This window comes from Bradyrhizobium sp. Ses1, from assembly GCF_059512365.1.
The window spans coordinates 1-55,500 of the sequence record NZ_JCAMOQ010000031.1 but is presented as its reverse complement, the minus strand read 5'-3'; the positions used below and the strand labels follow the sequence as shown (position 1 = coordinate 55,500).

General features: G+C 63.6%; 56 protein-coding genes and 1 pseudogene (1 of these 57 only partly in view). 52 read left to right on the top strand and 5 right to left on the bottom strand.

The genetic code is table 11. The features are described 5' to 3' along the window. The 8 genes from rplA to AC5ZG5_RS28950 all read left to right on the top strand — a co-directional run. Positions 1 to 494: the 3' portion of a 50S ribosomal protein L1 gene (gene rplA / locus AC5ZG5_RS28985; RefSeq protein ID WP_028168540.1), read on the top strand. Its footprint begins 199 nt before the window's first position; only the last 494 of its 693 coding nucleotides appear in the window; its start codon lies off the left edge, out of view; its stop codon occupies positions 492 to 494. 99 nt (positions 495 to 593) lie between these two features. Next, positions 594 to 1,550 carry a 2-hydroxyacid dehydrogenase gene (locus tag AC5ZG5_RS28980; protein ID WP_456644957.1) on the top strand — a complete coding sequence of 319 codons (957 nt, stop codon included), beginning with the start codon at positions 594 to 596 and terminating at the stop codon, positions 1,548 to 1,550. Positions 1,551 to 2,087: 537 nt separating this feature from the next. Beyond that, positions 2,088 to 2,606, top strand: coding sequence for a 50S ribosomal protein L10 (rplJ, locus tag AC5ZG5_RS28975; protein WP_028168542.1), 519 nt, complete (start codon positions 2,088 to 2,090; stop codon positions 2,604 to 2,606). 54 nt (positions 2,607 to 2,660) lie between these two features. After that, complete coding sequence (gene rplL, locus AC5ZG5_RS28970; protein ID WP_027520973.1) at positions 2,661 to 3,038, top strand: 50S ribosomal protein L7/L12; 378 nt, start codon at positions 2,661 to 2,663, stop codon at positions 3,036 to 3,038. Between the two features lie 454 nt (positions 3,039 to 3,492). Beyond that, positions 3,493 to 7,611 carry a DNA-directed RNA polymerase subunit beta gene (gene rpoB / locus AC5ZG5_RS28965; RefSeq protein ID WP_028168543.1) on the top strand — a complete coding sequence of 1,373 codons (4,119 nt, stop codon included), beginning with the start codon at positions 3,493 to 3,495 and terminating at the stop codon, positions 7,609 to 7,611. Positions 7,612 to 7,774: 163 nt separating this feature from the next. Next, on the top strand, positions 7,775 to 11,974 hold the full coding sequence (rpoC, locus tag AC5ZG5_RS28960) for a DNA-directed RNA polymerase subunit beta' (protein ID WP_028168544.1): 4,200 nt from the start codon (positions 7,775 to 7,777) through the stop codon (positions 11,972 to 11,974). 179 nt (positions 11,975 to 12,153) lie between these two features. Further along, the gene (locus tag AC5ZG5_RS28955) at positions 12,154 to 14,208 is read left to right on the top strand and encodes an FAD-dependent oxidoreductase (RefSeq protein ID WP_456644958.1); all 2,055 of its coding nucleotides are present in this window, start codon (positions 12,154 to 12,156) and stop codon (positions 14,206 to 14,208) included. 152 nt (positions 14,209 to 14,360) lie between these two features. Beyond that, positions 14,361 to 16,397, top strand: a complete 2,037-nt coding sequence (locus AC5ZG5_RS28950; RefSeq protein ID WP_456644959.1) for an ABC transporter ATP-binding protein — start codon at positions 14,361 to 14,363, stop codon at positions 16,395 to 16,397. Between the two features lie 4 nt (positions 16,398 to 16,401). Here AC5ZG5_RS28950 and AC5ZG5_RS28945 read toward each other — a convergent pair whose 3' ends face one another. Beyond that, positions 16,402 to 17,580 carry an FAD-dependent oxidoreductase gene (locus AC5ZG5_RS28945; RefSeq protein WP_456644960.1) on the bottom strand — a complete coding sequence of 393 codons (1,179 nt, stop codon included), beginning with the start codon at positions 17,578 to 17,580 and terminating at the stop codon, positions 16,402 to 16,404. Between the two features lie 155 nt (positions 17,581 to 17,735). Between AC5ZG5_RS28945 and AC5ZG5_RS28940 the strand changes: the two genes are divergently transcribed. Beyond that, positions 17,736 to 18,959: a GNAT family N-acetyltransferase gene (locus AC5ZG5_RS28940; protein ID WP_456644961.1), complete on the top strand. Its 1,224-nt coding sequence runs from the start codon at positions 17,736 to 17,738 to the stop codon at positions 18,957 to 18,959. Between the two features lie 44 nt (positions 18,960 to 19,003). Here AC5ZG5_RS28940 and AC5ZG5_RS28935 read toward each other — a convergent pair whose 3' ends face one another. Then, entirely contained in the window at positions 19,004 to 20,011 is a 1,008-nt protein-coding gene (locus tag AC5ZG5_RS28935; protein ID WP_456644962.1) for an NAD(P)-dependent oxidoreductase, read from the bottom strand. Positions 20,012 to 20,108: 97 nt separating this feature from the next. Between AC5ZG5_RS28935 and AC5ZG5_RS28930 the strand changes: the two genes are divergently transcribed. The 34 genes and pseudogenes from AC5ZG5_RS28930 to AC5ZG5_RS28765 all read left to right on the top strand — a co-directional run bounded on the left by AC5ZG5_RS28930 (position 20,109) and on the right by AC5ZG5_RS28765 (position 43,358). Then, positions 20,109 to 20,732 carry a TetR/AcrR family transcriptional regulator gene (locus AC5ZG5_RS28930; RefSeq protein ID WP_456644963.1) on the top strand — a complete coding sequence of 208 codons (624 nt, stop codon included), beginning with the start codon at positions 20,109 to 20,111 and terminating at the stop codon, positions 20,730 to 20,732. A 934-nt stretch (positions 20,733 to 21,666) separates the two neighbouring features. After that, a complete protein-coding gene (rpsL, locus tag AC5ZG5_RS28925; RefSeq protein WP_028168167.1) occupies positions 21,667 to 22,038 on the top strand; it encodes a 30S ribosomal protein S12 in 372 nt (123 codons plus the stop codon). A 15-nt stretch (positions 22,039 to 22,053) separates the two neighbouring features. After that, positions 22,054 to 22,524, top strand: a complete 471-nt coding sequence (gene rpsG, locus AC5ZG5_RS28920; RefSeq protein ID WP_028168166.1) for a 30S ribosomal protein S7 — start codon at positions 22,054 to 22,056, stop codon at positions 22,522 to 22,524. 30 nt (positions 22,525 to 22,554) lie between these two features. Beyond that, positions 22,555 to 24,627, top strand: a complete 2,073-nt coding sequence (gene fusA, locus AC5ZG5_RS28915; RefSeq protein ID WP_028168165.1) for an elongation factor G — start codon at positions 22,555 to 22,557, stop codon at positions 24,625 to 24,627. A 40-nt stretch (positions 24,628 to 24,667) separates the two neighbouring features. After that, complete coding sequence (gene tuf / locus AC5ZG5_RS28910) at positions 24,668 to 25,858, top strand: elongation factor Tu (RefSeq protein WP_028168164.1); 1,191 nt, start codon at positions 24,668 to 24,670, stop codon at positions 25,856 to 25,858. Between the two features lie 83 nt (positions 25,859 to 25,941). Beyond that, complete coding sequence (rpsJ, locus tag AC5ZG5_RS28905) at positions 25,942 to 26,250, top strand: 30S ribosomal protein S10 (protein WP_002712302.1); 309 nt, start codon at positions 25,942 to 25,944, stop codon at positions 26,248 to 26,250. A gap of 54 nt (positions 26,251 to 26,304) precedes the next feature. Next, positions 26,305 to 27,024: a 50S ribosomal protein L3 gene (gene rplC, locus AC5ZG5_RS28900; protein ID WP_028168163.1), complete on the top strand. Its 720-nt coding sequence runs from the start codon at positions 26,305 to 26,307 to the stop codon at positions 27,022 to 27,024. Position 27,025: 1 nt separating this feature from the next. Then, positions 27,026 to 27,646 carry a 50S ribosomal protein L4 gene (gene rplD, locus AC5ZG5_RS28895; RefSeq protein WP_028168162.1) on the top strand — a complete coding sequence of 207 codons (621 nt, stop codon included), beginning with the start codon at positions 27,026 to 27,028 and terminating at the stop codon, positions 27,644 to 27,646. After that, positions 27,643 to 27,942, top strand: coding sequence for a 50S ribosomal protein L23 (locus AC5ZG5_RS28890; protein ID WP_028168161.1), 300 nt, complete (start codon positions 27,643 to 27,645; stop codon positions 27,940 to 27,942). Before rplD ends, AC5ZG5_RS28890 begins: the two co-directional genes overlap by 4 nt. Before the next feature lie 13 nt (positions 27,943 to 27,955). Continuing rightward, the gene (gene rplB / locus AC5ZG5_RS28885; protein WP_028168160.1) at positions 27,956 to 28,789 is read left to right on the top strand and encodes a 50S ribosomal protein L2; all 834 of its coding nucleotides are present in this window, start codon (positions 27,956 to 27,958) and stop codon (positions 28,787 to 28,789) included. Between the two features lie 12 nt (positions 28,790 to 28,801). Continuing rightward, positions 28,802 to 29,080: a 30S ribosomal protein S19 gene (gene rpsS, locus AC5ZG5_RS28880; protein ID WP_027583256.1), complete on the top strand. Its 279-nt coding sequence runs from the start codon at positions 28,802 to 28,804 to the stop codon at positions 29,078 to 29,080. 10 nt (positions 29,081 to 29,090) lie between these two features. Further along, complete coding sequence (rplV, locus tag AC5ZG5_RS28875; RefSeq protein ID WP_028168159.1) at positions 29,091 to 29,477, top strand: 50S ribosomal protein L22; 387 nt, start codon at positions 29,091 to 29,093, stop codon at positions 29,475 to 29,477. A gap of 20 nt (positions 29,478 to 29,497) precedes the next feature. Continuing rightward, on the top strand, positions 29,498 to 30,199 hold the full coding sequence (gene rpsC, locus AC5ZG5_RS28870) for a 30S ribosomal protein S3 (RefSeq protein WP_028168158.1): 702 nt from the start codon (positions 29,498 to 29,500) through the stop codon (positions 30,197 to 30,199). Between the two features lie 30 nt (positions 30,200 to 30,229). Next, positions 30,230 to 30,643, top strand: coding sequence for a 50S ribosomal protein L16 (gene rplP / locus AC5ZG5_RS28865; RefSeq protein ID WP_028168157.1), 414 nt, complete (start codon positions 30,230 to 30,232; stop codon positions 30,641 to 30,643). A gap of 6 nt (positions 30,644 to 30,649) precedes the next feature. Next, on the top strand, positions 30,650 to 30,856 hold the full coding sequence (gene rpmC / locus AC5ZG5_RS28860; RefSeq protein WP_028168156.1) for a 50S ribosomal protein L29: 207 nt from the start codon (positions 30,650 to 30,652) through the stop codon (positions 30,854 to 30,856). A 10-nt stretch (positions 30,857 to 30,866) separates the two neighbouring features. Beyond that, the gene (gene rpsQ / locus AC5ZG5_RS28855; RefSeq protein WP_027583261.1) at positions 30,867 to 31,115 is read left to right on the top strand and encodes a 30S ribosomal protein S17; all 249 of its coding nucleotides are present in this window, start codon (positions 30,867 to 30,869) and stop codon (positions 31,113 to 31,115) included. An 81-nt stretch (positions 31,116 to 31,196) separates the two neighbouring features. After that, positions 31,197 to 31,565 (top strand): 50S ribosomal protein L14, encoded by a 369-nt coding sequence (gene rplN / locus AC5ZG5_RS28850; protein WP_028168155.1) that lies wholly within the window; start codon positions 31,197 to 31,199, stop codon positions 31,563 to 31,565. Further along, positions 31,565 to 31,879, top strand: a complete 315-nt coding sequence (gene rplX, locus AC5ZG5_RS28845; protein ID WP_028168154.1) for a 50S ribosomal protein L24 — start codon at positions 31,565 to 31,567, stop codon at positions 31,877 to 31,879. Before rplN ends, rplX begins: the two co-directional genes overlap by 1 nt. Next, positions 31,872 to 32,429 (top strand): 50S ribosomal protein L5, encoded by a 558-nt coding sequence (gene rplE / locus AC5ZG5_RS28840; RefSeq protein ID WP_456644964.1) that lies wholly within the window; start codon positions 31,872 to 31,874, stop codon positions 32,427 to 32,429. Before rplX ends, rplE begins: the two co-directional genes overlap by 8 nt. 47 nt (positions 32,430 to 32,476) lie before the next feature. Next, the gene (gene rpsN, locus AC5ZG5_RS28835; RefSeq protein ID WP_028168152.1) at positions 32,477 to 32,782 is read left to right on the top strand and encodes a 30S ribosomal protein S14; all 306 of its coding nucleotides are present in this window, start codon (positions 32,477 to 32,479) and stop codon (positions 32,780 to 32,782) included. A 13-nt stretch (positions 32,783 to 32,795) separates the two neighbouring features. Beyond that, positions 32,796 to 33,194, top strand: a complete 399-nt coding sequence (rpsH, locus tag AC5ZG5_RS28830) for a 30S ribosomal protein S8 (protein WP_028168151.1) — start codon at positions 32,796 to 32,798, stop codon at positions 33,192 to 33,194. Between the two features lie 14 nt (positions 33,195 to 33,208). Continuing rightward, positions 33,209 to 33,742, top strand: a complete 534-nt coding sequence (gene rplF, locus AC5ZG5_RS28825; protein WP_130225561.1) for a 50S ribosomal protein L6 — start codon at positions 33,209 to 33,211, stop codon at positions 33,740 to 33,742. 11 nt (positions 33,743 to 33,753) lie between these two features. Beyond that, positions 33,754 to 34,113 carry a 50S ribosomal protein L18 gene (rplR, locus tag AC5ZG5_RS28820; RefSeq protein WP_028168149.1) on the top strand — a complete coding sequence of 120 codons (360 nt, stop codon included), beginning with the start codon at positions 33,754 to 33,756 and terminating at the stop codon, positions 34,111 to 34,113. Between the two features lie 60 nt (positions 34,114 to 34,173). Beyond that, positions 34,174 to 34,746 carry a 30S ribosomal protein S5 gene (gene rpsE / locus AC5ZG5_RS28815; protein WP_027583269.1) on the top strand — a complete coding sequence of 191 codons (573 nt, stop codon included), beginning with the start codon at positions 34,174 to 34,176 and terminating at the stop codon, positions 34,744 to 34,746. A 38-nt stretch (positions 34,747 to 34,784) separates the two neighbouring features. Beyond that, the gene (rpmD, locus tag AC5ZG5_RS28810) at positions 34,785 to 34,979 is read left to right on the top strand and encodes a 50S ribosomal protein L30 (protein ID WP_028168147.1); all 195 of its coding nucleotides are present in this window, start codon (positions 34,785 to 34,787) and stop codon (positions 34,977 to 34,979) included. A gap of 20 nt (positions 34,980 to 34,999) precedes the next feature. Beyond that, a complete protein-coding gene (gene rplO / locus AC5ZG5_RS28805; RefSeq protein WP_028168146.1) occupies positions 35,000 to 35,488 on the top strand; it encodes a 50S ribosomal protein L15 in 489 nt (162 codons plus the stop codon). 140 nt (positions 35,489 to 35,628) lie between these two features. Further along, positions 35,629 to 36,960, top strand: coding sequence for a preprotein translocase subunit SecY (gene secY, locus AC5ZG5_RS28800; RefSeq protein WP_456644965.1), 1,332 nt, complete (start codon positions 35,629 to 35,631; stop codon positions 36,958 to 36,960). Between the two features lie 80 nt (positions 36,961 to 37,040). Further along, positions 37,041 to 37,918: pseudogene (locus tag AC5ZG5_RS28795) on the top strand (adenylate kinase). A 187-nt stretch (positions 37,919 to 38,105) separates the two neighbouring features. Then, positions 38,106 to 38,474: a 30S ribosomal protein S13 gene (gene rpsM, locus AC5ZG5_RS28790; protein WP_028168143.1), complete on the top strand. Its 369-nt coding sequence runs from the start codon at positions 38,106 to 38,108 to the stop codon at positions 38,472 to 38,474. A gap of 114 nt (positions 38,475 to 38,588) precedes the next feature. Continuing rightward, positions 38,589 to 38,978: a 30S ribosomal protein S11 gene (gene rpsK, locus AC5ZG5_RS28785; protein ID WP_006021048.1), complete on the top strand. Its 390-nt coding sequence runs from the start codon at positions 38,589 to 38,591 to the stop codon at positions 38,976 to 38,978. A gap of 111 nt (positions 38,979 to 39,089) precedes the next feature. Then, a complete protein-coding gene (locus AC5ZG5_RS28780; RefSeq protein WP_035692244.1) occupies positions 39,090 to 40,121 on the top strand; it encodes a DNA-directed RNA polymerase subunit alpha in 1,032 nt (343 codons plus the stop codon). A gap of 178 nt (positions 40,122 to 40,299) precedes the next feature. Continuing rightward, on the top strand, positions 40,300 to 40,716 hold the full coding sequence (gene rplQ / locus AC5ZG5_RS28775) for a 50S ribosomal protein L17 (protein ID WP_028168141.1): 417 nt from the start codon (positions 40,300 to 40,302) through the stop codon (positions 40,714 to 40,716). Between the two features lie 285 nt (positions 40,717 to 41,001). Continuing rightward, positions 41,002 to 41,793, top strand: a complete 792-nt coding sequence (locus AC5ZG5_RS28770) for an SDR family NAD(P)-dependent oxidoreductase (RefSeq protein ID WP_130225558.1) — start codon at positions 41,002 to 41,004, stop codon at positions 41,791 to 41,793. A 236-nt stretch (positions 41,794 to 42,029) separates the two neighbouring features. Next, positions 42,030 to 43,358: a chloride channel protein gene (locus AC5ZG5_RS28765; protein WP_456644966.1), complete on the top strand. Its 1,329-nt coding sequence runs from the start codon at positions 42,030 to 42,032 to the stop codon at positions 43,356 to 43,358. A gap of 25 nt (positions 43,359 to 43,383) precedes the next feature. Here the strand turns inward: AC5ZG5_RS28765 and AC5ZG5_RS28760 are convergent, their stop codons facing one another. Continuing rightward, the gene (locus AC5ZG5_RS28760; protein WP_456644967.1) at positions 43,384 to 44,397 is read right to left on the bottom strand and encodes a zinc-binding alcohol dehydrogenase family protein; all 1,014 of its coding nucleotides are present in this window, start codon (positions 44,395 to 44,397) and stop codon (positions 43,384 to 43,386) included. A gap of 110 nt (positions 44,398 to 44,507) precedes the next feature. Here AC5ZG5_RS28760 and AC5ZG5_RS28755 point away from each other — a divergent pair, with 110 nt between their 5' ends. From AC5ZG5_RS28755 to AC5ZG5_RS28745, 3 genes are all read left to right on the top strand, one after another. Then, positions 44,508 to 44,885 carry a winged helix-turn-helix transcriptional regulator gene (locus AC5ZG5_RS28755; protein ID WP_130225555.1) on the top strand — a complete coding sequence of 126 codons (378 nt, stop codon included), beginning with the start codon at positions 44,508 to 44,510 and terminating at the stop codon, positions 44,883 to 44,885. A gap of 69 nt (positions 44,886 to 44,954) precedes the next feature. Further along, the gene (locus tag AC5ZG5_RS28750; protein ID WP_130225554.1) at positions 44,955 to 46,346 is read left to right on the top strand and encodes a DegQ family serine endoprotease; all 1,392 of its coding nucleotides are present in this window, start codon (positions 44,955 to 44,957) and stop codon (positions 46,344 to 46,346) included. Then, positions 46,343 to 47,680, top strand: coding sequence for a replication-associated recombination protein A (locus tag AC5ZG5_RS28745; RefSeq protein WP_456644968.1), 1,338 nt, complete (start codon positions 46,343 to 46,345; stop codon positions 47,678 to 47,680). Before AC5ZG5_RS28750 ends, AC5ZG5_RS28745 begins: the two co-directional genes overlap by 4 nt. 22 nt (positions 47,681 to 47,702) lie before the next feature. Here AC5ZG5_RS28745 and AC5ZG5_RS28740 read toward each other — a convergent pair whose 3' ends face one another. Next, positions 47,703 to 48,503 (bottom strand): LON peptidase substrate-binding domain-containing protein, encoded by an 801-nt coding sequence (locus AC5ZG5_RS28740; RefSeq protein WP_456644969.1) that lies wholly within the window; start codon positions 48,501 to 48,503, stop codon positions 47,703 to 47,705. 315 nt (positions 48,504 to 48,818) lie between these two features. Here AC5ZG5_RS28740 and AC5ZG5_RS28735 point away from each other — a divergent pair, with 315 nt between their 5' ends. The 6 genes from AC5ZG5_RS28735 (at position 48,819) to AC5ZG5_RS28710 (ending at position 54,746) form a co-directional block, all read left to right on the top strand. Beyond that, positions 48,819 to 50,024 (top strand): RluA family pseudouridine synthase, encoded by a 1,206-nt coding sequence (locus AC5ZG5_RS28735; RefSeq protein ID WP_028168135.1) that lies wholly within the window; start codon positions 48,819 to 48,821, stop codon positions 50,022 to 50,024. 429 nt (positions 50,025 to 50,453) lie between these two features. Further along, entirely contained in the window at positions 50,454 to 51,227 is a 774-nt protein-coding gene (locus AC5ZG5_RS28730) for an ATP12 family chaperone protein (protein ID WP_456644970.1), read from the top strand. Between the two features lie 89 nt (positions 51,228 to 51,316). Continuing rightward, on the top strand, positions 51,317 to 52,855 hold the full coding sequence (gene fliK, locus AC5ZG5_RS28725) for a flagellar hook-length control protein FliK (RefSeq protein ID WP_456644971.1): 1,539 nt from the start codon (positions 51,317 to 51,319) through the stop codon (positions 52,853 to 52,855). After that, positions 52,852 to 53,118, top strand: coding sequence for an EscU/YscU/HrcU family type III secretion system export apparatus switch protein (locus AC5ZG5_RS28720; protein WP_456644972.1), 267 nt, complete (start codon positions 52,852 to 52,854; stop codon positions 53,116 to 53,118). The genes fliK and AC5ZG5_RS28720 overlap by 4 nt, the downstream gene beginning before the upstream one ends. Positions 53,119 to 53,186: 68 nt before the next feature. Then, positions 53,187 to 54,005 carry a class D beta-lactamase gene (gene blaOXA / locus AC5ZG5_RS28715; protein ID WP_456644975.1) on the top strand — a complete coding sequence of 273 codons (819 nt, stop codon included), beginning with the start codon at positions 53,187 to 53,189 and terminating at the stop codon, positions 54,003 to 54,005. 87 nt (positions 54,006 to 54,092) lie between these two features. Beyond that, positions 54,093 to 54,746 (top strand): carboxymuconolactone decarboxylase family protein, encoded by a 654-nt coding sequence (locus tag AC5ZG5_RS28710; RefSeq protein ID WP_456644973.1) that lies wholly within the window; start codon positions 54,093 to 54,095, stop codon positions 54,744 to 54,746. Between the two features lie 57 nt (positions 54,747 to 54,803). Here the strand turns inward: AC5ZG5_RS28710 and AC5ZG5_RS28705 are convergent, their stop codons facing one another. Next, entirely contained in the window at positions 54,804 to 55,214 is a 411-nt protein-coding gene (locus AC5ZG5_RS28705; RefSeq protein WP_456644974.1) for a DUF4260 domain-containing protein, read from the bottom strand. Positions 55,215 to 55,500: the final 286 nt, after the last annotated feature.

Below are 55,500 nucleotides of genomic sequence, written 5' to 3'. Positions count from 1 at the left end.
GCACCGGCCGTACGCTCCGCGTCGGCGTGTTCGCTCGCGGCGCCAAGGCGGATGAGGCCAAGGCGGCGGGTGCCGACGTCGTCGGCGCCGAGGACTTGGTCGAGAAGGTGCAGGCCGGCAATATCGACTTCGACCGCTGCATCGCCACCCCCGACATGATGCCGCTGGTCGGCCGTCTCGGTAAGGTGCTCGGTCCGCGCGGCATGATGCCGAACCCGAAGATCGGCACGGTGACTATGGACGTCACCGGCGCCGTGAAGGGCGCCAAGGGCGGCTCGGTCGAGTTCCGCGTCGAGAAGGCCGGTATCATCCAGGCCGGCGTCGGCAAGGCCTCGTTCGCCGAGGACAAGCTGGTCGAGAACATCAAGGCGCTCGCGGACGCCGTGGTCAAGGCCAAGCCGGCCGGCGCCAAGGGCACCTACGTCCAGCGCGTGGCGGTATCCTCCACCATGGGCCCGGGCGTGAAGGTCGAGCCGGGCACGCTGCTCGGCTAACCACCGGCAAGGCCTACTAATATAGAGAGGGCGGGATCGGGCAGCCGGTTCCGCCCTTTGCTTATGCGGCGTGGCGCAGCTTTCCAGGGAAGAACAACAATGCCGGATAAAGTCCTGATCTATTCGCGCTTTCCCAAAGCCCAGCTCCAGCGCTTCGGTGAGCGCTATGAACTGCTGAACGCGGCCGGCAAGCGGCCGAACGAGGCGTTCTCGGCCGCGGAACTCGCCGACATCCGGGCGCTGATCACCGCGGGCGGCAGCGGGCGGCTCGGGGCCGGCGCCATGGACATGATGCCGAAACTGGGCGCGATCATCTGCTACGGCACCGGCTATGACGGCATCGATCTCGCTGCCGCGGCCAAGCGCAACATCGCGGTCGGTAACAGCCCCGGCGCGAATGCGGCCTCGGTGGCCGACATCGCGATGACGCTGATGCTGGCGGCGGTCCGCCGGCTGCCGGTCGCCGACAATTACGTGCGGAGCGGCGACTGGGCAGGGGCAAAACCGTCGCCGATGATGCGGCCGCAGGCGGGCATGCGCGGCCGCAAGGTCGGCGTCTACGGCATGGGCGAGATCGGCCGCAAGATTGCCGCGCGCGTCGCCGCCTTCGAGACCGAGGTCGGCTATTTCAGCCGCAGCCGGCACGACGTGCCGTATCAGTATTTTTCGAGCCTCGAGGCGCTGGCCGACTGGTGCAGCGTCCTGATGATTGCGGTGCGAGCCGGGGCGGACAACAACCACGCCGTCAATGCCGACATCCTGCGTCGGCTCGGCAGCGACGGTCTGGTCGTCAACATCTCGCGCGGCTCCGTGATCGACGAGGCCGCGCTGGTTGCGGCACTGTCGGACCAGATCATCGCCGGCGCCGGCCTCGACGTCTACGCGATCGAGCCGCATGCGCCGGACGCGCTCACTGCGCTACCGAACATCGTGCTGACCCCACATATCGGCGGCCACACCCTGGAATCGCATGTGGCGATGCAGGACTGCGTGCTGGCCAATCTCGAGGCATTTTTCGCCGGCAAACCGCTGCCTTATCAGGTTCAGCTCGCCTGATCTGTCCGCGGCCCGAATTTTGCTCTTGGCAAGTGAGGGCGGAGCCGCTAAGAAACTGTTTCCGGGCGTGCTGGCGGTTGCTGGCGTGCCTGTGCTCGCATTCCGAAAACTTGGCTCAATAGGAGAGTTTTCCTTCCAGGCGTCCACTTGGATTGCTCGAAAGGAAGCGAACCCGTCGGCCCGGTTGGGATGAGGGCAGGGGCTTTGGCTTGAGCCTTAGCCTTGATCCTGTCCGAGACTGCAGGCGCCCGCGACAAACTTCGGTTTTTCAACGGCTTAATCGTATGGCCTGCATAGACGGGTGAAAACTGGATTTTGCTTCGCGCAGAGCCTTAAGCAGGCCTTGCGGAAGCTGGTTTGGTTCGAACCTCGACAGCCCGCGGTCGAAAGGCCGACGGGAGGGCAGGCTTCTAAGAATGTCGTCTTGCCCGGCGTGTCCCTCGGACTTCGGTCCCGAGGCATAAGGTTTGGGTGGGACGATGGGTGCAACCCGGCGGTCCCGCGCAAGCGAAGGCCGCCAACCGGAGAGAGCTTGCTGTGGAACGAGCGGCAAAGAAAGAGGCGGTCGAACAGCTCAACGAGGTCTTCAAGACCACGAGCGTTGCGATCGTTGCTCACTATTCCGGCCTCACCGTCGCCCAGATGCAGACCCTGCGCAAGCAGATGAAGCAGGCGGGCGCGTCGGTGAAGGTCTCGAAGAACCGTCTCGCCAAAATTGCTCTTGAAGGCACTGACGTCGCTGCCATCGGCACCCTCCTCAAGGGGCCGACCGTGATCGCTACCTCCAACGATCCGGTTGCGGCGCCAAAGGTTGCCATCGATTTCGCCAAGGCGAACGAGAAGTTCGTCATTCTTGGCGGCTCGATGGGTAAAACCGTCCTGAATGTCGATGGCGTCAAGGCGCTTGCCTCGCTGCCGTCGCTGGACGAACTGCGCGGCAAGATCGTCGGCCTCATCGTGGCCCCGGCGACCAAGCTCGCCCAGCTCTCCAATGCGCCCGCGGCCAAGCTCGCGCGCGTCATTCAGGCTCATGCCTCAAAGGGCGAAGCGGCCTGACCCTTCGCAAAACTCAAACCCTGGTTCGAACCAAACGTTTAAGGAAACAGATCAATGGCTGACTTGCAGAAAATCGTCGACGACCTCTCGAGCCTCACCGTGCTCGAAGCGGCCGAACTCGCAAAGCTCCTGGAAGAGAAGTGGGGCGTGTCCGCCGCTGCCGCCGTTGCGGTGGCCGGTCCCGCCGCTGGTGGCGCTGCCGCGGCTCCGGCTGAAGAGAAGACCGAGTTCACGGTCGTGCTCGCTGCCTCCGGTGACAAGAAGATCGAGGTCATCAAGGAAGTCCGCGCCATCACCGGCCTGGGCCTGAAGGAAGCCAAGGACCTCGTCGAAGGCGCTCCGAAGCCGGTCAAGGAAGGCGTCAACAAGGAAGAGGCCGACAAGATCAAGGCCCAGCTGGAGAAGGCTGGCGCGAAGGTCGAGCTCAAGTAACCCGAGGGTTATTGAGCGAAAATCCCGGGCGGCTGCGCGCAATCGGGACAGGCCATGCAAAAGATGTGCGACGGGTTGTCGCGTTATGCATGGTACACAAAAAAGTGTGGGGATTCGTGGGTTTAACCCTCGAATCTCCATGATCGCCGTCCCATATCGGGGTGGCAGCGGAAACACGGTTGGCGGCGGGGGCGGCAGGGCTTCCACGGGAACCGTTGGGAGACAGGCAGATTTCGGGCTTTTTCAGTCCGTGAAGCGACGAGTTTTGACGGGCGGGTGCGTCAAGCGCCCCGCGCGTCCTTTTGCGTTTTGAAGGTTACAAGAACGAATTGAGGATTTGGTTCCTGAATTTGGCCCTTGTTCCTTCCAGGCGAATCGAAATTCAACCCGGGTGCGGTGGCAATCGCGCTCCGGAAGGTACGCCCCAAAAGGGCGGCGAAAATGAGAGGCCCCGATGGCGCAGCAGACATTCACCGGTCGCAAACGCGTACGCAAGTTCTTTGGTCACATCAAGGAAGTCGCGGAGATGCCGAACCTCATTGAGGTTCAGAAGGCGTCCTATGATCAGTTTCTGATGGTCGATGAGCCCCAGGGCGGGCGGCCGGACGAAGGCCTGCAGGCCGTGTTCCGTTCGGTGTTCCCGATCTCGGACTTCTCCGGCACCTCGATGCTGGAGTTCGTGCGCTACGAGTTCGAGCCGCCGAAATATGACGTCGACGAGTGCCGCCAGCGCGGCATGACCTTCGCTGCGCCGCTCAAGGTGACGCTGCGCCTCATCGTGTTCGATATCGATGAGGAGACCGGTGCCAAGTCGGTCAAGGACATCAAGGAGCAGGACGTCTACATGGGCGACATCCCGCTCATGACCATGAACGGCACCTTCGTCGTCAACGGCACCGAGCGCGTCATCGTCTCCCAGATGCACCGTTCGCCGGGCGTGTTCTTCGACCACGACAAGGGCAAGACCCACTCCTCGGGCAAGCTCCTGTTCGCGGCGCGCGTGATCCCCTATCGCGGCTCCTGGCTCGACATCGAGTTCGACGCCAAGGACATCGTGTTCGCGCGCATCGATCGCCGCCGCAAGATTCCCGTGACCTCGCTGATGTACGCGCTCGGTCTCGACGGGGAACAGATCCTTTCGACCTTCTACAAGAAGATCAGCTACAAGCGTACCAAGGAAGGTTGGCGCGTGCCGTTCGACGCCAACCGTTTCCGCGGCTATTCCACGGTTAACGACCTGATCGACGCCGATACCGGCAAGGTCGTGCTCGAGGCCGGCAAGAAGCTCACCGTTCGCCAGGCCCGCCTGCTGCAGGAGAAGGGCCTCAAGGCGTTGCGTCTGTCGGATGAGGAGTTGGTCGGCAATTACCTCGCCGAGGACCTCGTCAATCCGAAGACCGGCGAGATCTACGCCGAAGCCGGCGAGGAGATCACCGAGAAGCTCCTGAAGTCGCTCAACGAGCAGGGCTACAAGGACCTGCCGCTGCTCGACATCGACCACGTCAACGTCGGCGCCTATATCCGCAACACCCTGTCGGCTGACAAGAACATGACGCGCGAGGACGCGCTGTTCGACATCTACCGCGTGATGCGTCCGGGCGAGCCGCCGACGCTGGATTCGGCGCAGGCCATGTTCCAGTCGCTGTTCTTCGACTCCGAGCGCTACGACCTCTCCGCGGTCGGCCGCGTCAAGATGAACATGCGCCTCGAGCTCGATGCGCCCGACACCCATCGGACGCTGCGCAAGGAAGACATCCTTGCCGTCATCAAGACGCTCGTCGACCTGCGCGACGGCAAGGGCGAGATCGACGACATCGACCATCTCGGCAACCGTCGTGTGCGCTCGGTCGGCGAACTCATGGAGAACCAGTACCGCATCGGCCTGCTCCGCATGGAGCGCGCGATCAAGGAGCGCATGTCGAGCGTCGATATCGACACCGTCATGCCGCAGGACCTGATCAACGCGAAACCGGCGGCGGCCGCGGTGCGTGAATTCTTCGGCTCCTCGCAGCTCTCGCAGTTCATGGACCAGACCAACCCGCTCTCGGAGATCACCCACAAGCGGCGCCTGTCGGCGCTTGGCCCGGGCGGTCTGACCCGCGAGCGCGCCGGCTTCGAGGTGCGCGACGTGCACCCGACGCATTACGGTCGTATCTGCCCGATCGAGACGCCGGAAGGTCCGAACATCGGCCTGATCAACTCGCTCGCGACGTTTGCGCGCGTCAACAAGTACGGCTTCGTCGAGACGCCTTACCGGAAGATCAAGGAGGGTCGCGTCACCGACGAGGTGGTGTACCTGTCGGCGATGGAGGAGGGGCGCTACCGCGTCGCGCAAGCCAACGTGCCGCTGGATCCGAAGGGCCGCTTCACCGAGGACCTCGTGGTCTGCCGTCACGCCGGCGAAGTGTTGCCGGTGACCCCTGACAAGGTCGACTACATGGACGTGTCGCCGAAGCAGCTCGTTTCGGTGGCCGCCGCGCTGATTCCGTTCCTCGAGAACGACGACGCCAACCGCGCGCTGATGGGCTCGAACATGCAGCGCCAGGCGGTGCCGCTGGTTCGCGCCGAGGCGCCGTTCGTCGGCACCGGCATGGAAGGCGTGGTTGCCCGCGACTCCGGCGCCGCGATCGCGGCCCGCCGCTCGGGCGTGATCGACCAGATCGACGCCACCCGCGTCGTCATCCGCGCCACGGAAGATCTCGATCCGACCAAGTCGGGCGTCGATATCTACCGTCTGATGAAGTACCAGCGCTCCAACCAGTCGACCTGCATCAACCAGCGTCCGCTGGTGAAGGTCGGTGACATCGTCAAGAAGGGCGACATCATCGCTGACGGTCCGTCGACCGATCTCGGCGAGCTCGCGCTCGGCCGCAACGTGCTGGTCGCGTTCATGCCGTGGAACGGCTACAACTTCGAAGACTCGATCCTGCTCTCCGAGCGGATCGTGAAGGATGACGTCTTCACCTCGATCCACATCGAGGAGTTCGAGGTGATGGCGCGCGACACCAAGCTCGGTCCTGAGGAAATCACGCGCGACATTCCGAACGTTTCGGAAGAGGCGCTGAAGAACCTCGACGAAGCCGGCATCGTCTATATCGGCGCGGAAGTGCGCGCCGGCGACATCCTGGTCGGAAAGATCACGCCGAAGGGCGAAAGCCCGATGACGCCGGAAGAAAAGCTGCTCCGCGCCATCTTCGGCGAAAAGGCTTCCGACGTCCGCGACACCTCCCTCCGCGTGCCTCCGGGCGTGCAGGGCACGATCGTGGAAGTGCGCGTGTTCAACCGCCACGGCGTCGACAAGGACGAGCGTGCGCTAGCGATCGAGCGGGAGGAGATCGAGCGCCTCGCCAAGGACCGCGACGACGAGCAGGCGATCCTCGACCGCAACGTCTACAACCGTCTCGCCGAGCTGCTGGAGAACCGCCAGGGCATCTCCGGTCCGAAGGGCTTCAAGAAGGACACCAAGATCACCCGCGCGGTGCTCGATGAGTATCCGAAGTCGCAGTGGTGGCTGTTCGCCTCGCCTAACGACAAGCTGATGGCCGAGATCGAGGCGATGCGGAAGCAGTACGACGAGTCGAAGAAGGGGCTCGAGCAGCGCTTCCTCGACAAGGTCGAAAAGCTGCAGCGCGGCGACGAACTGCCGCCCGGCGTGATGAAGATGGTCAAGGTCTTCGTCGCGGTGAAGCGCAAGATCCAGCCCGGCGACAAGATGGCCGGCCGCCACGGCAACAAGGGCGTGGTGTCCAAGATCGTTCCGATCGAGGACATGCCGTTCCTTGAGGACGGTACGCATGCGGACATCGTGCTGAACCCGCTCGGCGTGCCCTCGCGCATGAACGTCGGCCAGATCCTCGAGACGCATCTCGGTTGGGCCTGCGCCGGCCTCGGCAGGCGCATCGGCCAGACCATCGACGCCTATTATCAGAAGCAGGATCTCAAGCCGCTGCGCGAGACCCTGAAGAGGATCTATGGCGACGATGAAACCATCCGCTCGCTGAACGACAACGAGTTGATCGAGCTCGGCCGCAATCTGAGTCACGGCGTGCCGATCGCGACTCCGGTGTTCGACGGCGCCAAGGAGGCCGACATCGAGGAGATGCTGAAGCTTGCCGGCTTCGACGCCTCCGGCCAGTCGACCGTCTATGACGGCCGCACCGGTGATCCCTTCGATCGCAAGGTGACGGTGGGCTACATCTACATGCTGAAGCTGCACCATCTGGTGGACGACAAGATCCACGCCCGCTCGATCGGCCCGTACTCGCTGGTCACCCAGCAGCCGCTGGGCGGCAAGGCGCAGTTCGGTGGCCAGCGCTTCGGCGAAATGGAGGTGTGGGCGCTGGAAGCCTATGGCGCGGCCTATACGCTGCAGGAGATGCTGACCGTGAAGTCGGACGACGTCGCCGGCCGTACCAAGGTGTACGAGGCGATCGTGCGCGGCGACGACACGTTCGAGGCTGGTATCCCCGAGTCGTTCAACGTGCTGGTCAAGGAAATGCGCTCGCTCGGCCTCAACGTCGACCTGCACAATTCCAAGATGGGACCGGCGCCGACATCGGAAGCCGCTGAGTAATTTCGTGAAGGCGGCGGTGACGCCGCCTTCGCCGCCGTCATCGTCCGCGCACGCGGACGATTTAGTAACCCGCGGCAGCGGTGATTACTGGATGCCCCGCCTTCGCGGGGCATGACAGAAAAGGAATGCATGGGCCGACGAAAGTCGGCAGACGGAGAAGACCATGAACCAAGAGATTATGAATCTTTTCAATCCGACGACGCCGGCCCAGGTCTTCGACCAGATCCGGATTTCGATCGCGTCCCCGGAGAAGATTCTGTCCTGGTCCTACGGCGAGATCAAGAAGCCGGAGACCATCAACTACCGCACTTTCAAGCCGGAGCGGGACGGGCTGTTCTGCGCCCGCATCTTCGGGCCGATCAAGGACTACGAGTGCTTGTGCGGCAAGTACAAGCGGATGAAGTACAAGGGCATCATCTGCGAAAAGTGCTCGGTCGAAGTCACGCTGTCGCGCGTCCGGCGCGAGCGCATGGGCCATATCGAGCTCGCGGCGCCCGTCGCCCACATCTGGTTCCTGAAGTCGCTGCCGTCGCGCATCGGCCTTCTGCTCGACATGACGCTGAAGGATCTCGAGCGCATCCTGTACTTCGAATACTACGTCGTGCTCGAGCCGGGTCTGACCGCGCTCAAGGACCGTCAGCTCCTGTCGGAAGATGAGTACCTGAAGGCGCAGGACGAATACGGCCAGGACAGCTTCACCGCCATGATCGGCGCCGAGGCGATCCGTGAATTGCTGAAGGGCCTCGAGCTGGAGAAGCTCGAGCTCTCGCTGCGTGCCGAGATGCAGGAGACCGACTCCGACATCAAGCACAAGAAGCTCGCCAAGCGGCTGAAGATCGTCGAGGCCTTCCGCGTCTCCGGCAACAAGCCGGAATGGATGATCATGACGGTCATTCCGGTGATCCCGCCGGACCTGCGCCCGCTGGTGCCGCTCGATGGCGGCCGCTTCGCGACGTCTGACCTCAACGACCTCTACCGCCGCGTCATCAACCGCAACAACCGCTTGAAGCGGCTGATGGAGCTGCGCGCGCCCGACATCATCATCCGCAACGAGAAGCGCATGCTGCAGGAGGCCGTCGACGCGCTGTTCGACAACGGCCGCCGCGGTCGCGTCATCACCGGCGCCAACAAGCGCCCGCTGAAGTCGCTCGCCGACATGCTCAAGGGCAAGCAGGGCCGCTTCCGCCAGAACCTGCTCGGCAAGCGCGTCGACTATTCGGGCCGTTCGGTGATCGTGGTCGGTCCCGAGCTGCGCCTGCATCAGTGCGGCCTGCCGAAGAAGATGGCGCTCGAACTGTTCAAGCCGTTCATCTATTCGCGGCTTGACGCCAAGGGCCTGTCGACGACCGTGAAGCAGGCGAAGAAGCTGGTCGAGAAGGAGCGGCCCGAGGTCTGGGATATCCTGGACGAGGTGATCCGCGAGCATCCGGTGCTCTTGAACCGCGCGCCGACGCTGCATCGTCTGGGCATCCAGGCGTTCGAGCCGGTGCTGATCGAGGGCAAGGCGATCCAGCTTCACCCGCTGGTCTGCGCCGCGTTCAACGCCGACTTCGACGGCGACCAGATGGCCGTGCACGTTCCGCTCTCGCTCGAAGCGCAGCTCGAAGCGCGCGTCCTGATGATGTCGACCAACAACATCCTGCACCCCGCGAACGGCCAGCCGATCATCGTGCCCTCGCAGGACATCGTGCTCGGCCTCTACTACGTCTCGATCATGCGCGAAGGCCTGCCCGGCGAGGGCAAGGTGTTCGGCGACATGGCCGAGCTCGAGCATGCCCTGCACTCGAAGGTCATCCACCTCCACACCAAGATCAAGTACCGGTGGGAGGGCCTCGACGAGGAAGGCAAGAAGAGCAAGCGCTGGATCGAAACCACCGCGGGCCGCGTCATGCTCGGCAACCTGCTGCCGAAGCACCCGAGGACTTCGTACGACATCATCAACAAGCTGATGACCAAGCGCGAGATCTCCGGCGTGATCGACCAGGTCTACCGGCACTGCGGCCAGAAGGAGACGGTGATCTTCTGCGACCGCATCATGGCGCTCGGCTTCTACAACGCCTTCAAGGCCGGCATCTCGTTCGGCAAGGACGACATGGTCGTGCCGGCGTCGAAGTGGAAGATCGTCGACCAGACCCGTACGCTGGCGAAGGATTTCGAGCAGCAGTACAATGACGGCCTGATCACCCATGGCGAGAAGTACAACAAAGTCGTCGACGCCTGGTCGAAGGCTGGCGAAGAAGTCGCCAAGGCGATGATGAAGGAGATCTCCTCGACCAAGAAGACGGCCAGCGGGGCGGATGCCGACATCAACTCGATCTACATGATGGCGCATTCCGGCGCGCGTGGTTCGCCGGCGCAGATGCGCCAGCTCGCGGGCATGCGCGGCCTGATGGCGAAGCCGTCGGGCGAGATCATCGAGACGCCGATCATTTCCAACTTCAAGGAAGGCCTCTCGGTGCTCGAGTACTTCAACTCGACCCACGGCGCCCGCAAGGGCCTCGCGGACACCGCGTTGAAGACCGCGAACTCCGGGTACCTGACCCGCCGTCTGGTCGACGTGGCGCAGGACTGCATCATCACGTCCAGCGACTGCGGCACCCATCTCGGCATCAAGATGCGCGCCATCATCGATGCCGGCACGGTGGTCGCCTCGCTCGGCTCGCGCATCCTGGGCCGCGTGGCCTGCGATGACGTGCGCGATCCCGCGACCAACGAGGTCCTGATCGCGCGCGGAACGCTGATGGAGGAGTCCCATGTGGACGCCGTCCAGAAGGCCGGCATCCAGGAGGTGAAGATCCGTTCGGCGCTGACCTGCGAGCTCATCAACGGCATCTGCGCCAAGTGCTACGGACGCGATCTCGCCCGCGGCACCCCGGTCAACCACGGCGAGGCGGTCGGCGTGATCGCGGCGCAGTCGATCGGCGAGCCGGGCACGCAGTTGACGATGCGCACGTTCCACATCGGCGGCGCGGCGCAGATCAACGAGCAGTCGTTCGTGGAGTCGAACTTCGACGGCAAGATCGTGATCAGGAACAAGGCAATCGCCCGCAACAGCGAAGGCCACCTGGTCGCGATGGTCCGCAACATGGTGGTTGCGATCGTCGATGCCGACGGCACCGAGCGTGCGACCCATCGCATCCAGTACGGCTCGCGCATGCATGTCGACGAGGGCGATATGGTCAAGCGCGGGCAGCGCATCGCCGAGTGGGATCCTTACACCCGTCCGGTGCTGACCGAAGTCGAGGGTACGATCGGGTTCGAGGACCTGGTCGAGGGCCAGTCGATCTCGGAGACGCTGGACGAATCCACCGGTATCGCCAAGCGCGTCGTCATCGACTGGCGATCGACGCGTGGCGGCGCGGATCTGCGCCCGGCCATCGTGGTCAAGGGCAAGGACGGCAAGGTGATGAAGCTCGCGCGTGGCGGCGATGCCCGCTACATGCTGTCGGTCGACGCGATTTTGTCGGTCGACGTCGGTGCGCAGGTGAAGCCCGGCGACATCCTGGCGCGTATCTCGACCGAGAGCGCCAAGACCCGCGACATCACCGGCGGTCTGCCGCGCGTTGCCGAACTGTTCGAGGCGCGCAAGCCGAAGGATGCGGCGATCATCGCGGAAGTGGCGGGCACCATCCGCTTCGGCCGCGACTACAAGAACAAGCGCCGCATCTCGATCGAGCCGACCGACAAGACCGAGGAGCCGCGCGAGTACCTGATCCCGAAGGGCAAGCACATCCACCTGCAGGACGGCGACATCGTCGAAAAGGGCGACTTCATCGTCGAAGGCAATCCGGCACCGCACGACATCCTGGCGATCAAGGGCATCGAGGAACTCGCTGCCTATCTGGTCAACGAAATCCAGGAGGTCTACCGGCTGCAGGGCGTGCTCATCAACGACAAGCACATCGAGGTGATTGTCCGTCAGATGCTGCAGAAGGTTGAGGTCACCGATCAGGGCGACACCGACATGATCTCGGGTGAGCAGGTCGACAAGATCGAGTTCGACGCGCTCAACACCAAGGCCAAGGAAGAGGGCAAGAAGCCCGCGACCGGAACGCCGGTGCTGCTCGGCATCACGAAGGCGAGCCTGCAGACCCGGTCGTTCTTCTCGGCGGCCTCCTTCCAGGAGACCACTCGCGTGCTCACCGAAGCCGCCGTCAACGGCAAGGTGGACCCGCTGGAAGGCCTCAAGGAGAACGTCATTGTCGGCCGGCTGATCCCGGCAGGCACGGGCGCCTCGATGGCGCGGATCCGCGAAGTCGCCATGAAGCGCGACAAGCTGATCCTCGACGAGCGCGAGAAGCAGGCGGCGATCGTGCCGTCCGCGCCCGAAGCGGAGCCGCTGGCGCTGCCGCCGGCGGAGTAATACCCCGCAAAACTACGGTACTCACGAAAAGGCCGGCTTTTTGCCGGCCTTTTTGCTGCTCTCCTCTTGTGCTGCGCTGCAGGAATGCGCTTTGTTCATCTTTCCTTCAGACAGAAAAGCGCTTCTGCTAAGAGCGGCTACGGCCGGGTGCTTCGCCCGCCCGGAAGAACGGAATCCCCATGCTTGATCTCGCAATCGTTGGTGGCGGCCCCGGCGGGCTGATGAGCGCCTGGTACCTGAAGAGGAAGCTCGGCGACCTCTGCCGCGTCACCATTTACGAGGCGTCGGACCGGCTCGGCGGCAAGATCGTCACGCGCAAATTCGATACCGCACCCGCGACCTACGAGGCCGGCGTCGCCGAGATCTACGATTATTCGATGACCGGCCCGGATCCGCTGCGCGAACTGATCCAGCATTTCGGCCTGCAGACCATCCCGATGGATGCCGAGCAGGTCCAGCTCGACGGCGAGCTCTTGAACGACGTGCGGGGCATGCGCCGCAAATATGGCGCGACGACCGCCGAGGCGATCGAAGCGTTCCGCAAGCGCTGCACCGAGATGATCTCGCCGGTCGAATACTACGAAGGCGTCGGCGCGCATGACAACGAGCATCCCTGGGCTCACAAGACCTGCGAGCAACTCCTCGACGAGGAGGTCGGGGATCCGACCGCCAAGCGCTTCTTCAAGGTGATGGCCCGCTCCGACATCGCGACCGAGAGCCACAACACCAACGGGCTCAATGCGCTGAAGAATTTCGTGATGGATATCGACGGCTATATCGGCCTGTACTCGATCCAGAACGGCAATGAGCAGCTCATCGAATGCCTGCGCTCGGAAGTCGATGCCGACATCCAGCTCAATCACCGGGTGCTGAAAGTCGGCAAGGCCGGCAACGGCCGCTACCGCCTCAACATGATGAACGGGAAGGGGCCGGAGACGCGCGATTTCGACCTCGTGCTGGTCTGCCTGCCGCATTCCTGGCTCGCCACGCTCGGCTGGGACGGCGAGGAGTTGCGCCAGTCGATGGTCAAGCACATCGCCTATTTCGACCGCCCGGCGCACTACCTGCGCGTCTCGATCCTGTTCGACGAGCCGTTCTGGGGCGAGAAGATCCCGGGCTCCTGGTTCATGTCGGAAGCGTTCGGCGGCTGCTGCGTCTACAACGAAGGTTCGCGCCATGATGTCGGCCGGCACGGTGTCCTGAACTGGCTGATCGCGGGCTCGGACGCGCTGGCCTTTGCCAATCTGACCGACCAGGAACTGATCGATGCTGCGTTGAAGTCGCTGCCAGCTTCCCTCGGCAATGCGCGCGAGCATTTCCTCGAGGGCAAGATCCACCGCTGGCTGAGCTCGGTGAACGCGCTGCCCGGCGGCCTGCCGGCGCGCGACGTCATGACCAACCATCGTCCCGAGCCCAAGGAGCATCCCGGCATCGTCGTGGTCGGCGACTATCTGTTCGATTCCACGCTGAACGGCCTGCTCGATTCGTCCGATGCCGCGACCGACATCATCCTGACCGAGATGATCCGGCTGCGCCATGCCCGCGCCCAGGCCGAGCGGCCGCTGTCGGACAAGATCGACCGCGATTATTTCGAGAATTATCGCGGGCAGGGCCCATACAGCGAGGCGTGGCGCCACTTCACCGATCCCGCGCTGCTGATGGAGATGATCCAGATCGTCTGGGGCGAGGCGAAGGGCTACAAGCTCCTAGTGGCGGGCTCGGCGAGCGGCGAACTGGTCGGCGCGCTGCGCGAGCGCGGGGTTGACGCCTGGGGCGTCGAGAACAACCGCTTCATCCACGGCAAGACACCGAAGGCGCTGCAGGAGTACAACAAGCTCGGCTCGGTCGTCGACCTGCCGTTCGAGGACAACGAATTCGACTTCGTGTTCGAGACCAGCCTCTGCCATCTCGGCGGAAAGCAGGTGGTGCGCGCGGCGCGCGAATTGCGTCGCGTGGTCAAGACCGGCCTCGTGTTCGGCTCGGTGACCTCGGACCTCGCGCCCGGCCTGATCGACCGCTACGATCTGTTGCGTGGCGTCAAGAAGCTCGCCACCTGGTGGGAGTGGTCGGAACTGTTCTTCGGCAACGGTTTTGATCTCGCCGCCCACCGTCGCGACTGCACCGAGGCGCTGTGGACCGCGGCGCGCGCCGCCAACAAGGGGCCCGGCCACTGGTACGGCGACTCCGACGCGTTGCGCTATTCGTTCTTCGATAAGGTCGAGGACGAGGATTGACCCAAGGATTGACCTGAAGATTGACCGGTGCACCGGCCGGTTCAATTGCTTTGCCCAATCCTTGCTGATCGCATAGAATCGTTGGCATAGCGCGTATCGCGCTGTCGCGCTCGATTTGCGGTCATGCCGGCCGTGCAGTATCGGTTGGTTTCATGGCATCGAAGCCCCCATCATCTGACGGTCACAATCCGGTTGCGACGGATGAACTCGAGCTGAAAAAGAAGCTCGGGGCGAATGCCGATTCCGCTACGTCCAGGCCCGGCGGCAAGCCTTCGTCGACATCACCGCTTCCCGACGATGATGACGAAGCCGACGCCGAGAACGAAATCGAGCTCGATGACGATGATGAGGACGAGGACCTCGTCGTCTTCACCGCCAAGGAAGCCGCCGGCGCGCTTGCCACGATCTACGGCTTCGTCAAGCCGTATCTGGCCAACTACAAGCGGATGCTGGTCTTCGTCAGCTTCGGCCTCGTGGTCGAGACGTTGTTCAACGTCATCATGCCGCTCAGCCTGAAGTTCCTGATCGACGATGCGCTCGGCGAGGAGGATTTCCAGGCACTCTACAAGATCCTCGGCGTTCTTGCCGCCGCCGGGATCATCACCTCGATCATCGCGGTCTGGTACGAACGCTGGGACGCGCGGCTTGCCGCCTGCATTATCTCCGACGCGCGGACCAAACTGTTCGAGCACGTCCAAAACCTGCCGTCGTCCTATTTCGCCCGCACCAAGCGCGGCGAGATCCTGTCGCGCTTCTCGATCGACCTTTCGGCCTTCGAGGGCTCGGTCAAGAGCTTCGCCAACAGCGCCGCCCTGCCGTTCCTTGAGCTGATCGCCGGCATCATCCTGATGCTGTTCCTGAGCTGGCAGCTTGCCGTGGTCGCGCTACTCGTGTTTCCGATCACCTTGATCGGGCCGCGGATCCTGACCCCGAAGGCGGTGCAGGCCAATTACGAGCAGAAGCTGAACGAGGCCGCGCTGCTCGGCACCGTGCAGGAGAATGTCGCGGCCCAGGCCGTGGTGAAGGCGTTCAACCTGCAGCGCCGCGCGCTCGGCTGGTTCACGATGCGCAACAACGACGTGCGACGGAAGGCAGCTTCCGCCATGTTCCTGTCGACCATGGTGGAGCGCACCGTCACCATCGCGGTGCTGCTGTTGCACCTCGTGGTGCTCGCGATCGGCGCCTATCTCGCCACCAAGGGCCAGATCACCATCGGCACCTTCGTCACCTTCGAAAGCGCATTCTGGGAGGTGTCCTACAACATCGCGCACCTGATGCACTTCATCCCGGTATCGATCCAGTCGGCGGCGGCGGTGCAGCATATGCAGGAACTCCTGGACGAGCCGACGCGCGGCGCCGACCGGCCGGGCGCGCCGGACCTGCCGCGCATCACCAATGACATCACCTTTGAGCGCGTGACGTTCCAGTACGAGGGCAGTCAGGAGCCGGTGCTGGATAATTTCAGCCTCAAGCTCAAGGTTGGTCAGCGTATCGCGATCGTCGGCCCCTCCGGCTCCGGCAAGAGCACGCTGCTCAATCTGATCCTGCGGCTTTACGTGCCGGACGAGGGCCGCGTCACCATCGACGGCGTCGATATCCGCAAGGTGACGCGTGAATCGCTGCGGCGAAGCATGGCGGTCGTGTTCCAGGAGAACATGCTGTTCAACATGTCGATCCGGGAGAACATCCGCCTCGGGAAGGAAGGCGCGAGTGACGAAGAGGTCGTGGACGCCGCGCGCAAGGCCGAGATCCATCGCTTCATCATGAGCCTGCCGCAGAAATACGACACCGTGGTCGGCGAGCGCGGCGACACGCTCTCAGGCGGCCAGCGCCAGCGCATCGCGATCGCGCGTGCCATCATCCGCAATCCGTCCGTGCTGCTGCTCGACGAAGCGACCTCGGCCCTCGACCAGACCACGGAGGCCGCGATCAATAGCACGCTGTTCAGGGTTGCCGCGGGCCGCACCATGATCTGGTCGACGCACCGGCTGACATCGGTGGTCGACATGGACGAGATCATCGTGATCTCCGGCGGCAAGGCGATCGAGCGCGGCACCCATGCCGAGCTGCTCGCCGCAAACGGCGTCTACCGCAAGCTCTGGGACGATCAGGGCCACGTCGCACACAATGCCGCTGCGCAGGCGGACGACGACGATGAAGACGATGATGAGGACGACGACGAGGAGTGATCCCTCAGCTTGATGTCGCGATCCGGTCTTGCCGGCCGGGGCGAAACGCGCCGGCGGTGGAGTAGCGGACGCCCTGCGCGAAACGGACCACGAAGCGGCCCCAGCGTCCGGCGCGCCAGGTCAGGCCATGGTCGATCGACAGCGAGCGAAGGTGGTAGGCCTTGGCAAGCGATCGTGCCTCGCAGGCCTGCTTGACCGGATCGTCGTAGAACGCCTGGATCTTCGGCACGTCCATGCCGTCGCTCGAAAGCCACGCCGGGATGTGGACGTTGCACAGCCGCTCGACGTCGGTGAAGACCTTGTCGCTACCGGTGCCGGCGGCTGGGCAAGAGGTCGAGAACGCGTCGCCGACCAGCACGACACCGGGTTGCAGATATCCTTCGGTGACGTAGAGGTCGGCGGGCCTGATCCTGATCGGCCCGGAGACCATGAAGCCGCCGGTCATGCGGGCAAGCCCCGGCATCGTGGCGAGCATGGTGGCTTCCGGCGCCTGCCTGAACTGCTGCAGCCACGGGTCGGTCATGTCGCGGTAGACCATGAGGTTGGCGCGCATCGTTCCGCCGATCGGGAACAATGTAAGATAGGCCATGCGCGCGCTCGGCCGGCCCGGCCAATAGGTCAGCGCCGGAAAATCGAACGCCGCGCGGCCGACCGGCATGACATCGAAGCCAAGCGTGATTGAATGGCACGCGCTGATGATGCGGCGCTGCATGCCGAGCGTGTGGCGCAGGCCGGTGTTCAGGCCGTTAGCGAGCACGATGAGCCGTGCCGAGATCTCCTCATTGTTCGACAGCACGATCTTCTGCCGGTCGGCGCTGTTTGAAACAGCGTAGGCCTTGGCATGGATGATCTCGACATCGCCTGGAATCTGCGCGCGCATGGTGTTGACCAGCGTGTCATAGAGGATGCCGTGCTGATCGCTGGGCTTCTTGGCGACGACGTAGCCGAACCGCGCCTCCCACACCTGGCCGTCCAGCGTCGTGGCGCGCAGCGTCTCTTCGGCAAGGCCGGTCCTGCGCAACAGCGCGAGTTGATCTCCGCCGAGCTTCTCGCAGCGCAGCTCAGGCGGATAGCTCAGATGCGGGTCGATCAGGCACGCCGAGATGCCCGCGCGTCCGAGCATCGCCGCGGCGGTCGAACCGGCGAGCCCGCCGCCGATGATGGCAACATCCGTGTAGCGCATGCGTCTTGCCTCTGATCGCAAGGCTCCATGCATGGCCGAGAATCGCAAAGGAACCCTGAACTGGTGCTTCACAATCCAGTCAGTCCCGCGTCCGCTTAATTGAAAAGCAATGTCCCGCAAACACCATGGCGCGCGGTCGAAGAGTGCGGATTTCGATGATCTCGGTAACGATTGATTCACCCAGGCTGGACATCGCCCCGCAATGGGACGAGCTGGTGCGGCGTGCGTCGTCGAACGTGTTCATGAACCCGGCCGCGCTCGCGGCGGCCGTTGCGACCGACTTTGCCCGGATACGCGTGCTGCTGGCCTGGGAGCAGGGCGCTTCGCAGCGGACGCTCGTAGGCATCTGGGCGCTACAGGTGCGGCAGGCCGTGCGATTGTGGCCAAAGGTGTCGGAAGCGCTGCCCTACACTTATGCTTTTCTCTCCAGCCCGGTCGTCGATCCGGCCTTCGCCGATCAGGTCATTCCCGCATTCCTCGCCGCCATCGAACAAGACCCGCTGCTGCCTGATGTCCTCAGCCTCACGTCGTTCGACGGGGAGTGCCCGAGCTACGCGGCCATGTCAAAATGGCTGGCCGCCCGTGGCATCGAGCCGTTGATCGTTGCAACGAGCAGCCGGCCTTTCGTGACGAAGGAATTCGGCGTGAAGCGCAGCGGCTCGACGCGGAAAAAGCTGCGTCAGGACTGGAACAGACTGTCGGCGCTTGGCGCCGTCGATGTCGTCAACGACCGGTCGCCCGGCGCGGTCCGCCAGGCGTTCGAGACGTTTCTGGCGATGGAAAAGGCAAGTTGGAAGGGTGAGCGGGGCACGGCAGTGTTATCGGATGCCCGCGATGCCGCCTTCACCAGGCAGTTGGTGCACAATCTGGCCGACCGCCAAGCCTGCTCCGTCGCCTTGCTGCAGGTCAACGGCGAGGTCGCGGCTGCGCAGGTGCTGATGTATGGCGGCGCGACCGCCTACACCTGGAAGACCGCATACGATGCCCAGTTCGCGCGATATTCACCCGGGCATCTCCTCGTCGACAAGGTGACCGATCAGCTGTTCGCGCAGCCCGAGATCGAGGCGATCAATTCCTGCGCCGCCGAAGACAGCTTCATGGCCCAGCTATGGGCCGGCCGCCGCACCATGCTCGATCTGCTCTTCGATGTCAGCGGAACGAAGTCGCTGGGCTACCGGATGGAAGCGGGCCGGCTGCTCGGCTACCATTTTCTGCGGCGTCTGCGGGACCGCCTGCGGCAGCGTCGTCGGACATCCTCCGCCAGGGCGCCGCAGGGCACCGCGAGCAAGCCGGAAAAGGAAGCGGGTGCCGCGCTGCGCGCGCCAGCAAAGGCTGGGGTCCGTCGACACCAGGCGGAAGTCGAGGGCCTTGGCCATTGAGCTGGGCGTTGTAAGCCTTCTTGGCAGGACGGAATCGTTACTCGTCAGAACACATCCAGTGTCATGACCATTCCGCCGATCTTTTCGAGACGGGCAAAATAGGCTGCGGGCTCGAGGAGCTGATAGGGAAAGTAGAGGCCAGGGGGAGTTGCCGGATTGCCGTCGAGTCCGACGAGCCGTTCGAGAACCATGGCGACGCCTAGCCCCGTCAGTGGCATCTGTCCCTCAGGATGGACAATCGCATGACGGGTGCGGAGCGGTCGGCCCGCTTGATCCTCACCGGCAAGTTCGATGACGATCTCGGTCGACATCGGCTCTCCGCGGCGGCGAGTGGAGCTCACTCCAATCGCGAGACTGAATTGAACGTTTGGCGCGCCGGTCGCGGTCGCAAGGCCGACAACGTCATAGGGGGAGAGTGCGGAGGCCTCCATCAGGGTGCCGTCGACGGCGCGGAACTTGGCCTTGGCATCGCCGCCAACGCGCCAGAGGTAGGCGCCGTCCCGACGAGCAAGCGCCGCCGGCATGGTCTTCGTTTGGCGCTCCAGGTCGGCGGCTGCCGCCGGACCGAAGGCATCCTGCTCATCGAGCAGCGCGCCGATAGCGATGTCGTGGACCCGACCGAACGCCTTGGCGAATTCGAGCGTGGGGACCGTCGTCGCGCCGACGAGCCATTCCGTGCCCAGAACGACCGGCGCGGCGTCCGGGTCGTGGATGTAGGCTGCTACTTCGGGGCCCATCTCGATAATGCCTGGAGAAATGCTGATGTGCGGCACGCTGCGTGACTGAGCGAAACGGAGCCCGGCGATCCTTTCGTCCGTAAAAAGGACGGCGACGGCGCTGACCGGGCGCTCAACGAGTCCAAGGCCATCAACGGCCAGGTCGAGCACCACACCCTCCGCACCGCCAATTTCGGTCGCGGCTTTCTTGGCCTTAGCGAGATCGCGGCCGCCGATCAGTAGCGGCTGATCGGGATGGGCGGCGCGCAGGAATCGGGCCGTCCAGCGGCCGACAATGCCGGAGCCGCCGATCAGGAGAATGGGAGCTGGCGACATTGCGGTGCCTCTCAATCCTAGCGAACATAACCTAACGTCGGTAAGTTACCATTAGTAAGTTGCTGATGGTAGGTTCTGCAAGGGGGAGATCCGGACCGTGAAACACTCTTTGAGACCGAAAGCGCATAAGGCGCTTTCCGGTCGGCTCTCGAAGGCGGATCGACGGCGCCAGTTGCTCGATATGGCCCTCGTCATTATCCGCGAAGAAGGCGCCGATCGGCTGACACTGGGACACCTGGCCGCTCGTGCCGGAGTCTCCAAGCCAATCCCGTACGAACACTTCGGCACACGATCGGGGTTGTTGATCGAACTCTACAAGTCGCTCGACAGGGAGCAGGCGAATGCCCTGCGTGAAGCGTTAAGAAGCGTTCAGCGGAACTTAGGGGATACTGCCGACGTCCTCGCGACCGCCTATATCCACTGTTCCGCAGATACGAGTGGCGAATGGCACGCGGTGGGTGCGGCGCTGTCGGGCAGCGGGGAAATGGGCGCGGTGCACCAGGAGCTGATCGATGGGTACGTCCAGCTGTTCGTATCGGCGCTTGAGCCGCACAGCACGTTGCCGCCCGATGAACTACAACGGCGCTGTGTCGGCCTTGTCGGGGCGGGCGAAGCGCTCTCGGTCATGATGATCCGTGGTCATTGCAGCGAGAAGGAAGCTGCTGGAGCATTCTCCTCGCTGATTCGAGGCGGACTTTGCGCACCTTCGCCGCAACCGTAACGCGATCGGGGTGAAGCTTTTTTGACTTGTCGCGGCAGCGCGAGCGACAGGCCTTGGGCGACGTGGATATCAACGCACGCGCCTTGGTTGGATCGCAAGCTGCATCGGTCCGCGCGAATCGCTCGATCGGTGCGCCGCCGCCAGCTTCTCGAAGCGGAAATCTGGCGGACAGACATCCTGCAAATCGACCGGGATGGTCGAATGCCGGCCGGCCAAGCATGGCGGCTGCCGTGGAGTTGGCCACTCGCTGCCGATGATCGCAAGGCGGTACAGGGCAGGGGCTAAGCGCGTTCTTTGCGCCGGAAATGGCAAACAAGGCTTATTTTGCGCGAATCTTTGGTTGAGAGCCGCCTAAAAGCTGCTTCAGGCTATTTATGTCCGGATAAAATAGTCGGCCGACTCGCTCGGAAAGTGGGGCAGTAGACTTTGCGATTTTCACTCGCGCTGAGCGCGCGAAAGTGCCAAATCCATATGCAGCAGAGGCGTTTCTCGTATTGTCGTTTTGCTTGACTTCACTATCTACCGCTTATACAAGGCGCGAACTTAACGACAGGCGGTGAGCTACGCCAGCGTCGGAACGGAACACCCTATCAGACCTACTGGACTGAGGCGGGCACCAACCTCGACGAATGCCGCTCAAACGCTGTCGATGATAGCTAGGCAATGCCAGGGCGATTTTTGTTCTCTTGAGCGCGTTCTCTTGAGAGTGAACTCGGACGCATGACCTCGGTTTTCAGCCGGACAGCGAGAGCTGATCGGTCGTGATCGCGGTCCTCTGTGGGGTCAAGCGCTTTCCGCTCAGCAATGAGTGGTAGGCGCGATTTCGTTTTGCGCGAACGGTTTTCGTGTGAGGCGGCCGGACGGGCGGTTCGTTCCCGTGAAGAATTTGCGGAGCCAGTGAGGTTCCGCGCGAACTTGAAGGGTGAAGGCTGACATGCCGACGATCAACCAGCTGATCGCAAAACCACGGGAAGTGCAGAAGTCGCGCAAGAAGGTGCCGGCGCTGCAGCAGTCGCCGCAGAAGCGCGGCGTGTGCACGCGCGTCTACACGACGACCCCGAAGAAGCCGAACTCGGCGCTTCGTAAGGTCGCCAAGGTGCGTCTGACCAATGGGTTCGAGGTGATCGGTTACATCCCGGGTGAGGGCCATAACCTTCAGGAGCACTCGGTGGTCATGATCCGCGGCGGCCGCGTCAAGGACTTGCCGGGCGTGCGCTATCACATCCTCCGCGGCGTGCTGGATACCCAGGGCGTCAAGAACCGTAAGCAGCGTCGTTCGAAGTACGGCGCCAAGCGTCCGAAGTAAGCGGGAACAGGTAAGATGTCGCGTCGTCACTCTGCAGAAAAGCGTGAAGTGCTTCCGGACCCGAAGTTCGGGAACATCATCATCACCAAGTTCATGAACTCGGTCATGTACGCCGGCAAGAAGTCGGTCGCCGAGAACATCGTCTATGGCGCGCTCACCATGATCGAGGCCAAGACCAAGCAGAACCCGCTCGGCGTGTTCGAGCAGGCGCTTGAGAACGTCATGCCGACCATCGAGGTGCGTTCCCGCCGCGTCGGTGGTGCGACCTATCAGGTGCCGGTGGAAGTCCGCTCGGTGCGCCGGCAGGCGCTCGGCATCCGCTGGCTGATTTCGGCCGCGCGTGAGCGTAACGAGAAGACCATGACGGAGCGGCTCTCGGCGGAGCTGCTTGATGCGTCGAACAATCGGGGAAACGCCGTCAAGAAGCGTGAAGACGTGCACCGGATGGCGGAAGCCAACCGCGCCTTCTCGCACTATCGCTGGTAAGGCGAACAACGGAATTTAAGGAACAGCCCCATGCCCCGCCAACATGCCATCGAGGACTATCGCAACTTCGGTATCATGGCGCATATCGACGCCGGCAAGACCACGACGACCGAGCGCATCCTCTATTATACCGGCAAGAGCCACAAGATCGGCGAAGTGCACGAAGGTGCCGCGACGATGGACTGGATGGAGCAGGAGCAGGAGCGTGGCATCACCATCACCTCGGCTGCGACCACCGCGTTCTGGAACGGCAAGCGCCTGAACATCATCGACACTCCCGGCCACGTCGACTTCACCATTGAAGTTGAGCGCAGCTTGCGTGTGCTCGACGGCGCCGTGTGCGTGCTCGATTCCAACCAGGGCGTCGAGCCGCAGACCGAAACCGTCTGGCGCCAGGGTGACAAGTACAAGGTTCCGCGCATCGTCTTCGCCAACAAGATGGACAAGACCGGTGCCGACTTCTTCAAGTGCCTGTCCGACATCGTCGACCGCCTCGGCGCCAAGCCGATCGCAATCCAGCTGCCGATCGGCGCCGAGAACAACTTCAAGGGTCTCGTCGACCTCGTGAAGATGAAGGGCGTCATCTGGAACGACGAGTCGCTTGGCGCCAAGTTCGACTATGTCGACATTCCGGCGGATCTCGCCGACCAGGCCAAGGAATACCGCGAGAAGATGGTGGAAGCCGCCGTCGAGCTCGATGACGACGCCATGGCTGCCTATCTCGACGGCAAGGAGCCGGACGAGGCGACGCTGAAGCGGCTGATCCGCAAGGCCGTGCTGACTGGTGCGTTCTATCCGGTGCTGTGTGGCTCCGCGTTCAAGAACAAGGGTGTGCAGCCGCTGCTCGACGCCGTCGTCGACTATCTGCCGTCGCCGCTCGACGTGCCCGCGATCAAGGGCACCGACGACAAGGGCAACGAGGTCGTTCGCAAGGCTGACGACAAGGAGCCGCTGGCGCTGCTCGCGTTCAAGATCATGGACGACCCGTTTGTCGGCACCATCACCTTCTGCCGCATCTATTCGGGCATCCTGCAGAGCGGCACCGGCGTGATCAACTCGACCCGCGAGAAGAAGGAGCGGATCGGGCGCATGCTGTTGATGCATGCGAACAACCGTGAGGACATCAAGGAAGCCTATGCCGGCGACATCGTCGCGCTGGCGGGCCTCAAGGAAGCGCGCACCGGCGACACGCTGTGCGATCCGAACCACCCGGTGATCCTGGAAAAGATGGAGTTCCCGGATCCGGTGATCGAGATCGCGATCGAGCCGAAGTCGAAGGCCGACCAGGAAAAGCTCGGTGTCGCGCTCGCGAAGCTCGCGGCGGAAGATCCGTCGTTCCGGGTGACGACCGACCACGAGTCCGGCCAGACCATCCTGAAGGGCATGGGCGAACTGCATCTCGACATCAAGGTCGACATCCTGAAGCGCACCTACAAGGTCGATGCCAATATCGGCGCGCCGCAGGTGGCGTTCCGTGAGCGCGTGACCAAGCGGGTCGAGCACAGCTACACCCACAAGAAGCAGACCGGCGGCACCGGCCAGTTCGCGGCCGTGACGCTGATCGTCGAGCCGAACGAGGCCGGCAAGGGCTACGAGTTCGAATCGAAGATCGTCGGTGGTGCGGTGCCGAAGGAATATATCCCCGGCGTCGAGAAGGGCCTCGAGAGCGTGTTGGGCTCGGGCGTGGTCGCCGGCTTCCCGGTGGTCGACGTCAAGGTGCAGCTGATCGACGGCAAGTATCACGACGTCGACTCGTCGGCTCTGGCCTTCGAAATCGCAACGCGGGCCTGTTTCCGCGAGGCGCTGCAGATGGGCAAGTCCGTCCTGCTCGAGCCGATCATGAAGGTCGAGGTGGTGACGCCGGAAGACTACACCGGTTCCGTCATCGGCGACCTGAACTCCCGGCGCGGCCAGATCCAGGGCCAAGACATGCGCGGCAACGCCAACGTCATCAACGCGATGGTGCCGCTCATGAACATGTTCGGTTACGTGAACAATCTGCGCTCGATGAGCCAGGGTCGCGCAACCTTCACCATGCAGTTCGATCACTACGCCGAAGCGCCGGCGAACGTGTCGGCTGAAGTCCAGAAGAAGTTTGCCTGATTATCGTTGGTTGGCAGCTAACGATTGAACGGAGAGTCAAATGGCCAAAGCAAAATTTGAGCGTAACAAACCGCACTGCAACATCGGCACCATCGGTCACGTCGACCATGGCAAGACCTCGCTGACCGCCGCGATCACCAAGATCCTGGCGGAAACCGGCGGTGCGACGTTCACCGCCTACGACCAGATCGACAAGGCGCCGGAAGAGAAGGCGCGCGGCATCACGATCTCGACCGCTCACGTCGAGTACGAGACCCAGAACCGCCACTACGCCCACGTCGACTGCCCCGGCCACGCCGACTACGTGAAGAACATGATCACCGGCGCCGCTCAGATGGACGGTGCGATCCTCGTCGTGTCGGCTGCCGACGGCCCGATGCCGCAGACCCGCGAGCACATCCTGCTCGCCCGCCAGGTCGGCGTTCCCGCGCTCGTCGTGTTCCTCAACAAGTGCGACATGGTCGACGATCCGGAGCTGCTCGAGCTCGTCGAGCTCGAAGTGCGCGAGCTGCTCTCGAAGTACGACTTCCCCGGCGACAAGATCCCGATCGTCAAGGGTTCGGCGCTGGCCGCTCTGGAAGACAGCGACAAGAAGCTCGGCCATGACGCGGTTCTTGAGCTGATGCGCAATGTCGACGAGTACATTCCGCAGCCGGAGCGTCCGATCGACCAGCCGTTCCTGATGCCGGTCGAAGACGTGTTCTCGATCTCGGGCCGCGGCACCGTGGTGACCGGCCGTGTCGAGCGCGGCATCGTCAAGGTCGGCGACGAAATCGAGATCGTCGGTCTGCGCGACACTCAGAAGACCACCGTCACCGGCGTCGAAATGTTCCGCAAGCTGCTCGATCAGGGCCAGGCGGGCGACAACATCGGTGCGCTGCTCCGCGGTACCAAGCGTGAGGAAGTGGAGCGTGGTCAGGTGCTGTGCAAGCCGGGTTCGGTCAAGCCGCACACCAAGTTCAAGGCTGAGGCGTACATCCTCACCAAGGAAGAGGGCGGCCGTCACACCCCGTTCTTCACCAACTACCGCCCGCAGTTCTACTTCCGCACCACCGACGTGACCGGTGTCGTGCATCTGCCTGAGGGCACCGAGATGGTGATGCCTGGCGACAACATTGCGATGGAAGTGCACCTGATCGTGCCGATCGCGATGGAGGAGAAGCTGCGCTTCGCGATCCGCGAAGGCGGCCGCACCGTCGGCGCCGGCGTCGTCGCCTCGATCCTCGAGTAAGAAGCGAACAGGGAATGGCGAGTGGCGAATAGGAATTTCTATTCGCTACTCGCTACTCGCCACTCACCAAAGAAAGTACGGCAATGAACGGCCAGAATATCCGCATCCGTCTCAAGGCGTTCGACCATCGTATCCTCGATACGTCGACCCGCGAGATCGTGAACACGGCGAAACGTACCGGTGCCCAGGTTCGCGGTCCCATTCCGCTGCCTACCCGCATCGAGAAGTTCACCGTCAACCGTTCGCCGCATGTCGACAAGAAGAGCCGCGAACAGTTCGAGATGCGCACCCACAAGCGCCTTCTCGACATTGTCGATCCGACCCCGCAGACCGTCGATGCTCTCATGAAGCTCGATCTGGCCGCCGGTGTCGACGTCGAGATCAAGCTCTAAGTTTTTTGGATTGAAGTCCGCGCGAGCGGACGAAAGAGAACAGGAACCACGCCGATGCGCTCCGGAGTGATCGCACAAAAGGTCGGGATGACGCGGGTCTTTACAGAGGCCGGCGAACATATTCCCGTGACCGTGCTGAAGCTCGGCAACTGCCAGGTGCTGGGCCACCGCACCACTGAACAGAACGGTTATGTCGCACTGCAGCTCGGCTCAGGCTCGCGCAAGACCGTGTACATGCCGAAGGCCGAGCGCGGCCAGTTCGCCGTCGCCAAGGTCGAGCCGAAGCGCAAGGTCGCGGAATTTCGCGTCTCCGAGGACGCATTGATTCCGGTCGGCGCCGAGATCCAGGCTGATCATTTCGTGGTCGGTCAGTTCGTCGACGTGACCGGCACCTCGATCGGTAAGGGCTTTGCCGGCGGCATGAAGCGTTGGAACTTCGGCGGTCTGCGTGCCACCCACGGCGTGTCGATCTCGCACCGTTCGATCGGTTCGACCGGTGGCCGTCAGGATCCCGGCAAGACCTGGAAGAACAAGAAGATGCCCGGCCACATGGGTGTCGATCGCATCACCACGCTCAACCTTCGCGTCGTCCAGACCGATGTCGAGCGTGGCCTGATCCTGGTCGAAGGCGCCGTTCCCGGCTCCAAGGGCGGCTGGATCAGGGTGCGCGACGCCATCAAGAAGCCGCTGCCGAAGGAAGCTCCGAAGCCCGGCAAGTTCAAGGTTGCGGGCGAGCAGGCTGCCGAGGCGCCGGCCGAGCAGGAGGGTGCGTGAGATGGAACTGAAAGTCACCACCCTGGAGGGCAAGGAAGCTGGCTCGGTCCAGCTTTCCGACGCCATTTTCGGCCTCGAGCCGCGCGCGGACATCATTCAGCGCTGCGTGCAGTGGCAGCTCAACAAGCGCCAGGCGGGCACGCACAAGGCCAAGGGGCGCGCCGAGATCTGGCGCACCGGCAAGAAGATGTACAAGCAGAAGGGCACTGGCGGTGCCCGTCACGGCTCGGCGCGCGTGCCGCAGTTCCGTGGCGGCGGCCGCGCCTTCGGTCCGGTGGTTCGCTCGCATGCGACCGACCTGCCGAAGAAGGTGCGTGCGCTGGCGCTCAAGCATGCTCTGTCGGCCAAGGCCAAGGACGGCGGCCTGGTCGTGCTCGACAGCGCTGATATCAAGGAAGCCAAGACCAAGGCGCTGGTCGGTCACTTCTCCGGCCTCGGGCTGACCAATGCGCTGATCATCGACGGCGCCGAGCTCAACAACGGTTTCGCGGCCGCGGCCCGCAACATTCCGAATATCGACGTGCTGCCGATCCAGGGCATCAACGTCTACGACATCCTGCGGCGCCAGAAGCTGGTCCTGACCAAGGCGGCCGTCGATGCGCTGGAGGCGCGCTTCAAATGAAGAATATCGATCCGCGCCACTACGACGTCATCGTCGCGCCCGTTGTGACCGAAAAGGCGACGCTCGCCTCGGAGCACAACAAGGTGCTGTTCAAGGTCGCTTCCAAGGCCACCAAGCCGCAGATCAAGGAAGCGGTCGAGAAGCTCTTCGACGTCAAGGTTAAGAGCGTGAACACGCTGGTGCGCAAGGGCAAGACCAAGGTGTTCCGCGGCAATTTCGGCTCGCAGTCGGACACCAAGCGCGCGATCGTGACCCTGGAAGAGGGCCACCGCATCGACGTGACTACCGGACTATAAGGGCGTAACGACGATGGCATTGAAAACCTATAATCCAACGACGCCGGGCCAGCGCCAGCTGGTGATGGTCGATCGTTCGGCGCTCTACAAGGGCAAGCCGGTCAAGGCGCTCACCGAGGGCAAGCAGTCGAACGGCGGCCGCAACAACACCGGGCGCATCACCGTGCGCTTCCGTGGCGGTGGCCACAAGAAGGCCTATCGCAATGTCGACTTCCGCCGCGACAAGGTGGACGTGCCGGCGATCGTCGAGCGGTTGGAATACGACCCGAACCGCACCGCCTTCATCGCGCTGATCAAGTATCAGGACGGCGAGCAGGCCTACATCCTGGCGCCGCAGCGGCTCGCCGCGGGCGACACGGTCGTGGCCGGCAGCTATGTCGACGTCAAGCCGGGCAATGTGATGCCGCTCGGCAACATGCCGGTCGGCACGATCGTCCACAACATCGAGCTGAAGATCGGCAAGGGCGGACAGCTTGCGCGCTCCGCCGGCACCTATGCCCAGATCGTCGGCCGTGACCAGGACTACGTCATCATCCGCCTGAACTCGGGCGAACAGCGCCTGGTGCACGGCCGTTGCCGCGGCGCCATTGGCGCGGTGTCGAATCCGGATCACATGAACATCTCGATCGGCAAGGCCGGTCGTACCCGCTGGCTCGGCTGGCGCCCGCACAACCGCGGTGTCGTCATGAACCCGATCGACCATCCACACGGCGGCGGTGAAGGCCGCACCTCGGGCGGCCGCCACCCGGTGACCCCGTGGGGCAAGCCGACCAAGGGCAAGAAGACGCGGTCGAACAAGTCGACCAACAAATTCATTCTCCTAAGCCGCCACAAGCGGAAGAAGTAAGGAACGCCGGACATGGTTCGTTCAGTCTGGAAAGGCCCGTTCGTCGAGGCATCGCTGCTCAAGAAGGCAGATGCTGCGCGCGCGTCCGGCCGTCACGACGTCATCAAGATCTGGAGTCGCCGCTCGACCATCCTGCCGCAGTTCGTGGGCCTGACCTTCGGCGTCTACAACGGTCAGAAGCACGTGCCGGTTTCGGTGAACGAGGAAATGGTGGGTCACAAGTTCGGCGAGTTCTCGCCGACCCGTACCTTCCACGGCCACTCTGGCGACAAGAAAGCCAAGAGGGCTTGAGGATTAAGCGATGAGCAAACCAAAGCGCGAACGTGTCCTCGCGGACAATGAGGCCAAGGCCGTCGCCCGGATGCTGCGCGTCAGCCCGCAGAAGCTCAACCTGGTGGCGCAGATGATCCGTGGCCGCAAGGCATCGGCCGCACTTGCCGACCTGCAGTTCTCGCGCAAGCGGATCGCGGTCGACGTCAAGAAGTGCCTGGAATCGGCGATTGCCAATGCCGAGAACAACCATGACCTCGAGGTCGACGATCTCGTCGTCGCCGAGGCGCATGTCGGCAACGGCCTCGTCATGAAGCGTTTTGCCCCGCGCGGCCGTGGCCGCTCGGGCCGTGTCTACAAACCGTTCTCGCATCTCACGATCGTGGTTCGTGAGGTCGAGGCCGAGGCGAGCGCTTAAGAGAAGCGCGGGAGAACAAGATGGGTCAAAAGATCAATCCGATCGGGCTACGTCTCGGCATCAACCGGACCTGGGATTCGCGTTGGTTCGCCGGCAAGGCCGAATACGGCAAGCTTCTGCACGAGGACGTCAAGATCCGCGAGATCCTGCACAAGGAGCTCAAGCAGGCGGCGGTGGCGCGGATCGTGATCGAGCGCCCGCACAAGAAGTGCCGGGTGACGATCCACTCGGCGCGTCCGGGCGTCGTGATCGGCAAGAAGGGCGCGGACATCGACAAGCTGCGCAAGAAGGTCGCCGACATCACGGCTTCTGACGTCGTCATCAACATCGTCGAGATCCGCAAGCCGGAGCTCGATGCGACGCTGGTCGCCGAATCGATCGCGCAGCAGCTCGAGCGTCGCGTTGCGTTCCGCCGCGCCATGAAGCGCGCGGTGCAGTCGGCGATGCGTCTCGGCGCCGAAGGCATCCGCATCAACTGCTCGGGTCGGCTCGGCGGTGCTGAAATCGCGCGCATGGAATGGTACCGCGAGGGCCGGGTGCCGCTGCACACGCTGCGTGCTGACGTCGACTACGGCGTTGCCACCGCATTCACCACCTTCGGCACCTGCGGCGTCAAGGTCTGGATCTTCAAGGGCGAGATCCTCGAGCACGATCCGATGGCCCAGGACAAGCGGATGGCCGAGGGCGACAGCAGCCCGCGGTCGCGCCGCGACGCCGCCTAACGGCAAATGAGAGTTTGAGGGCTTAACGCCATGATGCAACCAAAGAAAACGAAGTTCCGGAAGGCGCATAAGGGCCGGATCCACGGCGTTGCGACTTCGGGCGCGACGTTGTCCTTCGGCCAGTTCGGCCTGAAGGCGCTCGAGCCGGAGCGCGTCACTGCGCGCCAGATCGAGGCCGCCCGCCGCGCGCTGACCCGCCACATGAAGCGCGCCGGCCGCGTCTGGATCCGCGTGTTCCCTGATTTGCCGGTGTCGAAGAAGCCCGCCGAAGTGCGCATGGGCTCGGGCAAGGGCGCGCCGGAATTGTGGGTGGCCCGCGTCAAGCCCGGTCGTGTGCTGTTCGAGATCGACGGCGTCACCAACCAGGTCGCGCGCGAGGCGCTGACCTTGGCCGCCGCCAAGCTGCCGATCAAGACGCGCTTCGTCGCGCGCATCGCGGAGTAAACCGAGATGGCCCAGATGAAAGTCGAGGATATCCGCGCGATGAGCGAGGACCAGAGGGAGGACGCGATCCTCAATCTGAAGAAGGAGCGGTTCAACCTGCGCTTCCAGCGCGCCACCGGTCAGCTCGAGAACACCTCGCGGCTGAAGGAAGCGCGCCGCGACATCGCCCGTATCAAGACCATCGCCGCGCAGCAGCGCGCGAAGAAGAAGTAAGAGGCCGGACATGCCGAAACGTACGCTGCAGGGCGTGGTCGTCAGCGACAAGCAAGCCAAGACGGTGGTGGTGCGCGTCGATCGCCGCTTCACCCATCCGATCTACAAGAAGACGATCCGCCGTTCGAAGAACTATCACGCGCACGACGAGAGCGACCAGTTCAAGCCGGGCGACACGGTGTGGATCGAGGAAAGCAAGCCAATCTCGAAGTTGAAGCGCTGGATCGTGATCCGGGGCGAGCAGAAGCAAACGGCCTGACGCACATCCGGCTTCGAAGCCGGAGAATGTCAGGAAAATTTTGAGCGCGAGTGAAGCGCAGAAAGAGGACGAGGTGCATCAATGATTCAGATGCAGACCAACCTCGACGTGGCCGATAATTCAGGCGCACGCCGTGTCATGTGCATCAAGGTGCTTGGAGGCTCCAAGCGCCGCTATGCCACCGTGGGCGACATTATCGTTGTGTCGATCAAGGAAGCCATTCCGCGTGGCAAGGTGAAGAAGGGCGACGTCATGAAGGCGGTCGTGGTGCGGGTCCGCAAGGACATCCGCCGCCCCGACGGCTCCGTCATCCGCTTCGACCGCAATGCCGCCGTGCTGGTCAACAACCAGTCCGAGCCGGTCGGCACCCGTATCTTCGGGCCGGTGCCGCGCGAGCTGCGCGCCAAGAACCACATGAAGATCATCTCGCTTGCGCCGGAGGTGCTGTGATGGCTGCCAAGATCCGCAAGGGTGACAGGGTCATCGTGCTGACCGGCCGCGACAAGGGCCGCACCGGCGAAGTGTTCGAGGTGCGTCCGGCGGAAAACACCGCGCTGGTGCGCGGCGTCAACATGGTGAAGCGTCACCAGAAGCAGACCCAGAACCAGGAGGGCGGCATCATCTCCAAGGAGGCGCCGGTCCACCTCTCCAACGTCGCGTATGTCGGCAAGGACGGAAAGCCGACCCGCATCGGGTTCAAGATTCAGGCTGATGGCAAGAAGGTTCGCATTGCCAAGAGCTCGGGAGCAGAGATCGATGGCTGAGACCGCTTATGTGCCGCGCTTGCGCACGGAATACGACAGGAACATTCGCGGCCTGCTGACCGAGAAGTTCGGCTACGAGAACGCGATGCAGGTGCCGCGGCTGGACAAGGTCGTGCTCAACATGGGCGTCGGCGATTCCGTCAACGACCGCAAGAAGGCCGAGACCGCTGCCGCCGAGCTGACGCAGATCGCCGGCCAGAAGGCGATCGTGACTTATTCGCGGGTTGCCATCGCGACCTTCAAGCTGCGCGAGAACCAGCCGATCGGCTGCAAGGTCACGCTGCGCAAGTCCCGCATGTACGAGTTCATCGATCGCCTGGTCACCGTCGCGCTGCCGCGCGTGCGCGACTTCCGCGGGCTGAACCCGAAGAGCTTCGATGGCCGCGGCAACTATTCGCTCGGCATCAAGGAGCACATCATTTTCCCCGAGATCGACTTCGACAAGGTCTCGGAAGCGCGGGGCATGGACATCACCGTGTGTACCACGGCCAAGACCGACGACGAGGCTCGCGCCTTGTTGACCGCTTTCAATTTCCCGTTCCGGCAGTGAGACGCTGACGAACAGCCTCTCAAACGCGGAAACGTAAGGAGCCACGCATGGCAAAGAAGAGTGCAGTCGAGAAGAACAACCGGCGCAAGCGGATGGCCAAGAACGCCGCCGCCAGTCGCGCCCGGTTGAAGGCGATCATCGCCGACAAGACCAAGCCGATGGAAGAGCGTTTCGCGGCGACCCTGAAGCTTGCGGAAATGCCGCGCAACTCGTCGCCGACCCGGATCCGCAACCGTTGCGAGCTCACGGGCCGTCCGCGCTCGAACTATCGCAAGAACAAGCTGTCCCGCATCGCGCTGCGCGAGCTCGGCTCCAAGGGCCTGATCCCGGGCCTCGTGAAGTCGAGCTGGTAAGGAGGGTCGGAAGATGTCAACGCACGATCCGATCTCAGATCTCATCACCCGCATCCGCAACGCGCAGATGCGCTCGAAGTCCAAGGTCACGACCCCGGGCTCGAAGATGCGCCAGAACGTGCTCGAGGTGCTGAAGGCGGAAGGCTATATCCGCGGCTACGCCAGCGTCGAGCATTCGTCCGGCCGCAGCGAGCTCGAGATCGAATTGAAGTATTTCGACGGCGAGCCGGTCATCCGCGAGATCGAGCGCGTGTCGAAGCCGGGCCGCCGGGTCTACACGTCGGTGAAGAACCTGCCGCGCGTGAACAACGGTCTCGGCATCTCCGTTTTGTCGACGCCGAAGGGAATCATGGCTGACCACGAAGCGCGCGACGCGAATGTGGGCGGCGAAGTTCTCTTCACGGTGTTCTGAGGAAGGATTGAGCCATGTCACGTATTGGCAAGAGGCCTGTGGCGATCCCGTCGGGTGTGACGGCGACTGTCGACGGGCAGACGGTGAAGGTGAAGGGGCCGAAGGGCCAGCTTCAGTTCGTCGTGCATGACGACGTCGAGGTGAAGTTCGAGAACGGCCAGGTCAAGGTCGCTCCGCGTGTGAAGACCAATCGCGCGCAGGCGATGTACGGCACCGCGCGTGCCCAGGTCGCCAACCTGGTCGAAGGCGTCACCAAGGGCTTTGAGAAGAAGCTCGAGATCACCGGCGTCGGCTACCGCGCCGCGATGCAGGGCAAGAACCTGCAGCTCGCGCTCGGTTACAGCCACGACGTCGTCTACCCGATCCCGGAGGGCATCTCGATCGCGGTGCCGAAGCCGACCGAAATCACGGTCTCGGGCATCGATCCGCAGCGCGTGGGGCAGGTCGCGGCCGAGATCCGCGCCTATCGTCCGCCGGAGCCTTACAAGGGCAAGGGTGTGAAGTACGCCAACGAATTCATCTTCCGCAAGGAAGGCAAGAAGAAGTAACGGAGCCGGTCATGTCACTGAAGGTTACCAATGCCCGGCGCAAGCAACGCGTGCGCTTGGCGCTGCGCCGTTCCGGGGGCGGGCGTCCGCGTCTGTCGGTGTTCCGCTCGTCCAAGCACATCTACGCCCAGGTGATCGACGATCAGAAGGGCGAGACGCTGGCGTCGGCCTCCTCGCTGGAGAAGGCGATGCGCGATGGCGGCAACACGGGTGCGAATATCGACGCAGCCAAGGCCGTCGGCAAGCTGCTTGCCGAGCGTGCCACGCAGAAGGGCGTCAAGGAAGTCGTGTTCGACCGTGGCGCCTATCTCTATCACGGGCGCGTCAAGGCGCTTGCCGATGCAGCCCGCGAAGGCGGACTGAGCTTCTGAGCAGGTTTCGAGCGGATATTAGGACTGAGGCATAAGCCTTTCTAGAGATTGGAAAACACCATGGCAGAACGCGAACGCGGCGGACGCGAACGGAGCAGGGAGCGCGAGGAGCGCGACAGCGAGTTCGTCGACAAGCTCGTGCACATCAATCGCGTGGCAAAGGTCGTGAAGGGCGGCAAGCGCTTCGGCTTTGCGGCGCTGGTCGTGATCGGCGACCAGAAGGGCCGGGTCGGTTTCGGCCACGGCAAGGCGCGCGAAGTGCCGGAAGCGATCCGCAAGGCGACCGAATCCGCCAAGCGCAATCTGACCCGCGTGGCGCTGCGCGAAGGCCGCACGCTGCATCACGACATCGCCGGCCGTCACGGCGCCGGCCGCGTCTACCTGCGTGCCGCGCCGGCCGGTACCGGCATCATCGCCGGCGGCCCGATGCGTGCGGTGTTCGAGACGCTCGGCATCCAGGACGTGGTCGCGAAGTCGATCGGTTCGTCGAATCCGTACAACATGGTCCGCGCCACCTTCGACGCGCTGAAGAACCAGGATTCGCCGCGCTCGGTCGCTGCGCGCCGCAACATCAAGGTGTCCACGCTGCAGGCCCGCCGCGTCGGTGGCGATGCCGAAGTGGTGGCTGAATAACTCGCGCTAAACCAGCGCGCTATCTGGAGTTTTAAGAGATGGCCCAGGCCGCAAAGACGATCAAGGTCGAGCAGATCGGCAGCCCGATTCGCCGCCATCATTCGCAGCGTTCGACGCTGATCGGCCTCAAGCTCAACAAGATCGGCCGGGTTGCCGAGCATCAGGACACCCCTGAGGTTCGCGGCATGATCAGCAAGGTTCAACACCTCGTCCGCGTCGTCGGCGAGGGTTAAGACAGACAAGGAGAAGGGCGATGAAGCTCAGCGAGATCGCCGACAATCCCGGTTCGCGCAAGAAGCGCATGCGCATCGGCCGCGGTATCGGTTCGGGCAAGGGCAAGACCGGCGGCCGTGGCGGCAAGGGCCAGACCGCGCGTACCGGTGTGCGCATCAAGGGCTTTGAAGGCGGGCAGATGCCGCTGCATCGCCGCCTGCCGAAGCGCGGGTTCAACAACATCTTCAGGCTCGATTTCGCGGAAGTTAATCTCGACCGGCTGCAGCAGGCGGTCGACGCCAAGCAGATCGACACTGGTGCGGTCGTGAACGCGGAAGCGCTGGTGAAGTCGGGCGTGCTGCGCCGCGCCAAGGACGGCGTGCGGCTGCTCGGCCGCGGCGAGCTCACGGCCAAGCTCAACATCGAGGTGCATGGCGCTTCCAAGTCCGCGATTGCGGCGGTGGAGAAGGCCGGCGGTACGGTGAAGATCCTGGCGCCCGCCAAGAAGGAAGACGGCGAGGCGGCGTAACATCTGCGTCATTGCCTGGCTCGCGCAGGCAGGGACGGCAGAGAACGTTGGACTTATCGAAGCCGAGCACCAAATAATGTCCGGTGTCCGCCGATGATCCCACGGGGACGTCGGCGGGGCCTCCGGGAGAAAGCCGAAACATGGTCTCAGCAGCGGAACAACTCGCGTCCAACCTCAATTTCGCAGCGCTCGGCAAGGCCGAAGAGCTGAAGAAGCGCATCTGGTTCACGCTGGGTGCGCTGCTTGTTTATCGGCTCGGCACCTACATCCCGCTACCCGGGATCGACCCCAACGTGTGGGAGCAGGTGTTCCGCTCCCAGGCCGGCGGCATCCTCGGCATGTTCAACATGTTCGCCGGCGGCGGCATCCACCGCATGGCGATCTTCGCGCTGAACATCATGCCGTACATCTCGGCATCGATCATCATCCAGCTCCTGACCACCGTCTCGCCGCAGCTCGAGGCCCTGAAGAAGGAAGGCGAGGCCGGCCGCAAGATCCTGAACCAGTACACGCGCTATCTCACCGTGATCCTGGCCGCGTTCCAGTCCTACGGCATCGCGGTGGGCCTCGAGGGCGCCGGCAACGTCGTCACCGACCCCGGCATGTTCTTCCGCCTTTCGACCGCGATCACGCTGACCGGCGGCACCATGTTCCTGATGTGGCTCGGCGAGCAGATCACCTCGCGCGGCATCGGCAACGGCATTTCGCTGATCATTCTGTCCGGTATCGTCGCGGAACTGCCGTCGGCGCTGGCCAACATGCTCGAACTCGGCCGCCAGGGCGCAATGTCGACCGGGCTGATCCTGGTCGTGATCGTGATGGCGGTCGCCGTGATCGCCTTCATCGTGTTCATGGAGCGCGCGCAGCGCCGCCTCCTGATCCAGTATCCGAAGCGTCAGGTCGGCAACAAGATGTTCGAGGGCCAGTCCTCGCATCTGCCGCTCAAGCTCAATACGTCGGGCGTGATTCCGCCGATCTTCGCGTCCTCGCTGCTGCTGCTTCCGACCACGGTAGCGAACTTCAACGCCGGCTCGGGCCCGGAATGGATGCAATGGATCACCACCCAGCTCAGCCATGGCCGGCCGCTGTTCCTGGTGCTCTATCTTGCGCTGATCGTGTTCTTCGCCTTCTTCTACACGGCGATCGTGTTCAACCCGACCGAGACCGCCGACAACCTGAAGAAGCATGGCGGCTTCATCCCCGGCATCCGGCCCGGCGAGCGCACCGCAGAATATATCGACTATGTGCTGTCGCGCATCACTGTGGTTGGCGCGATCTATCTTGCGATCGTATGTCTCATCCCGGAGATTCTGATTTCCTACGCCTCCGTGCCGTTCTACTTTGGCGGTACCTCGCTTCTGATCGTGGTCAGCGTGACCATGGATACGGTGGCACAGGTTCAGGGCTATCTGCTCGCCCATCAGTATGAAGGGCTGATCAGAAAGTCCAAGCTCAGGGGCCGTCGCCGCTGATAGAGCGGAACGCGGGCGGCGCGAAAGTCAAAACCAAGGGTGTGCGGATCGCGCTCACCAAGCCGGGGGGCGAAAAACTCATGAGATTGATCCTTTTGGGGCCGCCGGGCTCGGGCAAGGGGACCCAGGCCCAGCGGCTGGTTCAGAAGCACGGTATTGTCCAGCTCTCGACCGGCGAGATGTTGCGCGCCGCGGTTGCCGCCGGCACGCCCATCGGGCTGCAGGCCAAGGACATCATGGCCGCGGGCGGGCTGGTGCCCGACGAGATCGTGGTCGGCATCATCTCCGATCGAATCGATCAGGCCGATGCCAAAAACGGCTTCATCCTCGACGGCTTTCCGCGCACGGTTCCGCAGGCCGAGGCGCTGGATGACCTCTTGAAGAAGAAGCGCCTCAAGCTCGATGCTGTGGTCGAGCTTCGCGTCAATGAGAGCGCGCTACTCGAGCGGGTAGAGAAGCGCGCCGCCGAGACGCGGGCGCGCGGCGAGGAAGTCCGCGCCGACGATACGCCGGAAGTGCTGACCAAGCGGCTGGCGAGCTACCGCGCCCAGACCGAACCCCTGATTCACTATTATTCCGAGCGCCGCAAGCTGCTTACCGTAGATGGCATGATGACCATCGAGCACGTTACGAGCGAGATCAACCGGATCCTGGAAGCGCTCGGCGCCACGGAACCCAAGGCTGCACGGCGTGCCGCTCCAGCGAAGCGTTCTGGGTCTGGAACCGCCCGGAAGGGAACCAAGGCGCCTGCCAAGAAGGCGGCCGCCAAGGCCAAGGGGGCTGGCAAGGCCAAGGGGCCGGCAAGGCAACCAAAAAGGCCGCCACCTCGGCCCGGAAGGCCCGCAAAACGGTCTCAAAGGCCGCCAAGGCGAGGGGCGTCGGCAAGGCCAAGAAGACGGTAAGGCAGGCCGCCAAACGGCCCGCAAAAAAGCTCACGAAAAAGCGAGCTAAGCGCTAGGAGCGGTTGACGAAACCGACATGAATCCTTTAATAAGCCTCGCATCCAAGTCGGATAGTTTTATGACGATGCCGGGCCCCGAAGGAACGAGGGGAGGGCGTCGTGTTCGCGTTTGTGGACACCTGCCCGAGATAGCAGAGATCTAGGAAGCACCGATCCCAGGAGATCGGCGACAGGAGAGAAGGCCGTGGCCCGTATTGCCGGCGTGAATATCCCAACCAACAAGCGCGTGCTGATCGCGCTTCAGTACATCCATGGCATCGGCCAGAAGAACGCGGCCGACATCGTGGAGAAGGTCAAGATCCCGCTGGACCGTCGCGTCAGCCAGCTCACCGACCAGGAAGTGCTGCAGATCCGCGAAGTGATCGACCGCGACTATGTTGTGGAAGGCGACCTTCGCCGCGAGACCGGCATCAACATCAAGCGGCTGATGGACCTCGGCTGCTATCGCGGCCTGCGCCATCGCCGTGGCCTGCCGGTGCGCGGCCAGCGCACCCACACCAATGCGCGTACGCGCAAGGGGCCGGCCAAGGCGATCGCCGGCAAGAAGAAGTAAGTTTGCGAATAGCGATTGGCGTTGGCGAAGAGAATCATTCGCCATGCGCCATTCGCGTTTTGAGGTGTAGCCGCTGGCATTACGGCGGCGTTGAGATCATAGGAAAGGTTTGGAATGGGCAAGGAAGCCACCCGCGTACGCCGCCGCGAACGCAAGAACATCGCCTCCGGCATCGCGCATGTGAATTCGTCGTTCAACAACACCACGATCACCATCACCGACGCGCAGGGCAACACCATTGCCTGGTCTTCCGCGGGCACGATGGGTTTCAAAGGGTCGCGCAAGTCGACTCCGTATGCCGCACAGGTCGCGGCGGAGGACGTTTCCAAGAAGGCGCAGGAACACGGCATGCGCACACTGGAAGTCGAAGTCGCCGGTCCCGGTTCGGGCCGCGAGTCGGCGCTCCGCGCGCTGCAGGCCGCGGGCTTCACCGTCACCTCGATCCGCGACGTGACGACGATCCCGCACAATGGTTGCCGTCCGCGCAAGCGTCGGCGCGTCTGATTGTTGGTCGCGGGGCGGCTTTGCCGTCTCGCGATTGTTTTTGGAATTGACCGCGCGGACTAATCCGCGACGCCAGTAAGTTGATGTCGACTGGCCCAAATCGACTCACCAATGGGTGACACAGTGACGATCCAGAAGAATTGGCAGGAACTTATCCGACCAAACAAGCTGCAGGTGACGGCCGGCTCCGATGCCGCGCGGTTTGCGACCATTGTCGCCGAGCCGCTTGAGCGCGGCTTCGGCCAGACGCTCGGCAACGCGCTGCGCCGCATCCTGTTGTCCTCGCTGCAGGGCGCTGCCGTGCAGTCAGTGCACATCGATGGAGTGCTGCACGAGTTCTCCTCGATCGCGGGCGTCCGTGAGGACGTCACCGACATCGTCCTCAACATCAAGGACATCTCGATCAAGATGCAGGGCGAAGGCCCCAAGCGGATGGTCGTGAAGAAGCAGGGTCCGGGCGTTGTGACCGCCGGCGACATCCAGACCGTCGGCGACGTCGTGGTGCTCAATCCGGATCTCGTGCTCTGCACGCTGGATGATGGCGCGGAGATCCGCATGGAGTTCACGGTCTCGACCGGCAAGGGTTATGTGCCCGCCGAGCGCAACCGTCCCGAGGACGCGCCGATCGGCCTGATTCCGGTCGACAGCCTGTTCTCGCCGGTCCGCAAGGTCTCCTACAAGGTCGAGAACACCCGCGAGGGCCAGATCCTCGACTACGACAAGCTGACGATGACGATCGAGACCAACGGCGCGATCACGCCGGATGATGCCGTGGCCTATGCCGCGCGCATCCTGCAGGACCAGCTCAACGTGTTCGTCAACTTCGAGGAACCGCGCAAGGAAGTCGCGCAGGAGATCATCCCCGATCTCGCCTTCAACCCGGCGTTCCTCAAGAAGGTCGACGAGCTCGAACTGTCGGTGCGTTCGGCCAACTGCCTGAAGAACGACAACATCGTCTATATCGGCGACCTCGTGCAGAAGTCGGAAGCGGAAATGCTCCGCACCCCGAACTTCGGCCGCAAGTCGCTGAACGAGATCAAGGAAGTGCTGGCCCAGATGGGGCTGCATCTCGGCATGGAAGTGCCGGGCTGGCCGCCGGAGAACATCGACGAACTCGCCAAGCGCTTCGAGGATCATTACTGATCCGGGATCATTACTGAGTTTTCGTCGTTCCGGGGCGATGCGGGAGCATCTAACCCGGAACCTCGAGATTCCGGATCGCCGCTTCGCGACGTCCGGAATGACTTGGGGCGAACACAGGAAGCCCACCTGGAAACATGTCCGACGAACCGTCGTGGCACAGAGAGTTAAGGAATAGATCATGCGTCACGGAAGGGTTCATCGGAAGCTCAATCGCACGGCCGAGCATCGGCGCGCGATGTTCGCCAACATGGCTGCGGCCCTGATCAAGCACGAGCAGATCGTCACCACGCTGCCGAAGGCCAAGGAGCTGCGCCCGATCGTCGAGAAGCTGGTCACGCTCGGCAAGAAGGGCGGGCTGGCGCTGCGCCGCCAGGCGATCTCGGAGCTGCGCGACGTCGACATGGTCAAGAAGCTGTTCGACACGCTGGCGCCCCGCTACAAGGATCGTCAAGGCGGCTACACCCGCATCATCAAGGCCGGCTTCCGCTACGGCGACAACGCCGCGATGGCCGTGATCGAGTTCGTCGACCGCGATGTCGACGCCAAGGGCAAGGATTCCGGCCCGGTGCAGGAAAAGGAAGCCGAGGCGGCGTAAGCCTTCTCCGGCCTGGTTTTCAGAAAGCGGCGCCACCGAGCGCCGCTTTTTCATTTCGGTCCGTAGGATGGGTAGAGTGCAGCGAAACCCATCATTCGCTCGGCTTGTTTCGTCGCGATGGGTTTCGCTGCGCTCTACCCATCCTGCGATTCTACGATTCCGCTCGGCGACGCTTTTCATTTTTGCACGGATACGTTGGCCCGACGTCAGCCATGCTGCATCAGGCAATTGCGTCCGTATCTCGGGCTCCCGATATCTCGGTGATCGAATTTACGGAGATACAGCATGAAGATCGATCTTTCGGGAAAGACCGCGCTCGTCACGGGCTCGACTGCCGGCATTGGACTGGCCATTGCCCGCGGCCTGGCGGCAACCGGCGCGGAGGTGATCGTCAACGGCCGCAACCAGCCCAAGATCGATGCCGCCGTCGCCGCGATTCAGAAGGCGGTCGCAGGCGCCAAGGTGCGCGGCATCGCCGCCGACGTTTCCACAGCCGCGGGATGCAAAGCATTGCTATCGGCACAGCCCGATGTCGATATCCTCATCAACAATGCCGGCATCTTCGAACCGAAGAACTTCTTCGAGATTCCAGACGAGGACTGGACCCGCTTCTTCGAGGTCAACGTGATGTCAGGCGTGCGCCTGTCCCGTGGCTATATGCAGGGCATGCTGAAGCGCAACTGGGGCCGCATCGTCTTCATCGCCTCCGAATCTGCGCTCAGCATTCCGAAGGAGATGATCCAGTACGGCATGACCAAGACCGCGCAGCTTTCGATCTCGCGCGGGCTCGCTGAGCTGACCCGCGGCACGGCGGTGACCGTCAATTCGGTGATGCCTGGCCCAACCCTGTCGGAAGGCGTGGACACCTTCGTCAAGGATCTCGCCAGGCAGAACGGAGAGCCGGAGGACGAGGCGATTGCGAACTTCGTCAAGCAGCACCGCCCGACCTCGCTCCTGCAGCGCTTCGCCAGCGTCGACGAGATCGCCAACATGGTGGTCTATGTTGCTTCGAAGGAAGCCTCCGCCACCAACGGCGCCGCACTCCGCGTCGAAGGCGGCATCATCAATACCATCTGAGGGGGCTCGCGCTCCGTCATTGCGGGCGTAAGCGAAGCAATCCATAGTACCGCTTGCTGAGGCATGGATTGCTTCGTCGCTGTCGCTCCTCGCAATGACGAGGGAGAGGGCGCGGGCTCAGTTATAGGGTGGGCAAAGCGTAGCGTGCCCCACCATGACGAGCACGGCGATAGAAGGAGGGCACGCTTTACGGATCCGCACTTTTGCCGGAGGCCCGGATTGCGTAAAACCGTTCCATGAAGTTGACCCTGTCCACCCGCCACCAGCGGCTGGTTAAGATCACCTCGGCGCGCTGGCAGCGACGTGCGATCTTTCTGCTCGGTGGCATCGTTGTTGGCGCGGCCGCAGTGCTGCTGGCACAGCTCGCCGATCTGGCGCAGCAGGCTTTCGCGATGCTGCTGTCCAAGTCGCGTTATGCATCGCTTCTGGTCACGCCGATCGGCTTTGGGCTGTCGGCGTTGCTGACGGCGAGGCTGTTTCCGAACGCCCAGGGCAGCGGCATTCCGCAGGCGATCGCCGCGCGTCATCTCACCAACCAGCAGGCGAGGGAGCGGCTCGTATCCATCCGGATCGCCGTCGGAAAGATCATCCTGACCCTCTTTGGCCTGCTATGCGGGGCTTCGATCGGCCGTGAAGGGCCAACGGTCCAGGTCGGTGCGTCCATCATGTTCGCAGTCGGACGCGTGTCGCCGCGGCGGCAGCCGGGATTGATCCTGGCCGGTGCCGCGGCCGGTGTTGCGGCCGCCTTCAACACGCCGCTCGCGGGCATCGTGTTTGGCATTGAGGAGATGAGCCGCGCTTTCGAGACGCGTACCAGCAGCCTGATCATCGCCGCGGTGATTGCTGCAGGCCTGACGTCGCTCGCCCTGGTGGGCAGTTATGACTATTTTGGTACGACCGCGGTGACGTTGAACCGGGGCATCGACTGGCTCGCCATTCCCGTTTGCGGAGTCGTCGGCGGATTGATGGGCGGACTGTTTAGTCGCATCGTCATTACCATGGCGCGCGGCCTTCCCGGCTCTGTCGGACAGGCGGTACGACGCCGTCCGGTGCCATTTGCGGTGCTGTGCGGCCTCGCGGTCGCGCTGTGTGGACTTGTTTCCGGCGACACCATCTATGGCACGGGCTACTCGGAGGTGAAGGCTGCACTTGAGAGCAGCGCGCCATTGCCTGACGACTTCGGATTATTGAAGTTCCTGGCCACCGCCTTGGCAGCCGTCAGCGGCATTCCTGGCGGCATCTTTTCGCCCTCGTTGGCGGTGGGCGCCGGACTGGGCTCGAACGTGGCGTCCTTCTTTCACGGAACGCCACTGGCGGCGATCATGCTGCTCGGCATGGTCTCGTATTTCGCGGGTGTCGTGCAAGCCCCCATCACGGCGTTCGTCATCGTCACCGAGATGACCGGCGATCACACCATGGTGGTGCCGCTGATGACCGCGGCGTTGATTGCCTACGGCACCTCGCGATTGGTCTGCGAGGAAGGAATCTACCACGCGCTCGCCAAAGGCTTCATCGAGCGCTCAACGCCGGCTGCGGACGCGGCGCGTCCGCAGGTTCAGCCATGAGATGAGCGGACGCCCAGGCGCAAGGCTACCACCCCTCCAGCACGATCTTGCCGCGCGACTTGCCGCTTTCGAGCAGCGCATGCGCGCGCTTCAGATTGGCCGCGTTGATGGTGCCGAACGTCTCGGCGAGCGTGGTGCGCAATACGCCCTTGTCGATGAGGTCGGCGACATCGTTCAGCAGATGGTGCTGCGCGATCATGTCCGGCGTCTGGAACGAGGAGCGCGTGAACATCGATTCCCAGTGCACCGAGATCGCCTTGCCCTTGAACGCACTGACATTGAATTCCGGCGGGTCGTCGATCAGGCCGTACTTGCCCTGCGGCGCCATGAAGTCGGCGATCGCCTTGTAGTGCTGGTCGGTATAGGTGAGGCTGGCGACGAGGCCGACCGGCGGCAGCTTCAATTTCTCGAGCTGCTCCTTCATCGGTTTGCCATGATCGACCACCGCATGCGCGCCGAGCTCGAGGCACCATTTCTGCGACTCCGGCCGCGTCGCGGTCGCGACCACCGTCAGGCCGGTCAGCCGCCGCGCAAGCTGGATTAGGATCGAGCCGACGCCGCCGGCGCCGCCGACGATCAGCAGCGATCGCGGATCGAGGCTCTTGCCGGGCACGGCGCCCAGCCGGTCAAACAGCAGTTCCCAGGCCGTGATCGAGGTCAGGGGCAGGGCGGCGGCCTGAGCGAACGACAGCGTCTTCGGCTTCGCGCCGACGATCCGCTCATCGACAAGATGGAATTCCGAATTGGTGCCCTGGCGCAGGATCGAGCCCGCATAGAAGACCTCGTCCCCTCGCTTGAACAGGCTGACGTCGGGGCCGACAGCGTCGACTACGCCGGCCGCGTCGAAGCCCAGAATCTTGACCTCGCCCTCGGGCGGGGCGGCGCGCTTGCGCACCTTGTAGTCGACGGGATTGGCGGATATCGCCTTCACCGCGACCCGGATGTCGCGCCCTTTGGGCTCCGGTTTGGCGGCATCGAAATCGAACAGCGATTCTGCGTCCTCGATCGGCAGGGATTTCTTGTATCCGACGGCCTTCATTGCCTTCTCCCTTGTCTGGCTGCGATCTAACTCTCGCGCTGGCGCTCAGTTGGCAAGTACGGTAAATTCAGGGAACTAGTCCCTGTTTGGATACTATTGGAAGAAAGCCCATGAAACGGCGGAATTTTGCCCATCGGCCGGGCTGCGCGGTCGAGGCGACGCTCGACCTGATCGATGGCAAATGGAAGGGGGTCATCCTGTTCCATCTGTTGTCCGGGACCCAGCGGTTTGGCGAGTTGCGGCGGCGGATGCCCGGCATCACCCAGCGCATGCTGACCAAGCAACTCCGTGCGCTCGAAGAGGACAAGCTCATCATCCGCAAGGTTTATGCCGAGGTGCCGCCGCGGGTCGAATACACCGTGTCCGACATCGGCGAGAGCCTGCGGCCGGTGATCGAGATCCTGAAGCAATGGGGCGAGACTCACCGGGCGCAGCTGTCCTGTGCTCCCGCGCCCGATCCCATCGAAGCGGCGCAGACCGCCGCCTGAACGCAGCAATCGCTTCTCTCGCCACTGGCTCACGCTTATATCAAGACGATCAATTCCCGGGATTCTTGCATGATGCTCATTCGCCTAGCCGCCCTGTTGTTGATGTCTGCTGTCGCCGCGACACCGGCGCTGGCGCAGGACCGCCGCGTGCCGTCTTCGCCGGCCGAGCTGAAAATGTCCTACGCGCCGATCGTGCAGCGCGTGCAGCCGGCGGTCGTCAACGTCTACGCCGCCAAGACGGTGCAGACCCGCAATCCGTTCCTGGATGACCCGATCTTCCGCCGCTTCTTCGGCGTGCCCGGCCAGCCCGAGCAGATGCAGCGCTCGCTTGGCTCCGGCGTGATGGTCGATCCCTCCGGCCTCGTCGTCACCAACAACCACGTCATCGAGGGCGCCGATCAGGTGAAGATCTCGCTCGCCGACAAGCGCGAGTTCGAGGCCGAGATCGTGCTCAAGGACAGCCGCACCGACCTCGCGGTGCTGCGCGTGAAGGACTCGAAAGAGAAATTCGCGACGCTTGATTTCGCCAATTCCGACGAACTCTTGGTCGGCGACGTCGTGCTTGCGATCGGCAATCCCTTCGGCGTCGGCCAGACCGTGACGCATGGCATCATTTCGGCGCTCGCGCGTACGCAAGTCGGCATCACCGACTACCAGTTCTTCATCCAGACCGATGCGGCCATCAATCCCGGCAATTCCGGCGGCGCGCTGGTCGACATGACCGGGCGGCTCGCCGGCATCAACACCGCGATCTTCTCGCGCTCTGGCGGTTCGCAGGGCATCGGCTTTGCGATTCCCGCGAACATGGTGCGTGTTGTGGTGGCCTCCGCCAAGAGCGGCGGCAAGGCGGTGAAGCGGCCATGGCTTGGCGCGCGGCTGCAGGCGGTGACGCCTGACATCGCCGAGACGCTCGGGCTGAAGCTGCCAAACGGCGCACTGGTCGCGAACGTCGCGCCAAACAGCCCGGCATCGCATGCGGGGCTGAAGCCGTCGGACCTGATCGTTGCGATCGATGGCCAGACCATCGACGATCCCAACGCCTTCGACTACCGTTTTGCAACCCGTCCGCTCGGCGGCACCGCCCAGATCGACGTGCAGCGCGGCGGCAAGACCATCAAGCTCACCGTGCCGCTGGAGACCGCACCCGATACGGGGCGCGACGAGATCGTGCTGACCGCGCGCTCGCCGTTCCAGGGCGCCAAGGTCGCAAACATCTCGCCGGCGCTTGCGGACGAGCTGCATCTCGATGCCGGGGTCGAAGGCGTGGTGGTTACCGATCTCGCCGATGACGGCACGGCTGCCAATGTCGGCTTCCAGAAGGGAGACATCATCCTCGCCGTCAACAACCAGAAGATCGCGCGTACCGGCGATCTCGAGAAGGCCTCGAAAGCGACGTCGCGGATCTGGCGCATCACGCTGGTGCGAGGCGGCCAGCAGATCAACGTGACGCTCGGCGGATGAACGCGAAGCATCAGCGCGAACCCAGCACCAATCTCTTTGCCGCGGCAGGGATGGAGCAGGATGCGCCGCGTCCGCTCCCCGATCGGCTCCGTCCGCACCAGCTTTCCGACGTCGTCGGGCAGGATCACATCCTCGGCCCCGATGGCGCGCTGACGCGCATGCTGGAGACGCGCACGCTCGGCTCGCTGATCTTCTGGGGGCCGCCGGGCACCGGCAAGACCACGGTGGCGCGGCTTCTGGCCGACGCGACCGAGCTGCATTTCGAGCAGATTTCCGCGGTGTTTTCCGGCGTCGCCGATTTGAAGAAAGCGTTCGACGCGGCCCGCGCGCGGCGCGAGACCGGCAAGGGCACGCTGCTGTTCGTCGACGAGGTCCATCGCTTCAACCGCGCACAGCAGGATTCCTTCCTCCCCGTGATGGAAGACGGCACGGTGGTGCTGGTCGGCGCGACCACCGAAAATCCGTCGTTCGAACTCAACGCCGCGCTCCTGTCGCGGGCACGCGTGCTGGTGTTCCATTCGCTCGACGCCGAAGCGATCGAAAAGCTCTACGCTCATGCCGAAGAGGTCGAAGGCAGGAAGCTGCCGCTGGATGCGGAGGCGCGCGCCGTGCTGGTGCGGATGGCCGACGGCGACGGCCGCGCCGCGCTGACACTGGCCGAAGAGGTCTGGCGCTCTGCGCGGAAGGACGAGGTCTTCAACCCCGCCCAGTTGCAGGACATCCTGCAGCGCCGCGCGCCGATCTACGATAAATCCGCCGACGGCCATTACAACCTGATCTCGGCGCTGCATAAATCTGTGCGCGGCTCCGATCCGGACGCGGCGTTGTATTACTTCGCGCGCATGCTTGATGCCGGCGAGGATCCGCTGTTCCTGGCGCGGCGCGTGGTACGCATGGCGGTCGAGGACATCGGCCTTGCCGATCCGCAGGCGCTGGTGATCGCCAATGCCGCCAAGGACGCCTATGATTTTCTCGGCTCGCCCGAGGGCGAACTCGCGATCGCGCAGGCCGTGGTCTATGTCGCCACCGCGCCGAAATCGAATGCCGTCTACACCGCATTCGGTGCGGCGAAGCAGGTCGCGAAGGAGGGGGGCTCCCTGCTTCCGCCCAAGCACATCCTGAACTCCCCGACCAAATTGATGAAGTCGGAAGGCTACGGCGCCGGCTACCAGTACGACCACGATGCGCCCGACGCCTTCTCCGGCCAGGACTACTTTCCGGAAGCCCTGGGCCGTCAGACCTTTTACGATCCGCCCGACCGCGGCTTCGAGCGCGAAATCCGCAAGCGGCTGGACTATTGGGCAAGGCTGAGGAAAGAGCGGGGCGGGACGTAAGACCGCCCCGACTCTCAAATCGCTAGCTTGCCTTGGCGGGTGCGCCGGCACGCATCCAGCCGAGGATGGTTTCGAGACGCGCGACCACATCCGGGATCTCCAGGATCTGTTGCATCTTTTCGATGCCGACCTCCAGGACCTGGGCGAGGACGTCGGCGAGCACGCCCGGCTCTCGGGCGTAGCGGTAGAGCGACGGCGGCAGCACGGTGTTAGTGAAGCCTTGATACGCCTCGAAGATTTCGCGCGTGAGCGCGAAGGCTTCGGCATCGACCGCGCGTAGCTCTCCGATTGGGGCCACTTCAGCCGCCAGGAAATCATCCTCGACTGGCCTCACAATGGCGACACGTTCTGCACAAGAGACTTTCACCCGGAAGTCTCCGTTCGGAAGTTGTACGCGATGAATGATGTCCGCTATCACTCCAACCGAATAGAGCGCTTCGAAATCGGGATTGTCATCTTCGGCCCGTTTCTGGGTCACCACGACGATGCGCCCATCATTGGCCACCGCGCGATCGAGCGCCCGCCGCGTCTTGTCGCGTCCGACAAATATCCACGAGATCAATTGCGGAAAAAACACGACGTCGCGCATCGGCGCGACCGGGAAGGCTGCGTTGCCGCTGACGGAAGGCACAGATGATTTTTTCGGTGGGACCGCAACCGGCTGGCTTGACTGGATGGCCGCCGACAGCACGTTCCAGTCGTGAAAGCCCAGGGTCTTGGCGACCAGTTCAAGGCTCTCGCTGTGGCTGACGGAAATAGATTTGGTCTTGAGCGCATCGCGCAGCGTCTGCGCCATGGCCTTGGCATCGCGGAAATCGCGCATGGATCGTCCTCTGCTGTAAGCGAACGAGAAATCGTCAGGTGCTTGCGTTGCTGACTCGTTCGCCGGGGCAAAGGAAGCCGGAAGCGGCTCGATACGTTCACCATACCCTGTTCGGGCGCAAGCAGCGGGTCGTATCCACCCGCGGAAAATATGCATGGCGTTCCCGACACTGTCAACGAGTATAGGCGGCTCGTTGCACGCGTCTCGTCAAACCAACGTCACTTTTGGAGGTTTTGCGCGGGATTTGCGGCGATTTCGCCGTGACGGCCAGCCGCATTTGCGCTACGCAACACTCGACCTCTGGAGCCGAACAGCATGAGCCGCCGCGTCAAGAGACCATTGTCAAAATCGGGCGATCGTGGTGATCGCCCGAAGGGCGCGCGGCCCTTTCGCAATCGTCACGAGGGCGATCGGCCGCCGATGCACCGCGCGGGCGCAAAGCCGCCGCGCTTTGCCCAGCCGCGGCGGGAGAAATCGGCCCCGCCCGTTGCAGCAGAGCCCGCGAAAGCTGCCGCCGAGCTGCCGTTGCCGACAAAAGTCCAGACCGTCACCGTGACCGCTGACGAGAACAACATGCGCGTCGACCGGTTTCTCGAGGCGCGGTTTCCCGGGCTGTCGTTCTCCCATATCCAGCGCATCGTTCGAAAGGGCGAGCTGCGCGTCAATGGCAAGCGCGCCGACAGCAAGGACCGGTTGGAGGAGGGACAGAGCGTACGCATCCCGCCGTTGAAGCTCGATGCCCCGAAGGTGGTTGGTCAGCTCTCCGAGGCCGCGACGAAGACGCTTGCCGCGCTGAAGGAGATGACGCTGTTCGAGGACGCCGACGTGCTGGTCCTGAACAAGCCCGCCGGGCTTGCCGTGCAGGGCGGCTCCGGCACCACGCGCCATATCGACCAGATGCTGGAAGTGATGCGCGACGCCAAGGGCCAGAAGCCGCGCCTGGTGCACCGGATCGACAAGGAGACCTCGGGCTGTCTCCTGGTTGCGAAAACGCGCTTTGCCGCCACGCATCTGACCGGCGCGTTTCGTTCGCGCTCGGCGCGCAAAATCTATTGGGCGCTGGTGGCCGGCGTGCCGAAGCCGAAGCAGGGGCGCATCTCGACCTATCTTGCGAAAGAGGAGGGCGAGGACGACACGATCATGCGGATCGCCGCCCATGGCGACGAGGGCGCGAGCCACGCCGTGACCTATTACGCGGTGGTCGAAACCGCTGCGCAGAAGCTGGGGTGGGTATCGCTGAAGCCGGTCACGGGACGCACCCACCAGTTGCGCGCGCATATGGCGCATATTGGTCACGCCATCGTGGGCGATCCCAAATATTTCAATCGTGAGAATTGGGAACTTCCGGGCGGGTTGCAGAACAGGCTGCATCTGCTTGCGCGGCGCATCGTGATTCCGCATCCGCGCGGCGGAGTCATCGACGTTAGCGCGCCGCTGCCGCCGCATATGCAGCAATCCTGGAACCTGCTGGGGCTTGACACCAGCCGGTTCGACCCGATCGAGAACGCGCCGGAAGAATAATTTATTTGCGGTTTCGCCGTGGCGTTCCAACATATGCTGTATGAAGCATTCTGCGCTCTTGCTCGCGCTTGCGTTGCTGCTCGCAGCGCCCCCTGCGTCAGCACAGTTCATTGCGCCTGGCAGCAACCCGAACCTGCTTCCGCCGCCTCCCTCGCCGCCGCCGCCCCCAAAGATTGTCGCGCCGACGACGCCGATGATGCGCGGCGAACCAGAAGCTCAGTTGCAGCCACTGCCAAGTCCCCCGCAGATCGTTCAGCGACCGTGTCAGAGGCTGCCTCGACGAGGGCGCGGCTGCTGGCCTGGATCCTGCTGATCGCGCCGCCTATTCGCGCAGTTGCGCCGCCCGTGACTGACGGCTGATCTGGCCAGCTTTATTTGCAGCGGCGCCTGCCTTATCCTGCTAGCAGACGAAGCCCAACGGAAGCTCGCATGCGCGAATTGTTCGATGAAGAGGCGGGACAATCCCCGCTGGATCCGCAGGAGGCAGCGCGCCGCAACGTGCGCGCGCCGCAACGCAAGCGCTTCTATAAAGGCGCCGATGTCGCAGAAGACGAGGGCGGCTTTGCCGTGACGCTCGACGGCCGGCCGATCCGTACGCCATCGGGAAAGAAGGTGACGGTGCCCGCGCACGCAATCGCGGACGCCGTCGCGGCCGAGTGGAACGCGCAAGGAGAGACGATCGATCCGCTGACCATGCCGCTGACGCGCTTTGCCAACAGCGTCATCGAAGGCGTGGTCGATCGCGTCGACGTGGTCGCGGCCGACGTCGCAAAATATCTCGCTTCGGATCTGTTGTTCTATCGCGCCGGCCATCCGGAGGCGCTGGTCGCCCGCGAGGCCGAGCATTGGGACCCGATCCTGTTCTGGGCCGCAGATACGCTCGGCGCGCATTTCATCCTCGCGGAGGGGATCGTGCACGTCGCGCAGCCGGAGAGCGCGATCAAAGCCGCGCGCGAGGCGTTTCCGAGCGATCCATGGTCGGTGGCGGCGTTGCATGTGGTGACGACGCTCACCGGATCGGCATTGCTTGCGCTGGCCCTCACCCATGGTTTTAGGGACCCCGCCCAGATCTGGGCCGCCGCCCATGTCGACGAGGACTGGAACACCGAGCAATGGGGCGTGGACGAGGAGGTCGCCGCGCGCCGCGCCGCACGGCTGGTCGATTTCAATGCGGCCGCCAGCATCCTGAAGACGCTGAACTGAGGTCCTTTACCGCAACCGCCACCTGCTAAGTTAACGGGAGGTTTACGGCGCGTCGGTAGGCTCTAGCCTTCCAGCCGAGACCCTCCGACATGGCGTTGACCATCAATCCCGTGCTGCCGGTGCTTTCCGCCAAGGAGGTGGGCAGCGTCGCGCCCGATCTCGTTCTGCAGCCGGGAAGCGTGATCAATGCGCAGGTGCTGAAAGTTCTCTCCGCCGACCTGGTGCGGATCGCGATCTCGAGCCTGTCGATCGACGTGCTCTCGGAAGTTCCCTTGAAGGAAGGTCAGGCGCTGCAGCTCGCAGTGTCCCAGACCAAAGACGGGATCCGTCTTGCGATGCTCGGGCAGGGCGATGCCGTCGCCGACGACGCGGTGACGCTATCGCCCGACGCGCAGCTCGCCGCCGCCAATCCCTCGACCACGACCCAGTCCAGGAACGTGCTCACGCCGGTAGAGCGCGCGGCCGTCGCCAACGCCGCGCAAAATGCAGCGACGGTGCAGCAGAGCCTGGCGCCGCTGTTTGCCAATCTCGGTGCACTGGCCGCCGCGGGTAACCTGCCGCCAAGGCTGCAGCAGGCGATTGCGCAAGTGCTGACACAGCAGCCCCGGCTCGACCAGAACCTTGACGGCGGCGATATCAAGAATGCGTTCGAGCGCTCCGGCCTGTTCTTCGAGGCGTCGCTGGCCGCCGGTACCGCATCGTCGGCCGCGGGCGCCCCCGATCTGAAGGCCGCGCTGATCGTGCTGCGGCAGACCCTGCAGTCGTCGCTCGGCACGGCGACTCCGGCGCCATCGGCCGCCACCGCCCTGGGACAGGCCGCGGCTCATCCCGTACTCACCCAAAATCTCGTGCCACCCGATATCGAGGTCGAGGAAATCCTGCTGCCGCAGGCGCGCCTTCCGGTCGCTGACGACCTGGTGATGCCGGGCAGCCTCGGCCGAGGCCCATCGAATGCGGGCCCCTCCGCCGGTGCGACGCTGAATCTGCTGCAGGAACTCGGCAATTACGCGCGTCTCACTGACATCGCGACCGATGTCACCGTTCACACCAACACGCCGCCACCGCCGTTCCGCGGCGCGCTGCCGACCGCCCAGCCCGTCGCCTCGCCATCCGTGGCGCCGGATATGCCGCTCGCCGCCGTCGCTCATCATCTGCTTGGCGACACTGATGCCGCGTTGGCGCGGCAGACGCTGCTGCAGGTGGCGTCCCTGCCGGACCGCATCGATCCCGCGCATCAGCAGATCGATACCTCGTCGTCGCGCTGGCAGTTCGAAATCCCGTTTGCGACGCCACAGGGCACGGCGATGGCCCAGTTCGAGATTTCCCGCGACGGCGGCGGCGGTGTTGAGGCCGAGGCCGCCAAGCGCATCTGGCGGGCGCGTTTCTCGCTCGATGTCGAACCGGCGGGCCCGATCCACGCGCTGATCTCGCTGATCGGCGACAAGACTTCGGTGCGGATGTGGGCGGAACGCCCGGCGACCGCCGCGCAGCTTCGCGCCAGCGCGCCGCAGTTGAGCCAGGCGCTGGGCCGGGCCGAGCTTCTGCCCGGCGACATCGTGATCCAGGACGGCGCGCCGCCGCAGGCAGCACCGGCTCGCGCCGGCCATTTCCTGGACCGCGCGCTATGACCGTCGAGACCAAGAGCCAGCTCGCGGTCGCCTTGCATTACGACCACGGCGGTGCGCCGACGGTGGTTGCCAAGGGCAGGGGCGCGATTGGCGCCAAGATCATCGAGCTTGCGAAAGCACACGACATCCCGATCGAGGAGAACGAGGTCCTGGCGGGCGCACTTTCCAATGTCGAGCTCGGCGACGAGATCCCCGTCGAGCTCTACAAGGCGGTAGCTGAAGTGCTGGTGTTCGTGCTGCGCCTCTCGGGCCGCGCCCGGTAAGGTTCTTGCCATCGTTTCATCACGATGGCATCCATCATGGCCTGCTCCTCAAGCCATCAGGTTCAGCCGTGATCAATCGCCGCCAAGCGCTCGGTCTCCTCACCGCCGCGTCCGTTTTGCCGACCCGCAGCTTTGCCAACGTGTCCTACCAGCGCAACGAGTTTCGCGACAGCCTGGCGCGGCGCTTCTTCGAGCTCGGCACCGAGGGGACCTTCGTCGCCTACAAGGTCGACGACTACCTGATCATCGCCAGCGACAAGCGGAGGTCGAGCGAGGGCAAATTGCCGGCCTCGACCTTCAAGATCCCGAACTCGATCATCGCGCTGGACACCGGCGTGGTCGAGGATCCCGACAAGGAGGTGTTCAAGTGGGATGGCGTGACGCGCAGCATCGAGGCCTGGAACAAGGACCATACGTTGCGCTCGGCGATCGCCGTTTCCGCCGTGCCGGTCTATCAGGAGATCGCGCGGCGCATCGGCGAAGAGCGGATGAAGAAATATCTCGATCTGCTCGAATACGGCAACCAAGACATCGGCGGCGGCATCGACCAGTTCTGGCTGACGGGAAACCTGCGCATCGATCCGGTGCAGCAGATCGATTTCGTGGACCGGCTGCGGCGCGGCACGTTGCCGGTCTCCAAGCGCGCCCAGGAATTGACGCGCGACATCCTGCCGGTGACGAAGGTGGGAGATGCCACCATCCGCGCCAAGAGCGGCCTCGTCGGCGCCGAGATCGGCAAGCCTTCGCTCGGCTGGCTGGTCGGCTGGGTCGAGAAGGGGTCCTCCGTCACCGTGTTCGCGATGAACATGGACTGCAAGAATGAGAGCCACATCGCCGCGCGCATGACCGTGACGCAGCAATGTCTCGCCGACATCGTAGCGTATTGATGAGCTGATGCGCGCCCGCACCGGCTGGTGCGCAAATCAATGCCAGACTAACATCTCCGTACAACGAAAAATCGTACGGAGGAAACCATGCACTCGGCTTCAATCTGGCTCTCGTCGCTCACACTTGCCGCTGCCGGCGGCTGGTTCGCGGCCACGATGTTTGCCGCGCCGGCGACCAGCAAGGAGCCGCGCTTTCCGCAGCTCACCATGGACCAGCTTGACGAAAAGCAGCGTCCGCTCGGCGAGCAGATCATGAAGGTCTCGAGCGTCGGCATCGGCGGCCCCTACAACCCGATGATCCGCAGCCCCGTGCTTGGGCAGCGGCTGTTCGACCTGTTCTATTATTTGCGCTGGCAGACCTCGGTCCCGACCAAGCTCAATGAATTTGCAATCCTGATCATCGGCCGGCAATGGCGCTCGCAGGTCGAATGGTTCGCGCATGCACCGCTCGCGGCCAAGGCGGGCCTGTCACCCGATATCATTGCCGAGCTGAAAGCCAACAAGCGACCGTCGCACATGGCCGAGGATGAGGCCGCGGTCTATGACTTCGTCACTGAGCTCACCACCACCAAGAAGGTATCCGACGAAACCTATGCGCGGACGAAGAAGGTGTTCAACGATCAGCAGATCGTGGATTTGACCGCGGTCGCCGGCAACTATGTCATGGTCGCGATGATGCTTGCCATGGCGGAGGAGACCGTGCCGCCTGGCAAGGAGGAGCCTTTCAAGGTGGGGGAGTGATGGAGCGGCGGCGAACGAGGGCGGTGAACAACCGGGATCGTCCCGGCCGCCAAATGATCAGGTCTGAGGTGACTTCGCCTTTCCGATCCGTCCCATGTGAGTGAAGCCGAATCCCGCCTGATATTTCAGTCCGTAGCCGAGCGCGCGGTCGATGCCGATATGGGCGAGCCAGATCATTGCGATCGAGAGCACCAGCGGCTCGGCGGTGGCAAAGCCAACGGTCATCAGGGCCACGGGCGCCATGTAGCTGTGGGCGGCATTGTAGATGACCGCGCCCTCCTTGGGGCCGAATGCATAGCCGGCGAAGCTCAAATCGGGTGCCAGGAACAGGATCGCGTAGACCCACCACGAGCCGCCCCAGACCCCGTACAGCACCGTCATGCCCACAAACAGCGTCAGGCCTTCCAGCCTGAGCAATAGGCGAACGCCGCCCGTGACCGAGCCAGCCTCGGTTGTCGTGTTATCCATGGTCTTTCTCCCCCAATTTGCGCTGATCAGATACCGCCGGTGCCCGGGATTCGGGGCAAGAAGGTGGTTTCCGGTTCAGAAAATGCCGTGTTAGAACCCCGCGCGGGTTCCAGCACCCAATCACTAGCTAATGCGGGCGGAAGCAAATGAAAGATATCCTCGACACCCTCGAAGAGCGGCGCGCCGGCGCCAAGTTGGGCGGCGGCGTCAAGCGCATCGAGGCGCAGCATGCCCGCGGCAAGCTGACCGCGCGCGAGCGCATCGAGCTGCTGCTGGACAAGGGATC

Coding starts and splice junctions, on each gene's coding strand:
- rplX (WP_028168154.1), top strand. CDS start 31,565: ATGGCTGCCAAGATCCGCAAGGGTGACAGGGTCATCGTGCTGACCGGC.
- rplL (WP_027520973.1), top strand. CDS start 2,661: ATGGCTGACTTGCAGAAAATCGTCGACGACCTCTCGAGCCTCACCGTG.
- rplN (WP_028168155.1), top strand. CDS start 31,197: ATGATTCAGATGCAGACCAACCTCGACGTGGCCGATAATTCAGGCGCA.
- AC5ZG5_RS28950 (WP_456644959.1), top strand. CDS start 14,361: ATGGCATCGAAGCCCCCATCATCTGACGGTCACAATCCGGTTGCGACG.
- rplF (WP_130225561.1), top strand. CDS start 33,209: ATGTCACGTATTGGCAAGAGGCCTGTGGCGATCCCGTCGGGTGTGACG.
- rpsN (WP_028168152.1), top strand. CDS start 32,477: ATGGCAAAGAAGAGTGCAGTCGAGAAGAACAACCGGCGCAAGCGGATG.
- AC5ZG5_RS28705 (WP_456644974.1), bottom strand. CDS start 55,214: ATGGATAACACGACAACCGAGGCTGGCTCGGTCACGGGCGGCGTTCGC.
- AC5ZG5_RS28720 (WP_456644972.1), top strand. CDS start 52,852: ATGACCGTCGAGACCAAGAGCCAGCTCGCGGTCGCCTTGCATTACGAC.
- AC5ZG5_RS28745 (WP_456644968.1), top strand. CDS start 46,343: ATGAACGCGAAGCATCAGCGCGAACCCAGCACCAATCTCTTTGCCGCG.
- AC5ZG5_RS28765 (WP_456644966.1), top strand. CDS start 42,030: ATGAAGTTGACCCTGTCCACCCGCCACCAGCGGCTGGTTAAGATCACC.
- rplE (WP_456644964.1), top strand. CDS start 31,872: ATGGCTGAGACCGCTTATGTGCCGCGCTTGCGCACGGAATACGACAGG.
- rpoB (WP_028168543.1), top strand. CDS start 3,493: ATGGCGCAGCAGACATTCACCGGTCGCAAACGCGTACGCAAGTTCTTT.
- AC5ZG5_RS28955 (WP_456644958.1), top strand. CDS start 12,154: ATGCTTGATCTCGCAATCGTTGGTGGCGGCCCCGGCGGGCTGATGAGC.
- AC5ZG5_RS28735 (WP_028168135.1), top strand. CDS start 48,819: ATGAGCCGCCGCGTCAAGAGACCATTGTCAAAATCGGGCGATCGTGGT.
- rplP (WP_028168157.1), top strand. CDS start 30,230: ATGATGCAACCAAAGAAAACGAAGTTCCGGAAGGCGCATAAGGGCCGG.
- AC5ZG5_RS28740 (WP_456644969.1), bottom strand. CDS start 48,503: ATGCGCGATTTCCGCGATGCCAAGGCCATGGCGCAGACGCTGCGCGAT.
- rpsQ (WP_027583261.1), top strand. CDS start 30,867: ATGCCGAAACGTACGCTGCAGGGCGTGGTCGTCAGCGACAAGCAAGCC.
- AC5ZG5_RS28755 (WP_130225555.1), top strand. CDS start 44,508: ATGAAACGGCGGAATTTTGCCCATCGGCCGGGCTGCGCGGTCGAGGCG.
- AC5ZG5_RS28750 (WP_130225554.1), top strand. CDS start 44,955: ATGATGCTCATTCGCCTAGCCGCCCTGTTGTTGATGTCTGCTGTCGCC.
- rpsG (WP_028168166.1), top strand. CDS start 22,054: ATGTCGCGTCGTCACTCTGCAGAAAAGCGTGAAGTGCTTCCGGACCCG.
- rplQ (WP_028168141.1), top strand. CDS start 40,300: ATGCGTCACGGAAGGGTTCATCGGAAGCTCAATCGCACGGCCGAGCAT.
- AC5ZG5_RS28935 (WP_456644962.1), bottom strand. CDS start 20,011: ATGTCGCCAGCTCCCATTCTCCTGATCGGCGGCTCCGGCATTGTCGGC.
- rpoC (WP_028168544.1), top strand. CDS start 7,775: ATGAACCAAGAGATTATGAATCTTTTCAATCCGACGACGCCGGCCCAG.
- AC5ZG5_RS28770 (WP_130225558.1), top strand. CDS start 41,002: ATGAAGATCGATCTTTCGGGAAAGACCGCGCTCGTCACGGGCTCGACT.
- rpsL (WP_028168167.1), top strand. CDS start 21,667: ATGCCGACGATCAACCAGCTGATCGCAAAACCACGGGAAGTGCAGAAG.
- rplV (WP_028168159.1), top strand. CDS start 29,091: ATGAGCAAACCAAAGCGCGAACGTGTCCTCGCGGACAATGAGGCCAAG.
- AC5ZG5_RS28730 (WP_456644970.1), top strand. CDS start 50,454: ATGCGCGAATTGTTCGATGAAGAGGCGGGACAATCCCCGCTGGATCCG.
- rpmC (WP_028168156.1), top strand. CDS start 30,650: ATGGCCCAGATGAAAGTCGAGGATATCCGCGCGATGAGCGAGGACCAG.
- tuf (WP_028168164.1), top strand. CDS start 24,668: ATGGCCAAAGCAAAATTTGAGCGTAACAAACCGCACTGCAACATCGGC.
- AC5ZG5_RS28980 (WP_456644957.1), top strand. CDS start 594: ATGCCGGATAAAGTCCTGATCTATTCGCGCTTTCCCAAAGCCCAGCTC.
- rpsC (WP_028168158.1), top strand. CDS start 29,498: ATGGGTCAAAAGATCAATCCGATCGGGCTACGTCTCGGCATCAACCGG.
- rpsH (WP_028168151.1), top strand. CDS start 32,796: ATGTCAACGCACGATCCGATCTCAGATCTCATCACCCGCATCCGCAAC.
- rplR (WP_028168149.1), top strand. CDS start 33,754: ATGTCACTGAAGGTTACCAATGCCCGGCGCAAGCAACGCGTGCGCTTG.
- fusA (WP_028168165.1), top strand. CDS start 22,555: ATGCCCCGCCAACATGCCATCGAGGACTATCGCAACTTCGGTATCATG.
- rplD (WP_028168162.1), top strand. CDS start 27,026: ATGGAACTGAAAGTCACCACCCTGGAGGGCAAGGAAGCTGGCTCGGTC.
- secY (WP_456644965.1), top strand. CDS start 35,629: ATGGTCTCAGCAGCGGAACAACTCGCGTCCAACCTCAATTTCGCAGCG.
- AC5ZG5_RS28780 (WP_035692244.1), top strand. CDS start 39,090: ATGGGTGACACAGTGACGATCCAGAAGAATTGGCAGGAACTTATCCGA.
- fliK (WP_456644971.1), top strand. CDS start 51,317: ATGGCGTTGACCATCAATCCCGTGCTGCCGGTGCTTTCCGCCAAGGAG.
- AC5ZG5_RS28710 (WP_456644973.1), top strand. CDS start 54,093: ATGCACTCGGCTTCAATCTGGCTCTCGTCGCTCACACTTGCCGCTGCC.
- rpmD (WP_028168147.1), top strand. CDS start 34,785: ATGGCCCAGGCCGCAAAGACGATCAAGGTCGAGCAGATCGGCAGCCCG.
- rplB (WP_028168160.1), top strand. CDS start 27,956: ATGGCATTGAAAACCTATAATCCAACGACGCCGGGCCAGCGCCAGCTG.
- AC5ZG5_RS28945 (WP_456644960.1), bottom strand. CDS start 17,580: ATGCGCTACACGGATGTTGCCATCATCGGCGGCGGGCTCGCCGGTTCG.
- AC5ZG5_RS28940 (WP_456644961.1), top strand. CDS start 17,736: ATGATCTCGGTAACGATTGATTCACCCAGGCTGGACATCGCCCCGCAA.
- rplO (WP_028168146.1), top strand. CDS start 35,000: ATGAAGCTCAGCGAGATCGCCGACAATCCCGGTTCGCGCAAGAAGCGC.
- rpsK (WP_006021048.1), top strand. CDS start 38,589: ATGGGCAAGGAAGCCACCCGCGTACGCCGCCGCGAACGCAAGAACATC.
- AC5ZG5_RS28760 (WP_456644967.1), bottom strand. CDS start 44,397: ATGAAGGCCGTCGGATACAAGAAATCCCTGCCGATCGAGGACGCAGAA.
- rpsE (WP_027583269.1), top strand. CDS start 34,174: ATGGCAGAACGCGAACGCGGCGGACGCGAACGGAGCAGGGAGCGCGAG.
- rplC (WP_028168163.1), top strand. CDS start 26,305: ATGCGCTCCGGAGTGATCGCACAAAAGGTCGGGATGACGCGGGTCTTT.
- rpsS (WP_027583256.1), top strand. CDS start 28,802: ATGGTTCGTTCAGTCTGGAAAGGCCCGTTCGTCGAGGCATCGCTGCTC.
- AC5ZG5_RS28890 (WP_028168161.1), top strand. CDS start 27,643: ATGAAGAATATCGATCCGCGCCACTACGACGTCATCGTCGCGCCCGTT.
- rpsJ (WP_002712302.1), top strand. CDS start 25,942: ATGAACGGCCAGAATATCCGCATCCGTCTCAAGGCGTTCGACCATCGT.